This is a genomic window from Streptomyces sp. NPDC050433, from assembly GCF_044458565.1.
In the GTDB taxonomy this organism is placed as follows: Bacteria; Actinomycetota; Actinomycetes; order Streptomycetales; family Streptomycetaceae; genus Streptomyces.
This window is the reverse complement of record NZ_JBITIB010000024.1, coordinates 62,452-117,938: the sequence shown is the minus strand read 5'-3', so window position 1 is coordinate 117,938 and position 55,487 is coordinate 62,452. Positions and strand designations below refer to the sequence as shown.

At 68.5% G+C, this 55,487-nt stretch carries 52 protein-coding genes, 4 pseudogenes and 1 riboswitch (2 of these 57 only partly in view); of the genes and pseudogenes, 11 read left to right on the top strand and 45 right to left on the bottom strand.

All coding sequences use genetic code 11. The features are described from left to right. The 3 genes in view from ACIBLA_RS27080 to ACIBLA_RS27070 are tightly spaced (at most 5 nt apart) and all read right to left on the bottom strand, a layout consistent with a single transcriptional unit that may run on beyond the window. A protein-coding gene (locus ACIBLA_RS27080) for an ABC transporter permease (RefSeq protein ID WP_399200132.1) crosses the window boundary here: on the bottom strand, positions 1–856 show its 5' portion. 92 nt of this gene lie to the left of the window's left edge; 856 of the gene's 948 nt are visible here — the first part of the coding sequence; the start codon lies at positions 854–856; its stop codon lies beyond the left edge, outside the window. A gap of 5 nt (positions 857–861) precedes the next feature. Further along, positions 862–2,538: an ABC transporter substrate-binding protein gene (locus ACIBLA_RS27075; RefSeq protein ID WP_399200131.1), complete on the bottom strand. Its 1,677-nt coding sequence runs from the start codon at positions 2,536–2,538 to the stop codon at positions 862–864. Beyond that, positions 2,535–3,785, bottom strand: a complete 1,251-nt coding sequence (locus ACIBLA_RS27070; protein WP_399200130.1) for a C45 family autoproteolytic acyltransferase/hydolase — start codon at positions 3,783–3,785, stop codon at positions 2,535–2,537. The genes ACIBLA_RS27075 and ACIBLA_RS27070 overlap by 4 nt, the downstream gene beginning before the upstream one ends. Before the next feature lie 119 nt (positions 3,786–3,904). Between ACIBLA_RS27070 and ACIBLA_RS27065 the strand changes: the two genes are divergently transcribed. After that, a complete protein-coding gene (locus tag ACIBLA_RS27065) occupies positions 3,905–4,819 on the top strand; it encodes a MurR/RpiR family transcriptional regulator (RefSeq protein ID WP_399200129.1) in 915 nt (304 codons plus the stop codon). Positions 4,820–4,834: 15 nt separating this feature from the next. On the opposite strand, the gene ACIBLA_RS27060 is transcribed toward ACIBLA_RS27065, so the two are convergent. The 7 genes and pseudogenes from ACIBLA_RS27060 to ACIBLA_RS27030 all read right to left on the bottom strand — a co-directional run bounded on the left by ACIBLA_RS27060 (position 4,835) and on the right by ACIBLA_RS27030 (position 10,706). Further along, positions 4,835–6,760 (bottom strand): AMP-dependent synthetase/ligase, encoded by a 1,926-nt coding sequence (locus ACIBLA_RS27060; protein ID WP_399200128.1) that lies wholly within the window; start codon positions 6,758–6,760, stop codon positions 4,835–4,837. Positions 6,761–6,856: 96 nt separating this feature from the next. Further along, complete coding sequence (locus tag ACIBLA_RS27055; RefSeq protein WP_363245903.1) at positions 6,857–7,495, bottom strand: TetR/AcrR family transcriptional regulator; 639 nt, start codon at positions 7,493–7,495, stop codon at positions 6,857–6,859. 306 nt (positions 7,496–7,801) lie between these two features. Next, the gene (locus ACIBLA_RS27050; protein WP_399200127.1) at positions 7,802–8,941 is read right to left on the bottom strand and encodes a beta family protein; all 1,140 of its coding nucleotides are present in this window, start codon (positions 8,939–8,941) and stop codon (positions 7,802–7,804) included. Positions 8,942–9,045: 104 nt separating this feature from the next. Further along, positions 9,046–9,904: pseudogene (locus ACIBLA_RS27045) on the bottom strand (IS5 family transposase). A 92-nt stretch (positions 9,905–9,996) separates the two neighbouring features. Further along, positions 9,997–10,260 (bottom strand): hypothetical protein, encoded by a 264-nt coding sequence (locus tag ACIBLA_RS27040; protein WP_363243463.1) that lies wholly within the window; start codon positions 10,258–10,260, stop codon positions 9,997–9,999. A gap of 33 nt (positions 10,261–10,293) precedes the next feature. Next, positions 10,294–10,449, bottom strand: a complete 156-nt coding sequence (locus ACIBLA_RS27035; RefSeq protein WP_363243461.1) for a hypothetical protein — start codon at positions 10,447–10,449, stop codon at positions 10,294–10,296. 44 nt (positions 10,450–10,493) lie between these two features. Next, positions 10,494–10,706, bottom strand: a complete 213-nt coding sequence (locus ACIBLA_RS27030) for a hypothetical protein (protein ID WP_363243460.1) — start codon at positions 10,704–10,706, stop codon at positions 10,494–10,496. Positions 10,707–11,133: 427 nt separating this feature from the next. Between ACIBLA_RS27030 and ACIBLA_RS27025 the strand changes: the two genes are divergently transcribed. Then, positions 11,134–11,796, top strand: coding sequence for a histidine phosphatase family protein (locus ACIBLA_RS27025; protein ID WP_363243459.1), 663 nt, complete (start codon positions 11,134–11,136; stop codon positions 11,794–11,796). A 489-nt stretch (positions 11,797–12,285) separates the two neighbouring features. Here the strand turns inward: ACIBLA_RS27025 and ACIBLA_RS27020 are convergent, their stop codons facing one another. Beyond that, positions 12,286–12,687 carry a hypothetical protein gene (locus tag ACIBLA_RS27020; RefSeq protein WP_363243458.1) on the bottom strand — a complete coding sequence of 134 codons (402 nt, stop codon included), beginning with the start codon at positions 12,685–12,687 and terminating at the stop codon, positions 12,286–12,288. Between the two features lie 498 nt (positions 12,688–13,185). Between ACIBLA_RS27020 and ACIBLA_RS27015 the strand changes: the two genes are divergently transcribed. Next, positions 13,186–14,559, top strand: coding sequence for a sporulation protein (locus ACIBLA_RS27015; protein WP_399200126.1), 1,374 nt, complete (start codon positions 13,186–13,188; stop codon positions 14,557–14,559). Positions 14,560–14,565: 6 nt separating this feature from the next. On the opposite strand, the gene ACIBLA_RS27010 is transcribed toward ACIBLA_RS27015, so the two are convergent. The 7 genes from ACIBLA_RS27010 to ACIBLA_RS26980 form a co-directional block, all read right to left on the bottom strand. Beyond that, entirely contained in the window at positions 14,566–15,486 is a 921-nt protein-coding gene (locus ACIBLA_RS27010) for an aminoglycoside phosphotransferase family protein (RefSeq protein WP_363243456.1), read from the bottom strand. Between the two features lie 237 nt (positions 15,487–15,723). Further along, the gene (locus ACIBLA_RS27005; protein ID WP_399200125.1) at positions 15,724–17,091 is read right to left on the bottom strand and encodes a dicarboxylate/amino acid:cation symporter; all 1,368 of its coding nucleotides are present in this window, start codon (positions 17,089–17,091) and stop codon (positions 15,724–15,726) included. A gap of 404 nt (positions 17,092–17,495) precedes the next feature. Continuing rightward, entirely contained in the window at positions 17,496–17,825 is a 330-nt protein-coding gene (locus tag ACIBLA_RS27000) for a DUF4229 domain-containing protein (protein ID WP_363243454.1), read from the bottom strand. 76 nt (positions 17,826–17,901) lie between these two features. Further along, positions 17,902–18,432, bottom strand: a complete 531-nt coding sequence (locus ACIBLA_RS26995; RefSeq protein WP_399200124.1) for a GNAT family N-acetyltransferase — start codon at positions 18,430–18,432, stop codon at positions 17,902–17,904. A 103-nt stretch (positions 18,433–18,535) separates the two neighbouring features. After that, positions 18,536–19,699 (bottom strand): aminofutalosine synthase MqnE, encoded by a 1,164-nt coding sequence (gene mqnE, locus ACIBLA_RS26990; protein ID WP_363243474.1) that lies wholly within the window; start codon positions 19,697–19,699, stop codon positions 18,536–18,538. 85 nt (positions 19,700–19,784) lie between these two features. Then, complete coding sequence (locus tag ACIBLA_RS26985) at positions 19,785–20,240, bottom strand: Lrp/AsnC family transcriptional regulator (RefSeq protein ID WP_023539462.1); 456 nt, start codon at positions 20,238–20,240, stop codon at positions 19,785–19,787. An 89-nt stretch (positions 20,241–20,329) separates the two neighbouring features. Continuing rightward, on the bottom strand, positions 20,330–21,082 hold the full coding sequence (locus ACIBLA_RS26980) for a UbiX family flavin prenyltransferase (protein WP_399200123.1): 753 nt from the start codon (positions 21,080–21,082) through the stop codon (positions 20,330–20,332). A gap of 93 nt (positions 21,083–21,175) precedes the next feature. On the opposite strand from ACIBLA_RS26980, the gene ACIBLA_RS26975 reads away from it, so the two are divergent. Beyond that, entirely contained in the window at positions 21,176–21,784 is a 609-nt protein-coding gene (locus tag ACIBLA_RS26975) for a rhomboid family intramembrane serine protease (RefSeq protein ID WP_363243451.1), read from the top strand. Positions 21,785–21,812: 28 nt separating this feature from the next. Here ACIBLA_RS26975 and mqnP read toward each other — a convergent pair whose 3' ends face one another. Then, the gene (mqnP, locus tag ACIBLA_RS26970; protein WP_363243450.1) at positions 21,813–22,769 is read right to left on the bottom strand and encodes a menaquinone biosynthesis prenyltransferase MqnP; all 957 of its coding nucleotides are present in this window, start codon (positions 22,767–22,769) and stop codon (positions 21,813–21,815) included. After that, a complete protein-coding gene (locus tag ACIBLA_RS26965; RefSeq protein ID WP_399200122.1) occupies positions 22,766–24,223 on the bottom strand; it encodes a menaquinone biosynthesis decarboxylase in 1,458 nt (485 codons plus the stop codon). Before ACIBLA_RS26965 ends, mqnP begins: the two co-directional genes overlap by 4 nt. An 87-nt stretch (positions 24,224–24,310) precedes the next feature. On the opposite strand from ACIBLA_RS26965, the gene ACIBLA_RS26960 reads away from it, so the two are divergent. Continuing rightward, the gene (locus tag ACIBLA_RS26960; protein ID WP_399200121.1) at positions 24,311–24,763 is read left to right on the top strand and encodes a PLD nuclease N-terminal domain-containing protein; all 453 of its coding nucleotides are present in this window, start codon (positions 24,311–24,313) and stop codon (positions 24,761–24,763) included. 79 nt (positions 24,764–24,842) lie between these two features. On the opposite strand, the gene ccsB is transcribed toward ACIBLA_RS26960, so the two are convergent. The 7 genes from ccsB to hemL all read right to left on the bottom strand — a co-directional run bounded on the left by ccsB (position 24,843) and on the right by hemL (position 32,705). Next, positions 24,843–25,940, bottom strand: coding sequence for a c-type cytochrome biogenesis protein CcsB (gene ccsB, locus ACIBLA_RS26955; RefSeq protein WP_399200120.1), 1,098 nt, complete (start codon positions 25,938–25,940; stop codon positions 24,843–24,845). After that, entirely contained in the window at positions 25,937–27,730 is a 1,794-nt protein-coding gene (locus ACIBLA_RS26950) for a cytochrome c biogenesis protein ResB (RefSeq protein WP_399200119.1), read from the bottom strand. Before ACIBLA_RS26950 ends, ccsB begins: the two co-directional genes overlap by 4 nt. A gap of 4 nt (positions 27,731–27,734) precedes the next feature. Beyond that, a complete protein-coding gene (locus tag ACIBLA_RS26945; protein WP_363243444.1) occupies positions 27,735–28,472 on the bottom strand; it encodes a cytochrome c biogenesis CcdA family protein in 738 nt (245 codons plus the stop codon). A gap of 31 nt (positions 28,473–28,503) precedes the next feature. Further along, positions 28,504–29,127 carry a TlpA family protein disulfide reductase gene (locus ACIBLA_RS26940; protein ID WP_399200118.1) on the bottom strand — a complete coding sequence of 208 codons (624 nt, stop codon included), beginning with the start codon at positions 29,125–29,127 and terminating at the stop codon, positions 28,504–28,506. Between the two features lie 163 nt (positions 29,128–29,290). Beyond that, positions 29,291–30,550, bottom strand: coding sequence for a hypothetical protein (locus ACIBLA_RS26935; protein WP_399200117.1), 1,260 nt, complete (start codon positions 30,548–30,550; stop codon positions 29,291–29,293). A gap of 158 nt (positions 30,551–30,708) precedes the next feature. After that, positions 30,709–31,386: a histidine phosphatase family protein gene (locus tag ACIBLA_RS26930; protein WP_363243441.1), complete on the bottom strand. Its 678-nt coding sequence runs from the start codon at positions 31,384–31,386 to the stop codon at positions 30,709–30,711. Continuing rightward, on the bottom strand, positions 31,383–32,705 hold the full coding sequence (gene hemL / locus ACIBLA_RS26925) for a glutamate-1-semialdehyde 2,1-aminomutase (RefSeq protein ID WP_399200116.1): 1,323 nt from the start codon (positions 32,703–32,705) through the stop codon (positions 31,383–31,385). The genes ACIBLA_RS26930 and hemL overlap by 4 nt, the downstream gene beginning before the upstream one ends. Before the next feature lie 272 nt (positions 32,706–32,977). Between hemL and ACIBLA_RS26920 the strand changes: the two genes are divergently transcribed. Further along, the gene (locus tag ACIBLA_RS26920) at positions 32,978–33,568 is read left to right on the top strand and encodes a hypothetical protein (protein ID WP_399200147.1); all 591 of its coding nucleotides are present in this window, start codon (positions 32,978–32,980) and stop codon (positions 33,566–33,568) included. A gap of 258 nt (positions 33,569–33,826) precedes the next feature. Here ACIBLA_RS26920 and ACIBLA_RS26915 read toward each other — a convergent pair whose 3' ends face one another. From ACIBLA_RS26915 to ACIBLA_RS26900, 4 genes are all read right to left on the bottom strand, one after another. Then, positions 33,827–34,366, bottom strand: a complete 540-nt coding sequence (locus tag ACIBLA_RS26915; protein ID WP_363243438.1) for a hypothetical protein — start codon at positions 34,364–34,366, stop codon at positions 33,827–33,829. A gap of 88 nt (positions 34,367–34,454) precedes the next feature. Beyond that, positions 34,455–36,443 carry a hypothetical protein gene (locus ACIBLA_RS26910; RefSeq protein WP_363243436.1) on the bottom strand — a complete coding sequence of 663 codons (1,989 nt, stop codon included), beginning with the start codon at positions 36,441–36,443 and terminating at the stop codon, positions 34,455–34,457. Then, complete coding sequence (locus tag ACIBLA_RS26905) at positions 36,440–37,621, bottom strand: 5'-methylthioadenosine/S-adenosylhomocysteine nucleosidase (RefSeq protein WP_363243435.1); 1,182 nt, start codon at positions 37,619–37,621, stop codon at positions 36,440–36,442. Before ACIBLA_RS26905 ends, ACIBLA_RS26910 begins: the two co-directional genes overlap by 4 nt. After that, the gene (locus tag ACIBLA_RS26900; protein WP_399200115.1) at positions 37,622–38,353 is read right to left on the bottom strand and encodes an NrtR DNA-binding winged helix domain-containing protein; all 732 of its coding nucleotides are present in this window, start codon (positions 38,351–38,353) and stop codon (positions 37,622–37,624) included. A gap of 700 nt (positions 38,354–39,053) precedes the next feature. Between ACIBLA_RS26900 and ACIBLA_RS26895 the strand changes: the two genes are divergently transcribed. Further along, entirely contained in the window at positions 39,054–39,947 is an 894-nt protein-coding gene (locus ACIBLA_RS26895) for a phosphorothioated DNA-binding restriction endonuclease (protein WP_399200114.1), read from the top strand. Between the two features lie 28 nt (positions 39,948–39,975). Here the strand turns inward: ACIBLA_RS26895 and ACIBLA_RS26890 are convergent, their stop codons facing one another. The 5 genes and pseudogenes from ACIBLA_RS26890 to ACIBLA_RS26870 form a co-directional block, all read right to left on the bottom strand. Continuing rightward, complete coding sequence (locus ACIBLA_RS26890; RefSeq protein ID WP_399200146.1) at positions 39,976–40,266, bottom strand: ATP-binding cassette domain-containing protein; 291 nt, start codon at positions 40,264–40,266, stop codon at positions 39,976–39,978. 269 nt (positions 40,267–40,535) lie between these two features. Beyond that, positions 40,536–40,604, bottom strand: a pseudogene (locus tag ACIBLA_RS26885) (hypothetical protein); the annotation flags it as partial. Positions 40,605–41,019: 415 nt separating this feature from the next. Beyond that, a pseudogene (locus ACIBLA_RS26880) lies at positions 41,020–41,508 on the bottom strand (ABC transporter permease); the annotation flags it as partial. 204 nt (positions 41,509–41,712) lie between these two features. After that, positions 41,713–42,027 (bottom strand): hypothetical protein, encoded by a 315-nt coding sequence (locus ACIBLA_RS26875; protein ID WP_399200113.1) that lies wholly within the window; start codon positions 42,025–42,027, stop codon positions 41,713–41,715. A 137-nt stretch (positions 42,028–42,164) separates the two neighbouring features. Then, positions 42,165–42,908: an aminoglycoside phosphotransferase family protein gene (locus ACIBLA_RS26870; protein WP_399200112.1), complete on the bottom strand. Its 744-nt coding sequence runs from the start codon at positions 42,906–42,908 to the stop codon at positions 42,165–42,167. Positions 42,909–43,113: 205 nt separating this feature from the next. On the opposite strand from ACIBLA_RS26870, the pseudogene ACIBLA_RS26865 reads away from it, so the two are divergent. After that, positions 43,114–43,372: pseudogene (locus ACIBLA_RS26865) on the top strand (response regulator); the annotation flags it as partial. A 90-nt stretch (positions 43,373–43,462) separates the two neighbouring features. On the opposite strand, the gene ACIBLA_RS26860 reads toward ACIBLA_RS26865, so the two are convergent. After that, the gene (locus ACIBLA_RS26860) at positions 43,463–45,403 is read right to left on the bottom strand and encodes a CocE/NonD family hydrolase (protein WP_399200111.1); all 1,941 of its coding nucleotides are present in this window, start codon (positions 45,401–45,403) and stop codon (positions 43,463–43,465) included. Between the two features lie 237 nt (positions 45,404–45,640). On the opposite strand from ACIBLA_RS26860, the gene ACIBLA_RS26855 reads away from it, so the two are divergent. Both ACIBLA_RS26855 and ACIBLA_RS26850 read left to right on the top strand, forming a co-directional pair. Beyond that, complete coding sequence (locus tag ACIBLA_RS26855; RefSeq protein ID WP_363243428.1) at positions 45,641–47,215, top strand: AbgT family transporter; 1,575 nt, start codon at positions 45,641–45,643, stop codon at positions 47,213–47,215. 21 nt (positions 47,216–47,236) lie between these two features. After that, positions 47,237–48,334: a DUF5937 family protein gene (locus ACIBLA_RS26850; RefSeq protein ID WP_363243427.1), complete on the top strand. Its 1,098-nt coding sequence runs from the start codon at positions 47,237–47,239 to the stop codon at positions 48,332–48,334. 171 nt (positions 48,335–48,505) lie between these two features. On the opposite strand, the gene ACIBLA_RS26845 is transcribed toward ACIBLA_RS26850, so the two are convergent. The 7 genes from ACIBLA_RS26845 to ACIBLA_RS26815 all read right to left on the bottom strand — a co-directional run bounded on the left by ACIBLA_RS26845 (position 48,506) and on the right by ACIBLA_RS26815 (position 54,440). Beyond that, entirely contained in the window at positions 48,506–49,171 is a 666-nt protein-coding gene (locus tag ACIBLA_RS26845) for a potassium-transporting ATPase subunit C (RefSeq protein WP_363243426.1), read from the bottom strand. Positions 49,172–49,176: 5 nt separating this feature from the next. Further along, positions 49,177–51,402 (bottom strand): potassium-transporting ATPase subunit KdpB, encoded by a 2,226-nt coding sequence (kdpB, locus tag ACIBLA_RS26840; RefSeq protein WP_399200110.1) that lies wholly within the window; start codon positions 51,400–51,402, stop codon positions 49,177–49,179. Continuing rightward, positions 51,399–53,063, bottom strand: a complete 1,665-nt coding sequence (gene kdpA / locus ACIBLA_RS26835) for a potassium-transporting ATPase subunit KdpA (RefSeq protein WP_363243424.1) — start codon at positions 53,061–53,063, stop codon at positions 51,399–51,401. The genes kdpB and kdpA overlap by 4 nt, the downstream gene beginning before the upstream one ends. Before the next feature lie 6 nt (positions 53,064–53,069). Continuing rightward, positions 53,070–53,159: a K(+)-transporting ATPase subunit F gene (kdpF, locus tag ACIBLA_RS26830; RefSeq protein ID WP_363243423.1), complete on the bottom strand. Its 90-nt coding sequence runs from the start codon at positions 53,157–53,159 to the stop codon at positions 53,070–53,072. Then, complete coding sequence (locus ACIBLA_RS26825; protein ID WP_399200109.1) at positions 53,156–53,329, bottom strand: hypothetical protein; 174 nt, start codon at positions 53,327–53,329, stop codon at positions 53,156–53,158. The genes kdpF and ACIBLA_RS26825 overlap by 4 nt, the downstream gene beginning before the upstream one ends. A 111-nt stretch (positions 53,330–53,440) precedes the next feature. Further along, positions 53,441–54,238, bottom strand: a complete 798-nt coding sequence (locus tag ACIBLA_RS26820; RefSeq protein ID WP_399200108.1) for a CbtA family protein — start codon at positions 54,236–54,238, stop codon at positions 53,441–53,443. 7 nt (positions 54,239–54,245) lie between these two features. Then, complete coding sequence (locus ACIBLA_RS26815) at positions 54,246–54,440, bottom strand: CbtB-domain containing protein (RefSeq protein WP_363243471.1); 195 nt, start codon at positions 54,438–54,440, stop codon at positions 54,246–54,248. 110 nt (positions 54,441–54,550) lie between these two features. Then, a riboswitch (cobalamin riboswitch) is annotated at positions 54,551–54,643 on the bottom strand. 114 nt (positions 54,644–54,757) lie between these two features. On the opposite strand from ACIBLA_RS26815, the gene ACIBLA_RS26810 reads away from it, so the two are divergent. Next, a complete protein-coding gene (locus ACIBLA_RS26810) occupies positions 54,758–55,351 on the top strand; it encodes a histidine phosphatase family protein (protein WP_399200107.1) in 594 nt (197 codons plus the stop codon). 17 nt (positions 55,352–55,368) lie between these two features. Here the strand turns inward: ACIBLA_RS26810 and ACIBLA_RS26805 are convergent, their stop codons facing one another. Beyond that, positions 55,369–55,487, bottom strand: partial view of a hemolysin family protein gene (locus ACIBLA_RS26805; protein WP_363243418.1) — the final stretch only. It continues 901 nt past the right edge of the window; the window shows 119 of its 1,020 coding nt (coding positions 902–1,020); its start codon lies beyond the right edge, outside the window; it ends in the stop codon at positions 55,369–55,371.

Sequence of the window (55,487 nt, the reverse complement as noted above, 5' to 3'; positions counted from 1 at the left end):
GCAGGACCGCCTGGGCGACCGGGAAGTCGTGGGTGTTGATGGCGCCGACGAGCAGCGAGCCGATGCCGCTGATGCCGAAGGCCGTCTCCACCACGACGGTGCCGGCGAGCATGCCCGCCATGACGAGCCCGCACATGGTGACGATGGGGCCGAGCGCGTTGCGCAGCACATGTCTGCGCACGATGTCGCGTTCGGGCAGGCCCGAGGCGCGCGCCACCTCCACGTGGTCGGCGGCGCCCGCGTCGACCATCGCCTGCCGGGTGACCCGGCTGATCAGCGCGAGGGCGCCGAGTGCCAGGGAGACGGCGGGCAGGGTCAGATGGTGCAGTCTGCCGGAGAGGCCCTCGCCGCCGCCGGTGACGGGGAACCAGCCGAGCTGGACGCCGAACAGCGCGACGAGCGCGATGGCGGAGACGAAGGACGGGACGGACGCGGCCAGCGTCGTACCGCCGACGACCGTCGAGTCGACCCATGTGCCGCGCCGGACGGCGGCGAGCACACCGGCGCCGACGCCGATGACGACGAACAGGACGGTCGCGTACGCCACCAGCCAGAGCGTGGTGGGGAGCCGGGCGGCCAGCAGGTCGGACACCTGGTCGCTGTACTTGAAGGAGCGGCCGAGGTCGAGATGGACGCCGTCCCAGAGCCAGCGGCCGTACTGCACGGCGAGCGGTTCGTCCAAGTTGTACTGCCGGCGGACCAGTTCGAGCTTCTCCGGGGTCAGCTTGTCCCGGCCGCCGGCCAGGAAGACGGCCGGGTCGCCGGGTGCCGCGTACACGGCCGCGAAGATCACGAACGAGGCGGCGAAGAGAGTGGCGAGGAGGCCCGCGAGGCGCCTGGAAATCCGGGCGAGCATGGCGGTCAGCCCTTCCCGATGCCGGTGCCGGAGGCGCTGTCGGCGCTCTTGGTGCCCAGCTGGGCGGCCCACGGGTAGTACAGGTACGCCATGGAGGCGGGCGGCCCGGTCAGCTTGTCGTTCAGCACCAGCACGGACGGCACCTGGGCGACCGAGATCCAGACGGCCGCGTCGGTGAACGCGCGCTGGACGTCGACCACGAGCTTCGCGCGCTCGGCGTCGTCGAGGGTGCCGAGGGCCTTCTTGACCTGGGCGTCGTACGCGGCGTCCTTGAAGCCGACCCAGTTGTTGGAGGAGTCGGAGAGCCCGTTGTCGTAGAAGCCGATCGGGTCGGACTTGGAGATGTACCAGTCACCGACGAGCAGGTCGATCTCGGAGCGGACCTGCGGGTCGCTGTAGAACTGCTCGAACTGCGCCGTGGGCACGGTCTTGATCTGCCCCTTGAGCCCGATCCGCTGGAGCGCGGAGCGGGTCGCGTTGGCGACGACCGTCCGTCCCTGGCTGGCGTCGGTGCCGATGACGATCGGCTCGGCCTTGTTCACGCCCGACTCCTCGACCAGCTTCTTCGCGCGGGTCAGATCGTCGGCGGACGGGCTGTCGGGAGCGTTCGTGATCTCCTTCTGCGCGGCTTCGAAGGCGGGCTTCTCGTACCCCCAGGCCCCGGCGCCGACGGGTGTCGCCCACGGCTCGACGAGGCCGCCGTAACCGGACTTGGCGATGCCGTCGCGGTCGAGGGCGAGCGACAGCGCCTGGCGGACGGCCTCGTTCTTCAGTCCGCCGCGCTCGGTCGGGATGAGGACGAGGGAGGCGGTGGAGGGGCCGTAGTGCTGGTCGATGCCCTTCCTGCCGCGCAGGGCGGATGCTGTGTTGGGCGATTCGGTGTACGCGCCGTCGGCGGCGCCGGTCGTCACGGCGTTGACGAGGGCGCTGTCCGAGGCCCAGCGGAAGACGACCTTCTCGGTGAGCGCCTTCTCGCCCCAGTACTCGTCGTAGCTGTGGATGATGATCGAGTCGCCGGAGCTCCAGCTCGCGAGTTCGTACGGCCCCGAGCAGGCGTCCGGCTGGCCGGGTGTGCCGAAGTCCTCGCCGGACTTCTCCACCTGCTCCTGGTTCCAGACGAGGCCGGCGTCGCCGGCGAGCGCCTTGGTGAAGAGGGCGTCGGGCTGCTTGAAGGTGACGGTGATCTCGCGGTCGCCGGTCTTCTTCATGGCCGCGACGTTGGTGAACTCGTCGCTCTGCTCCATGTCCGGGTCGGCGTGCCGCTTCAGGCTGTAGAGGACGTCGTCGGCGGTCATGTCCGTGCCGTCGTGGAAGGTGACGCCGTCGCGGACGGTGAGGACGAGCGTGCGGTCGTCGGGGGTCGCGGCCTTCTCGGCGAGCAGCGGCTTGACCGACATGTCCGGCTGGAGCTGGTAGAGCCGTTCGCAGACGTTGGTGAGGACGACGCGGCCCGCGCTGGTGCCCTGGGTGTCGAGGTCGAGGGAGTCGGGCTCGTCCTCCAGGAGCCAATTGGCCTGCGTGAGGCCGCCCTTCGCGGCGGGCGTGGTCGCCGACAGCTTGAGGGAGGCGGCGTCGGCGGTCTTGCCGTCGGTGCCGCTCTGGTCGGCGCCGCTACAGCCGGCGGCGGTCAGCAGGACCGCGACGGCCAGGGCGGCCGTGGCGGTGGTGCGGGTGCTTCTCATCGCTGGGCTCCTGTGGTGGACATCGCGGAGTGCGGGGCGTGGGCTTCGGTGCTCTCGTGAGCGGGGTCGTACGCGGGGTCGTACGGGCGGTCTCCATAGGGACCGTCGTACAGGTTCCAGGGCAGGTGCTGGTAGTCCCGGTCGCAGGGCGTACCAGCCGTGGCGTGGTAATCGCCGCTGGTCAGGTCCACACAGGAGGAGACGAGGGTGGTCCAGTGCCGGAGCGGCGGCTGCCTCGGGTCGGGGTGTGTGCAGAGCGATTCGGGCAGTCCGAGGTGGTCGGACATCGCCTGTTTGATCAGCTCGCGGGACTCGTCGGGCCCGGTGGAGCCGCGCAGTCGGCGCAGCCCTTCCTCGGCGCGCGGGACGCGGACGAGGGAGTCGGACGACATGGGGCGGTAGCCCGCGGCGAGTGCGGCGGGGACGCCCGCCTGGTAGTGGTTGCCGTGCACGAGCAGGCCGTCGGTGGGGTAGAGCCAGCCGTGCCCGGCGGGTGTGGTCTCCAGGTCGATGGCGAAGCCCTCGCGGCAGGTGAGCAGCGCGTTGCTGGCGATGTGGGCGCGGGTGCGGCAGAGCACGTCGAGAGCGTCGGTGATGGTGGGCTGGTCGAGCACGGCGCGGCGTACGACGGTCTGGAGCAGGCCCACCGTGTCGTCGAACCGGCCGCCGAGGCCGTTGGCGTTGAGCGCGATCCCGGCCGAGTTGGCGCCCTGGCGGCCGACCTGTCCGGCCTCCACCTGCATGATCAGGGTGGGTTTGGGCGGCTGGACGATCCGCAGCATGACGACGGTGTCGCCGACGCCCGCGCGCCAGTCCCAGTTCTGGCCCGCGTAGACGTGCCCGTCGCCGCTGGCGGCGCCGTACGCGGCGAAGGACGTGCAGCCGTCGGCGGGGTCCTCCTCGTCGGTCAGGGGGGCGCCGTTCTCGCTCATCGAGGCGAAGGACCTGTCGTAGATGACCTCGCCTCGGGCGTTGAGCGCGAGGACGTCGAGCAGGCTCACGCCCGCGCCGTCGGCGATGCCGCGCATCTCCTCCACGAGGTCGGGGGCGTAGGCCTCGACGGGGTCGAGCCAGCGCTCGGCACGTGCGGTGACGCGGTCCCAGGTGAGTCCGGCGGACTGGCCGAAGGCCTCCGTGTAGTAGCCGAGCGCGGCGTGCAGTTGGGGACGTACGGCCTCGCCGTACTGCCGGCCGCGCTCGCGCGGTGAGCCGGAGATCTCGATGACCGGAAGGGAGCGGGGTGCCATTGTTCTCCTCGCGACGGAACGCGAACCCGAAGTCCTGTAATGTCGATTTCAGGGATCGTTCCTCTTGGAATGCGTTGCCCAGGAGAGTAATGGCGGAAACAGGGAAGTCAATGGGTGTAATGGAAATTCCAGAGTCCGGACAGCCGGCCGGCCCTGAGTCCGGCGCGGGCGTGACCCGGCTGCGGGCCGTGGTGCGCGACCAGTGGGAGGAGCTGTCGGCGTCCGAGCGGGCCGTCGCGCAGTACCTGGCCAGCGCCCCGGTCGAGCAGCTGCTCTTCGCCGGGGCCCAGGAGCTGGGCGCGGCGAGCGGCACGAGCAACGCGACCGTCGTCCGGGCCCTCCAGCGCCTCGGGTACGCGGGGCTGCCCGCCCTCAAGCGCGAGCTGGCCGCCGACTTCACGGCGGCGGTCGCCCCCGAGGTGCGGCTCAAGCAGCGCATCGACCGTGTCGGCCGGGACCTGGACGCCATCTGGCGCGATGTCTTCGACGAGGCGCGGGAGCGCGTCGACCACGGCAGCCGCCTCACCGAACCGGACGCGCTGCGGCGCGCGGTGGCCGCGCTCGCCCCGGCGCGCGAGGTGTTCTGCTACGGCGTCGCGGCCTCCGAACTGGCGGCCAGGCATCTGGCGCTGGCGATGGGCCGGATCGGCCGCCGGGCCCGCTTCGTCGGCGAGACGGGCTTCGCGCTGGCCGACGCGCTGCTGGCGGTGGGGCAGGGGGACGCGATCGTGATCTTCCAGCCGGGGCGCGAACTCATAGAACTGACCGTGCTGGTGGAGCGGGCCAGGGCGGTCGGCGGCAAAGTCGTGCTGGTGACCGACGAGTTGGGCGAGACCTTCGCGAGCCGGGTGGAAGCGGTCCTCACCGCGCCGCACACACCGACCGGGATCACGGCGGAATCCCTGACGGGGCTGGTGGTGGCGGATGTCCTGCTGCTGGCGCTCACCACGCTGGACGAGACGCGCGCGGTCGAGTCGTCCCATCAACTGACGGCGCTGCGGGAGCAGTTGATGGCGCCCCGCCGGAGGGTGTGACCGCCGGGCGGACCGCTACCCGTACAACTCCTCGATCTCCGCCGCGAATTCCTCGACGACCGCCGCCCGCCGCACCTTGAGCGACGGCGTCAACTGCCCGCCCTCCTCCGTGAACGAGACGGGCAGCACCCGGAAGCGGCGGATCGACTCGGCCCTGGACACCAGCCGGTTGGCCTCGTCGACCGCCCGTCGCAGCCCGGCGAGCAGATCCTCGTCCGTGACCAGCTCCTCCCGTGTCAGATGCTCTTTCCGCTTCATCTGGCACCAGTGCGCGAGCCCGTCCGCCTCCAGGGTGATCAGGGCCGTGACGTACGGACGGTTGTCACCGAGCACCAGGCACTGGGCGATCAGCGGGTGGGCGCGCAGCCAGTCCTCCAGCGGGGCCGGGGCGACGTTCTTGCCGGCCGAGGTGATGATGATGTCCTTCTTGCGGCCGGTGATGGTGAGATAGCCGTCGTCGTCCAGCGCGCCCAGGTCGCCGGTCGCGAACCAGCCGTCGTTGAGGACCGGTACGGGCTCGGCACGCTCCCTGTCCCAGTAGCCGGCGAAGATCTGGCCGCCGCGCAGCAGCACCTCACCGTCGTCGGCGATCCGTACGGACGTGCCCGGCAGCGGCCAGCCGACCGTGCCCAGCCGGGGTTTGAGCGGCGGCGTCACGGTGGCGGCGGCGGTGGTCTCCGTCAGGCCGTACCCCTCGAAGATCGTGATTCCCGCGCCCGCGTAGAAGGCGGCCAGGGAACGCCCCAGCGGGGAGCCGCCGCAGATGGCCTGCACCACCTTGCCGCCGAGCGCGGCCCGTATCCGCCGGTAGACCAGCGGGTCGTAGAGCGCGCGGGCGGCTCGCAGGGGCAGCGCGGGGCCGGAGCCCGTACCGGCCGCGGCGGCCTCGACGGCCCGCCCGTACCGCCGCGCGATCGTCGCGGCGCGGTCGAAGGACGCGGCCCGGCCCATCTTCTCGGCGGTGGCGCGGCCGGTGTTGAAGACCTTCTCCAGGACGTACGGGATGGCCAGCAGGAAGGTCGGCCGGAAGCCCGCGAGATCGGCGATGAGGTCGGCCGTGCGCAGCGACGGCGCGTGCCCCAGCCGCACCCGCGCGCGCAGACAGCCCACCGCGACCATGCGCCCGAAGATGTGGGACAGCGGCAGGAAGAGCAGCGTGGAGGCGGGCTCCTTGCTCACCGACTTGAAGACGGGGTGCAGCAGTTCGATGCAGTTGTCCACCTCCGCGAAGAAGTTGGCGTGCGTGAGGACGCAGCCCTTGGGGCTTCCCGTGGTGCCGGAGGTGTAGACGAGCGTCGCGAGGGACGCGGGCGAGAGCGCGGCGCGGCGCGCGTCGAGTTCCGCGTCGGACACGTCGGCACCGGCCGCGCGCAGTGTGTCGACGGCGCCCGTGTCGAAGGTCCAGAGATGGGCGAGGTCCGGCAGGCGTGTGCGCTCACGGCTGATCAGCAGGGCCTGTGCCCCGTTCTCGACGACGCAGGCGACGGCGCCGGAGTCCTGGAGGATCCAGCGGGTCTGGAAGGCGGAGGAGGTGGGGTAGACGGGGACGGTGACCAGGCCGGCGGCCCAGGCCGCGAAGTCGAGAAGCGTCCACTCGTAGGTCGTACGGGCCATGATCGCGAGCCGGTCGCCGGGCCGCAGCCCTTCGGCGATCAGCCCCTTGGCGACGGCGCGGACATCGTCGGCGAAGGCGGCGGCGGTGACGTCCCGCCAGTGGCCGTCGGCGTGTTTACGGCTGAGGACGGCTTCGTCCGGGGCGTCCTGCGCGTTGTCGAAGGGGATGTCGGCGAGGGAGCCGTCGGGGACGGGCGGCACGAGGAGCGGTACGGAGACCTGGCGTACGACTCCGTCCACCCAGAGCTTCTCGGGCTCGACGTACGACAGCGCGGGCGACAACGCGGGCGGGGACGCCTGGGCGTCGGCGGGCACGTCTGCGGACACGCGCTGTTCCCTCATCTCTGCGCGGAGCGTGGGGCTCCGATCCGGCGAGTAAATCGGGAGCCGGTCGTGAAATCAAGACAGCCGTTCTCGCATCGCTCAGTCGCCCGCCGACCAGGCCGACCAGCGCTCGCCGTCCAGCAGCCTTCCCAGCCCCGTCCAGGCGAAGTTCATCAGCGTCGACGCCGCCTCCTTGGCCGAGACGTCCGGCGTCTCGTTCGCCCACCCGGCCAGCGCCTCGGCGGCGCCGACGAGTGCCTGCGCGATCCCGGCGACGTCCCGCTCACCCAGGTCCGCCAGATCGGGCGACGCGGGCTGCGCGCGGGCCGCGTCCCGGAAGAGGACCGTCACGAAGGAGACCAACTCCTCCCGCATCCTTCTCACTTCGGCGGCGAACGGCTCCCCGTGCGTACGGGCCTGCCGGTGCAGCACCGACCAGGCGTCCGGGTTCTCCGCGGTGTGCGTGAAGAACGCGGTGAGCCCGGCCCACAGTCGCTCGTCCGGCGCGAGCCCCGGCTCCACGACGCTCGCGCGTACGGCCATGAGGAGCGCGTCGGCCTCGCGCCGGATGCACGCGGTGAACAGCTCCTCCTTGGAGTTCAGATACAGATACACCAACGGCTTGGAGACTCCGGCCAGTTCGGCGATCTCGTCCATCGACGCCGCGCGGTAGCCGCGCTGTCCGAAGGTCGCCACGGCGGCGTCCATCATCTGCCGCTCACGCACCTCGCGCGGCATCCGCTTGCTCCTGCCCGCCCCTGCGGAACCCACCTGGCCGCCCTCCCACCCCACACGCGCCGAACCGCTGCAAGCCTACGGCCGGCGCCACGACGCGGCGGCGCCCCCGGCCGAGCTTCGTCGTTCCGCAGGACTGTCCAACTCGCGGTCAGCACCGCCAGCTTGGAAGAGGCTCAGTGGCGGAGGCGCGTGGACGTCTGCGGACCATTAGCGCATGTGAGAGCTACACCAGCCCAAGTCAGCGCCCCTACTCAAGTTGCTTCGGGACGAAGAGATCACGAACCTGAGGTCGCGGCTATCCAGGAGCTAGCGTGCCCCGGTCGCAAGCTCGGCAGTCACCATCGCCAGGTGGTGGGACGTCGCCCATGCTCGCCACTGCGTCCCGCCGCCTGCTTTCAGTCGCTGCCGGTTGGCGCACTCGTGTAGCCGAGCGTCCCCCCAGGATGTTCGCGGGCCAGTGGGGGGCCAGTGGGGCGAGGAGACGAGGTCCCGGCTCAGGGTGAAGAAGTCGTCGTTTCCCGGGCGTACACGCGGATAGACGTAAACCTGCCAGTTGTCTGGTGTCGTGTAGCGCATGTTCGGGTCCGGTGTCCCGCGGCTCTGAGTTGGCATGCGGGGATGTGTGACGCCGAAATCTCCGAAGTCTGGCGTCTGGCCATGCCGGTGGTAGGCAACCCGTTTCCAGAGCTCTAGATCCCGCCTGGCCACAGGCGTTGCCCGGCCGCGGGGGAAGCCGGTCAGGTTGGCAGGGAAGGCGCCGGCAGCTACACACTCGTGGCGCCATTTCCACTGCGACAGGAGATCGAGAAGCTTCAGGACGCGCTCTGCCAAGCCGCCCATTGCGGATCCAGGTTGGACGGGCCCTGCGTCGATGAGGAGGTCAACCTCTTCCGGGGCGAGGCGGAGTGTCTGGAGCGTTGCTCGGATCTGTTCTTCGTTCGGTGTAGCTTCACTTGGTCCTGTTGCCACTCGCAGGCAGGCACCGCGCTGATGAGACCTGCTGGCGTCCGCTGCTTCGTGCAGGACATCGTCCGTGTCGCTGGTGCGGACTACCGGGCACATGTCAACACCTCTGAGGCCTAGCGATTCACTCAGTCGCACGATGGGCCCTCCGCTGGCGCCTTCGAGGACCCTGATCGCAGGTAGGGCACCGCAGTCGACGGTCAACAACTCACCGGTTGGGATCGCATCCATCGCACGGTCGCTAAAGGTCTCAAGCTGATCCCTGACCAGCTCGGGATCAGGTACCAGCTCAAGGACCGGGCGTATGCGGGAGCGGACCTCTGGTGTTGCGTGCTCAAGTGCCTGAAGCTCGCCTGCCTTGGCTTTGAGTATCGGGACGTAAGCCACCGGCCACCCCCTAATGCCCTGTGCCGCGGCGAACCGACTTGCCTGATTCCTCTCCGACAGGATGACGAGTCGCCATGAACGCAGGTAGAGCGCCAAATGAGCCAACAGTCCCATCCAGAATCGGTCGCACGTTGACGTAGCCACACGGGCCAGCATGGCGATCTCGCGGGCGTCTCGGGAGCTAGGCCGTTTCGTTTGGATCATCGGGCTGACCACAGGAAGATGCCTGCGATGTGGAGTCCGGCCAGGTAGATCGTGGCTGTCTTCTCGTAGCGGGTGGCGATGCCGCGCCATTGCTTCAAGCGGTTAATGCATCGCTCTCGGTGTTGCGTTGTTTGTATGCCTCGCGGTCGAAGGCTGGGGGTCTGCCACCTTGACTGCCGCGCCGCGGCCGGTGGCCCCGCTGGTCTGCCGGGACGGGGATCACTGCTCGAATACCGCGCTTGCGTAAGTGCCCGCGAATGGCCCGTGAGGAGTACGCCTTGTCAGCCAGAACCGTGTCCGGTCTGGTCCGGGGCCGCCCGCGTGGGCGAGGGACGCGAAGTTGGGCCATCACGTCCGGAAAAGCGGGCGCATCGCCGGCCTGTCCGGCGGTGAGAACGAAGGCCAAGGGCCGGCAGTGGGCGTCGGACGCAAGATGGATCTTTGTGGTCAGTCCTCCGCGGGACCGGCCGATGGCACGGTCGTGCGGCTCGCTGGCCGGGGCCCCTTTTGGCGGGCCCCAGCAGCGTGCTGGTGAGCGCGCACGATCGTCGAGTCCACCGAGACGGCCCAGTTCAGGTCCTCGTCGGCATCGGCCTGGGCCATGAGCGCGGTGAACACCCGCTCCCAGGTGCCGTCCACGGCCCACATCCTCAGCCGGTTGTAGACGCCCCGCCAGTTGCCGTACCGCTCTGGCAGGTGCACCCACTGCGAGCCGGTCTGGAACTTGAACGCGATCACGTCGATCACCTGTCGATGGTCACGCCACCGTCCACCCCGCTTTCCCGACCGGTCCGGAAGTAACGGCTCGATCCGCGCCCACTGCGAGTCAGTCAACGACACACCCAGACCAACGATCAGATGATCCGAACGAAACGGACGAGCCCGAAAACGCCAGCGGGGCTCCCCGCCCACAAGAACGGGAAGCCCCACCTGCCCGCCTGCGCCGGTCAACCGGCCATGGCCGCCACGACCAGCGCAACAGCCGCACCGCACAGCAGCACCACAAGCGGCCATGCCAGCCGGCCGCGCCCGGTACGCCTGCGCCACAGCACCAGCCACAGCGCACACGCCGCCACGAACACGACCGCCACACCGCTCATCTCGCCCTCCCGCCACGCCACCCGCACGGCGCCAGGGTCAGCACCCCATACAAGGAACGCAACAAGGACGCCCACGGTCAGCGCACACACCGCTTCCAGCAGCCTGCTCATACGGGGCCCTTCTTCTCCGGAGTGTCCGTCAGGTCACTGCGCGGGCGGAACGGACGACTTGACCTCGACGGTCTCCGTCTTGCGGCCTTCTGCGTCCGTGCTGACGGACCGCTTCTCCCTGGCCCGGGGACCAGCCACGGGCGCCTGGGGCGCACCGGACTGCGCGATCTTGACGCGCGTCTTGACCATGAGGGTAACGATCAGATGATCCGAACGAAACAGCCTAGCTCCAGTCACAACACGCCCGAGCCATCCGTTGAGGCGCTGGCGCGGAGGTGGGCGCCCGTCGTGTCAATGGCTGCCGCTGTCAGGGCGTTGCTGAGTTCTGTCGGGGCTTGGCTGCGTCTCGCCAGCCAACCGCCACGTAGTTCCTCGCCGGGGACCCACAGCACCGTTTCTGGGTCCAGGTCGTGCCCGTCGAATCCGTCGTCCCTGTTGTTGTTCATCTCCACAAGCCCCTTTCCCGCAGGCTGGCTGACGATTGACCGTGTCCGGCCCTGATGGCGCTCTTTGAAAGCGGCCACCCCCTGCTCGGAGGGAGCCCAGACCTGCTCAGTGGATCTCCCCACCCACAGAGCCCCTGACCTGCGGACGGGCGCGACAAAGGCCGAAGGCCAGCGCGTGGCGCCGCCGTAGGGGCCCTTGACCGGCCGGCACGGCCCGCACCGGCTTTGCATCTCAGCGCGGGAGCCACCGCGAACACCACGTCGATGTGGCCAGAGGGCCGACGTCTAACCCGTTCAACCGGGAAGTCCTCCGTGCAGGCCGCCGATGGCAGCATGAGGGTGACCGGTGCCGGTCCCCTCGCGCTGGGGACAAAGGCTCTGGTGGCAGAGTGGAGCGACTTGTTCCGCCCTGTGGAGGTAATCCCGCATGCGTCTGCTCCTCATACGCCATGGCCAGACTCCGTCGAACCTCAAGCACCTGTTGGACACCGAGGCACCGGGGCCCGCGCTGACCCCGCTGGGGCAGGAGCAGGCCGCCGCGCTGCCGCAGGCTCTGGAGGCGGAGCAGATCGATGCCCTGTACGTCTCCACGTTGGTGCGCACCCAGCTGACCGCAGCGCCATTGGCCGGCGCGACGGGGCTGGAGGTTCAGGTCCGGGACGGGATCCGGGAGCTGGCTGCCGGAGACCTGGAGATGCGTGGCGATGACGATGCTGTCGCCGCCTACCTCTCCACCGCCTTCGCCTGGGCCGAAGGGGACACCGGCCGCAGGATGCCCGGCGGCGAGAACGGCGTGGAGGCCCTGGGCCGCTTCGACGCGGTCGTCGCCGAGGCAGCGGGAACAGGGGCGCAGACGGTGGCCATGGTCAGTCACGGCGCGATGATCCGGGCGTGGGTGGCAGCCCGAGCGGCCAACGTCGATGCGGCGTACGCGTCCAGCCACCCGCTGGGCAACACCGGCGTCGTTGCCCTCTCCGGCTCGCCCGGCCAGGGCTGGCAGGCCTTCCTGTGGGAGGAACACCCGCTCGGCCCGGAAAGAAGCTTCCCCGAAGATAGCGGCCCGGCCGGCGCGGCCGACCCTGCTCGCTGACGGGTTGCCCTCTCTTCTGTTCAACTCTGGCTGCCGTACCGCCCTGTCGAGACGTGGCGGTCTGCAAGTCAAAAGCCCCCGGCCGTCGAGAGAAGACAAGCAGGGCCGCTGACGAACATACGAGCGACATCAACAGTCACCGACATTGATCATGCCTTGCGGCGCTGAGTGACTCCCGAAACCACGTCCAAACGGCGTCCACGGACGGTGACACAGCCACCCGCACACTCCACGAGCGGGCGGCCCGGCAGACAACCTGCGAGGCGCTCGCTGGAACTCCCCACTCGCTTGAACGACGGAGCAAGTGAGGCGACGAGCGGCCCTGGCCGATTTCAGAGATCCCCATCAGGCCCTGCGGCAAGAAGACATGACCACGAACCCCGGTGCCATTGGCACCGGGGTTCGTGATCGTTAGAGAGCGGTCCCCAACCGAACCATCCCCGTTGCTTCCAGGCGCGGGGGTGGTCCGGTGTTGTGCGAGCGGTGGGCCTACGGGTCGGGGACCGGATGAGATCTGGGCCGATCTGCCGTTTCGGTGGTCCGTGTGGGGCTGGGTTCGTCCCGGTGATCCCTCGTCACGGGCGCGACGTCTTCTGGTTCGTCTTCCTCGTTCGGTGACGGGAGTCGAGATCCTCTGCTCTCCGCCACGCGTAGCGCGTCGCGCAGGGCCTCGCTCAGTCGCGTGCTGAGGAAGCACAACTCTCGGGTGCTGACCTTGTCGTCCCGAAGCATCGCCGCCGCATGGTCCAGCAAGGTGACACCAGTCTGGAGCTGGACCTCTTCCATCTCGTTGGCCAGCGTGGACAGATAGCTCTGGCCGTCGTCCGTGACCAGGTAGGAGCGTTGGCCGTCCTCGCCCGGCCACGGGAGCAGTCGTGCCTGTGTACTCACATTGACACCGCCAACCCGTGGACGGCGCACCGAAGTCCCGCTTGGCAGCGGCATTCGTGTCGTTCGAGCCGGCGCTCATGAGCCAGGACGTACGGCCGGACCAGTCGGACATCCTCGCCGCGCATCATGGGCCAGACGTACGGGTCACGCACGCGAGGCAATGCCATCGTCGGCGCATCCACTGCACGGTGGTGGCCTCGCCGGGGGCGTAACAGGCTGATCAGCCGCCCGAAAATCCTGCCGATATGGTTCCGCATGTCGACCTGCTTTCACCAGGTGGGCCATGCCCCGGGGTGCCGTCACGCATCGCCGGGGTGTCTTGTCTCGACAGTCAGTCAACGACCGTCTTTGGCCAGGCGGCAGTGTTCACAAAGGGGTTCGTGTGCACACCGGGGGTTCGGAAGGCTCCGCCCAAGGGGTTCACGACGAACCCCGTCTCGGCGAATGCTGCTGTGACAGGATGAACACCTAACGTGATATCGGGGGTGACAGCAGAGCGTGAGCAAAGACCCGAACCATCTGTTGGCCGCTGTCATGGCAGAAGCCGGAGCTTCAAACAAAGGGCTGGCCAAGAGAGTTCGCGAAATGGCCCAGCGGCACGGCGACCACTTGGGTACGACGCACGTTGCCGTTCAACGGTGGTTGGACGGTGGCGGTATTCAGCATCAGACCGCCGGGTACGTGGCCGAAGCGCTGAGCGACAAGCTCCGACGGAAGATCACGCCGAAGGATCTGGGCTTCCCCGGTGCAGTGCCGGCGCGGGTGCCCGTGGGCGCCACCCGCTACGCCGGGTCCCTGGCCGAGACGCTGAGTACCTTGGAAACCCTCACGCATCAGCGCCCGGAGGACGGGCAGGGTGAGGAAGCCCCGTTGCCCGACAGTGATGTGCAATCGGCTGCTCTGGCGTGGCTCGTCTCGCGCCCGGACGGCTTGCCCACAGATGCGCCTACCACGCGCCGAGTCGGTATGCGTGACGTCGCCGCGATCCGCACCGCCGCCGGATTCTTCATGCAGCTTGATTTCCAGTTCGGCGGTGGCCACGCACACAAGGCATTCCGCCACTACTTCCGCGAAGACGTACTGCCCTTGCTCAGCGCCAGCTACAGCGCCAAGGTCGGGGAAGCTCTCTTCCAGGCCGCATCAGAGATGTCCCAGCTCCTCGCGTGGAGCGCGTACGACAGCGGCAACCACGCTTTGTCAGACCGCTACATGATGTCGACGCTCCGTCTGACGCAGGTCATCGGCGGCCGTGTGATGGGCGCTCGCATCCTCTCGAACATGAGCCACCAGGCCAACTACCTTGGCCAGGCACCACGCGCCGTCATGCTCGCCCGCGCCTCTGTGGAAGGCGGACGATCCACCGCGACACCACGTGCCATGGCCTTGTTCTCCGCGCATGAAGCTCGCGCGCTCTCCACCTCAGGAGATCACAAAGGCGCCGGGCGTGCGATGAACGAGGCGGAGCGGTTCTTCGAGCGCGCCGACAGTGCCGAAGACCCTGAGTGGCTGTCGTACATGGACGAGGCCGAGCTGATCGGCGAGTTCTGCCACTGCTTCCGGGATCTCGGACAGGGGCTTGATGCTGTCCGGTTCGCAGAGCGCGCCGTTGAACTGACCGACCCCAAGTACGCACGGACACTGGGCTTCTGCCGCATGGTTCTCGCTCAGAGCCAGCTACTCAAAGGCGACCTTGAGGCAGCGGTGACGACCGCCGGCCTTGCCGTCGAAGCAGGCGACGCCCTTCAGTCCGCGCGCTTTCAGCGCTACGTCAGTGACTTCCAGCGTGAGGTGTCGGTCCACGCGCACAACCCTGCGGTCCAGCAGTTCAACGGGGACATGCAAGCCGCGATGCAATCCCTCAACGAGGAGTAAGCAGGATCAGCCCGGATTCCAGTCGCGCGGCGCGTCCACGTCGCGGAGCGAGGCGATACGACGCATGTACTCCGCTGCCGTCTCATCGCTCTCCGAAACGTTCTGCATCAGCCACGTCGTCATGTTGAACTCCTGCAACGACCGCAGGGTGGGAAACCCCACCCACGAGCGGAGATCCCGACCGTACGCACCGACGAACGCCCCATACTCCTGCGGCGTCTGCCAACCCAAGCTGTGATGCTCCGTGGCCGTGACCATCAGATCCCACTCAGGGTGGTCGTAACTGAACCTCTCCAGGTCGATCAGGACCACCCGGTCATTGCGGTCCACCATGAGGTTCTGTACGTGAGCGTCCCCATGCACGGGCCCCTTCCGCGACTCGAAGCTCAAATCCCCAACCTGGCCCCGGAGTTCACGCGCGCGCTTACGCAGGAACGCGCGATCGTCCTCCGGTATCTCCGTCGCCGCCTTGATGCGCAGGTCCGTCCGGTCCAGCACCGGGTACGGAGGCAGACTCAGGGAAGCGGGCAGGCTCAGTGAGTGGAGGTCGCGGAGGATCGCTCCCAGCTCTCCGTACGTAGGCTTCCGGTTGCTCTCCTCGATCAGGTGCCAGAAGGTCACCGGGTGACCGTCGATGATCAAGGGTTGCTCCAGATCATCCAGAACCCGTGTCGCCGGGAAGCCCTCACGGGCCAGCCAGCGGGACACGGCGACCTCGCCCCGGGCGGATTCCAGATACTCGGTCGACCGAGCGATCCGGACCACCACCGGATGCGCCTCCAGGCGGAACAGAGCGTTCTCACCGAGGCGGATCAGACCGGCCCCACCACCATCGAGCCCCGCTTGCCGGCATGCCGCAGCCACCACCCTCGTAGCGACCGCCGACGTGAAGGCTTCTCCCACGCTCCGCTCAGCACCAGACGGCATGCCCCTACCAACTCCCTCAGATACCGCCGACCGGCCAGGCGGGCCACCGTGCACAGTGTTCGCCAACATCCATAATCGTGGAACAGTCCTGCAGGCCACCTCCTGTCAGTCGCCAACGAACGAGATAACGAACTGCGCGCCCGCTTCCCCCGCGACGCGTCCACACGCGACAGGACAAACGAAGCCGCCCGCACCCCCGACAGAGCGGGGACGCGGGCGGCGTCTAAGCGTTGTTGCTTACACAGCGGCTTGGACAGCAACCTTCTTCTTCGGCTCGCGGGGCTCGGACTCCTCGTCAATCGGCGAAGCGTGCACCGAGTTGTACTTGTCTCGGTCCAGGATGTTCTCCCGAGCAGCCACAATCAACGGTGCTACAACTTGTCCCGCGACGTTCGTCGCCGTACGCATCATGTCCAGGATCGGGTCGATCGCGAGCAGCAGGCCCACGCCCTCCAGCGGCAGGCCCAGCGTGGAGAGGGTCAGGGTCAGCATGACCGTCGCGCCGGTGAGGCCGGCCGTGGCGGCCGAGCCGACCACCGAGACGAAGACGATCAGCAGGTAGTCCTGGATGCCGAGTTGGACGTTGAAGATCTCCGCGATGAAGATCGCCGCCAGCGACGGGTAGATCGCGGCGCAGCCGTCCATCTTGGTGGTGGCGCCGAACGGGACGGCGAAGCTGGTGTACTCCTTCGGCACGCCCAGCCGCTCGGTCACCCGCTGGGTGACGGGCATCGTGCCGACCGAGGAGCGGGAGACGAAGGCCAGCTGGATCGCGGGCCAGGCGCCCTTGAAGAACTGGATCGGGCTGACCTTGGCGACGGTCGCCAGCAGCAGCGGGTAGACGCCGAACAGGACGATGGCGCAGCCGATGTACACGTCGGCGGTGAAGGTCGCGTAGTCGCCGATCAGGTCCCAGCCGTAGTCGGCGATGGCGTATCCGATGAGGCCGACGGTGCCGATCGGGGCGAGGCGGATGACCCACCACAGGGCCTTCTGGAGCAGTTCGAGCACCGACTCGCTGAGCGCGAGGATCGGCGCGGCGCGGTCGCCGAGCTTGAGTGCCGCGATACCGGCGACGGCGGCCATGAAGACGATCTGCAGGACGTTCAGCTCGGTGAACGGGGTGATCACATCGGTGGGCACGATGCCGGTCAGGAAGTCGATCCAGGAGCCGGCGCCCTCGGGCTTCGCGCCGTCCTTGGGGGTGAGGCCGGTGCCGGAGCCCGGATTGGTGACGAGGCCGATCACGATGCCGATGACGACGGCGATCAGCGATGTGATCAGGAACCAGAGCAGGGTGCGCGAGGCGAGCCTGGCGGCGTTGTTGACCTTACGGAGATTGGTGATCGACACCAGGATGGCGAAGAAGACCAGCGGGGCGACGGCCAGCTTCAGCAGCTGGACGAAGATGCTGCCTATTTTGTCCAGCGTGGTGTAGAGCCAGCTGATGTCCTGGCTGCGGGCGAGCCAGCCGAGCAGGACGCCGAGGACGAGACCGGCGACGATCTGGGCCCAGAACGGGACCTTGGGGAGGGAGAGACCTGGGCCTGAACGGGCCGGCTGGTCGGCCTTGCCGGTGGTGGCGGGCTCGGGATTCGCGGACACGGACACACTCCAGTTGGGCATACGGGGATACGGGGACGAGGGGGTGGAACTGGGGGGTGCGGCGCCCGTGCGTCAGCGGTGGCGCCGCCGCATGGGGCGGGCTTGGATCAGAGGGAGCCCGTACAGACCGCGGACATGCAGCGGCAGAGGTCGACATGCAGGCGCGCCACGAGCGGGAGGCTCGCGGCGTGATGGCGCACTGCTGTCTTCATGCTCGATACATTAACACCGAGGCTTTGGGGAACTCAAAGGTCTGCTTTGAGGTATCGATACGCCAACTGCCCCTGGAAACACCGGTGCCCCAGCGCGTCGGCGGCTGGGGCACTCGGGAACGGCGTACGGGTGTGACGAAACTTACGCGGCGCTTATGCAGCGCCCATGCGGGGCTTGTGCGGGGCGTTGCCCTACGAGGTGGCGCCCTGCTGGGTCGTGCCCGACGGCGTCGTGCCGCCGTCCTCCTGTGCGCGGTTCGCCTCAAGCCTGGCCTTCGCGGAGTCGACCTTGCCGACGATCTGCGCCGACATCTCGTCGCGCTGCCTGCGCAGCAGGACGAAGCTGAGCGGCGCGGAGACGACGAGCGCGAGCAGCAGCACCCACACGAAGTTCGAGTCGCCGAGCCCCTTGGGCAGCGCGCCGAACTGGACCAGGGTGGCGACGACGACGAAGCAGCCGACGAAGATGCCCAGGCGCATCGCGGTGTAGCGGATCGTGGCGCTCGTTCTGGCGGCGGTCACGGCGGCCCTCTCTCCTCATGGCGACGTACCCGTCCAGTGAAGCACGCCGCCCCGCGCCCCATATAGGCGGGTTGGCTCAGTGCAGCGGCAGCAGCATCATGATGTCGTCGCGGTCGTCGCCGGGTGCCACCCGGATCGCGTCCGGGACCCGGCCCACCTCCTTGTAGCCGCACGACTCGTAGAAGCGGTCCACGCCGGTGCCGCCCCGGCAGGTGAGCCGTATCGCCTCGATGCCGTCGATACCGCGGGCGGCGTCGGCCGCCGCGTACATCAGGTCGCGGCCGTACCCCTTGCCCTGGTGCCGCGGGTGGACCATCACGGTGTAGAGCCAGAGCCAGTGGCGCATCAGGGCGTGGGTGTTGAACGTGAGGAACGCGGTGGCGGCCACGGCGCCCGCACCGTCATTGTCACGCCCGACAAGCAGCCGGGTCCGTCCCTCGGCCATCGACACGAAGTGCTTGACCAGCTCGGCCCGTACGTCGTCAGGATTCACCGGCGGTACGAAGCCGACGGCGCCGCCCGCGTCGGTGACGTCCGTCCAGAGGGCGAGGATGCCGTCGCGCAGCGCCGGGCCGACGGGCGGATCCAGAGTGAATGTAAGCGGCATCCATCTAGGTTAGCCATTACTCACCGGAGCACTCAAGCGCGTTCCATAACGCGAGAAGCCCCAGCTCAGCGAGCTGGGGCCGGTCAACGCGAGCGCCGGGAGATCAGAGCCGCATCGGCTGCGGCGTCTCGCGCCGGTCCGCGTCGGGGCCCGGATACTCCCGGATGATCTCGTAGCGCGTGTTCCGCTCGACGGGCCGGAAGCCGGCGTCGCGGATCAGGTCGAGCAGATCCTCACGGCCGAGCTTGTTCGGCGTGCCGTAGTTGTCCGCGTCGTGCGTGATCTTGTACTCGACGACCGAGCCGTCCATGTCGTCCGCGCCGTGCTGGAGGGCGAGTTGGGCGGTCTGCACGCCGTGCATCACCCAGAAGACCTTCACGTGCGGGACGTTGTCGAACAGCAGCCGGGAAACCGCGAAGGTCTTCAGGGCCTCGGCGCCGGTGGCCATCGTCGTACGCGCCTGGAGGCGGTTACGGACCTTGCCGTCCTGCATGTCGACGAAGTCGTGCTGGTAGCGCAGCGGGATGAAGACCTGGAACCCGCCGGTCTCGTCCTGGAGTTCACGCAGCCGCAGCACATGGTCGACCCGGTGCCTGGGCTCCTCGATATGGCCGTACAGCATCGTGCACGGGGTCTTGAGACCCTTCTCGTGCGCGAGCCGGTGGATGCGCGACCAGTCCTCCCAGTGCGTGCGGTGGTCCACGATGTGCTGCCGGACCTCCCAGTCGAAGATCTCGGCGCCACCGCCCGTCAGCGATTCGAGACCCGCGTCGATCAGCTCGTCCAGGATCTCGCCGGCACTCAGCCCGGAGATCGTCTCGAAGTGGTGGATCTCGGTGGCCGTGAACGCCTTGAGCGAGACCTCCGGCAGCGCCTCCTTGAGCGCCTTGAGCGAGCGCGGGTAGTAGCGCCAAGGGAGCGTCGGGTGGAGCCCGTTGACGATGTGCAGCTCGGTCAGGTTCTCGCCGCGCATCTCCGTCGCGAGGCGGACCGCCTCCTCGATGCGCATCGTGTACGCGTCCTTCTCGCCCGGCTTGCGCTGGAACGAGCAGTAGGCGCACGACGCCGTGCAGACGTTCGTCATGTTGAGGTGGCGGTTGACGTTGAAGTGGACGACGTCACCGTTCTTGCGCGTCCGCACCTCGTGCGCGAGACCGCCCAGCCAGGCCAGGTCGTCCGACTCGTAGAGGGCGATGCCGTCCTCACGCGTCAGCCGCTCGCCGGCCCTGACCTTCTCCTCCAGCTCGCGCTTGAGCCCCACATCCATGACAGATGCAGTCATGCGGCGCCTCCCACTGTGTGTGCCATGTGTCCGCCGAACGCCCGGTTGTCAGGCTCCACCAACCGTACGCCTAGGTTTCGTCGGGAAGTTCGCCGACCCGGTTCTCCCACTTCGTGGAGAGCACGATGGTCGTACGGGTCCGCGACACGCCCTTCGTACTGCCGAGGCGACGGATCGTCTTCTCCAGACCGTCGACATCACCGGCGCGGACCTTGAGCATGTACGAGTCGTCGCCCGCGATGAACCAGCAGTCCTCGATCTCGCTCAGACCGCGCAGCCGGTGCGCGACGTCCTCGTGGTCGGCGGCGTCCGAGAGCGAGATGCCGATCAGCGCGGTGACACCGAGGCCGAGCGACGCCGAGTCGACGGTGGCGCGGTAGCCGATGATGACGCCCGCCGCCTCCAGCCGGTTGATGCGGTCGGTGACGCTGGGCCCGGAGAGCCCGACGAGCCGGCCCAGCTCGGCGTACGACGCTCTGCCGTTCTCCCTGAGGGCCTGGATGAGCTGCCTATCCACGGCGTCCATATGCCTGAAGCCTTCCATTGTTCAGCAATCTCGCAAGTTGTTGTGTGCAATCTAAGGCAGTGTGGCGATGAGCCGGGGCCGCGCGCGGGTCAGCGCGCTCCGGAGGCCGGATCCGGCCCCGGTTCGGGATCGGGCCCCGTACGGGAGCCGCCCAGCTCCCCCTCCCAGCGGCGGTACAGCCGGTGCGGCACCCCCGCCGCGTCCAGCACCCGCCCTGCGACGAAGTCCACCAGATCCTGGATGTGCGTCGCCCCCGTGTAGAAGCCCGGAGACGCGGGCAGCACGACGGCCCCCGCCTCGTCCAGGGTCACCAGATGTTTGAGGGTCTGCCCGCCCAACGGCGTCTCCCGGACGGCGACCACCAGTGTGCGGCGCTCCTTGAGCGTGACGCTCGCCACGCGTTGCAGCAGGTCCTTCGAGAGCCCGAGCGCGACACCCGCCACGCTCGCCGTGGAGGCGGGGACGATCAGCATCCCCGCGACCGGGTACGACCCCGAGGACGGCCCGGCCGCCAGGTCACCTGGGGCCCAGTGCCGTACGTCCGACAGGTCGGGCGCGAAGGTGTCCGGCTTGCCGTCGGCGCCCCTGGCCAGCCACGCGCTCAGATCGTCCCGCCAGTGCGCGTCCCGGAAGGAGATCCCCGTCTCGTCGAGCAGCGTGAGGCGGGACGCGCGGCTGACGATCAGGTCGACGCTCTCGCCGGCGTCGAGCAGCCCGCGCAGTACGGCCGCCGCGTACGGGGTCCCCGACGCGCCGGAGACTCCGACGACCCACGGCCGCCGGGGCCCGGCCGTGGGCCGCTCGGCATGCCGCTGGTCCTCGTGGTCCGATCCGGGTTTCACGCGTCCGACCCTATCCGGCGCCCGGAAGCAGGAACCGGGGACGGTACCTCGTGCGTTCCTGGGGTGGGAGCGCGACGACCCCTGGGGGGCGACATGCCGGATTCATCCATCGACAGGACCGCGGTGCGCCGTATCAAAGCGGCGGCCGGTTTGATGCTGGGCTGGGTGGCGCTGCTCTGGGTGCTGGAGGCGGTCGACACCTCGACCGGTGCGCTGGGCACGTACGGACTGAGCCCGCGTGATCTGGGCGAGCTGCGCGATGTCATCCCGATGGCCTTCCTGCACCACGGCTTCGACCATCTGGCGTCGAACGCCGTGCCGTTGCTGGTGCTCGGCTTCCTCGCCGCGCTCAGCGGCATAGGCCAGTTCCTGCGCGTGGTCCTGACGATCATGGTGGTCGGCGGCCTGGGCGTATGGCTCACGGCCGCGGACAACTCGGTGACGGCCGGGGCGTCCGGCGTGGTCTTCGGGCTGCTCGGCTATCTGCTGGTCCGCGGCTTCGCCAATCGCAGCGCCGTGGACATCGTGGTGGGCGTGCTGGTCCTGGTGATGTACGGCTCCGCGCTGTGGGGCGTCCTGCCGACGAATCCGTCGGTGAGCTGGCAGGGCCATCTCTTCGGGCTGATAGGCGGCGTGATGGCGGCGTTCATGTTCCGCCGCCAGAGGGGCCCCAACCGTCCGGCGGGCGCGCTCATATCCTGACCCGCGCCCGCACACCCCGGTCGCCGCCTCAGACGCTCAGGCCGCGTACGAGCAGGTCGAGCAGCGCACAGACGAAGAGCGCCATGCCGATGAAGCCGTTCACGGTGAAGAAGGCCCGGTTGAGACGGGAAAGATCGTTCGGCTTCACGACCTGGTGCTCGTAGAGGAACGCGGCGGCGACGATCAGCAGACCGACCCAGAAGAACAGACCCGCGTCGGTGGCCACCGCGTACCAGACCAGCAGGGCCGTGGTCACGACGTGCGCGACGCGCGCGCCGTACAGCGCGGCCGGGATGCCGAAGCGCGCCGGGACGGACTTCACGCCGTGCGCGCGGTCCGCCTCGACGTCCTGGCTGCCGAAGATCAGGTCGAAGCCGCCGATCCAGATGCCCACGGCAAGACCCAGGATGACCGCGTCCCACGACCACTCACCGGTGACGGCGATCCAGGCGCCGACCGGGCCCATGGCCTGGGCGAGGCCGAGGATGGCGTGCGGGAAGTTCGTGAAGCGCTTCCCGTACGGATAGACGACCATCGGGACCACGGCGACGGGAGCCAGCACCAGACAGAGCGGATTGAGCAGGGCGGCGGCGCCCAGGAACACCGCGAGGGCGACGAGCGCTCCCGTCCACGCGGAGCGCACCGAGACCTCGCCGGTCACCAACTCACGGTTCGCGGTACGGGGGTTACGGGCGTCGATCTCGCGGTCGATGATCCGGTTGCAGGCCATCGCGAAGGTCCGCAGGCCCACCATGGCGACCGTGACGAGCAGCAGCCTGCCCCAGTGGATGTTCTTGTCGAGCTGGAACATGGCCGTCAGCGCGGCGATGTAGGCGAACGGCAGCGCGAAGACCGAGTGCTCGATCATCACGAGCCGCAGGAACGCCCGCGTCCTGCTGCCGGACGGCGCGGACCCCGGCCCGGACGGCCGCCCCGGTCGTCCCTGCCCGACGAGACCGTCGGCTCCCTCGGCGGCACTGCTCACAGGCCGTACTCCCTCCAGCGCTTCGTCACCCGGTCTGCGGTCTCCGGGTCGGACTCGACCATCTCCGGCCAGCCGCCGTCCCGCGTGTACCCCTCCTCGGGGAGTTTGCGCGTCGCGTCGATACCGGCCTTGCCACCCCAGAACTGCTGGTACGAGGAGTGGTCGAGGTGGTCGACCGGTCCCTCCACGACCGTCAGGTCCCGCGCGTAGTCGGTGTTGCCGAGCGCCCGCCAGGACACCTCGTGCAGATTGTGGACGTCGCAGTCGGCGTCCACGACCACGATCAGCTTGGTGAGCGACATCATGTGCGCGCCCCAGATGGCGTGCATCACCTTCTGCGCGTGCTTCGGGTACTTCTTGTCGATCGAGACGATCGCGCAGTTGTGGAAGCCGCCCGACTCCGGCAGGTGGTAGTCCACGATGTCGGGCACGATGATCTTGAGCAGCGGCAGGAAGAACCGTTCCGTCGCTCGCCCCAGCGGCCCGTCCTCCGTCGGCGGCCGGCCGACCACGATCGACTGGAGCAGCGGACGCTTGCGCATCGTCACGCAGTCGATGGTGAGCGCGGGGAACGGCTCCTGCGGCGTGTAGAAGCCGGTGTGGTCGCCGAACGGCCCCTCCGGCAGCGTCTCGCCCGGCTCCAGCCAGCCCTCGATGACGACCTCGGCGTTGGCCGGCACCTGGAGCGGCACCGTACGGCAGTCGACCATCTCGATCCGCTTGCCCTGCACGAAGCCGGCGAAAAGATACTCGTCGATGTCGCCGGGCAGGGGGGCGGTGGAGGCGTACGTCACGGCGGGCGGACAGCCGAACGCGATGGCGACGGGCAGCCGTTCACCGCGCTTGGCGGCGACCTGGTAGTGGTTGCGGCTGTCCTTGTGGATCTGCCAGTGCATGCCGATGGTGCGCTTGTCGTGGCGCTGGAGCCGGTACAGCCCGAGGTTCCGGATGCCGGTCTCGGGGTGTTTGGTGTGTGTCAGACCGAGGTTGAAGAACGAGCCGCCGTCCTCGGGCCAGGTGAACAGCGCGGGCAGCCGGTCCAGATCCACGTCGTCACCGGTCAGAACGGTTTCCTGCACGGGCGCGCTGCCGGGCTTCACCTTCTTCGGCGGCACGTGCGTCATGGTGCCGAGCTTGCCGAAGGCCTCGCGTACTCCCACGAAACCCTGCGGCAGTTCGGGCTTCAGCAGCCCGCCGATCTTGTCGCTGATGTCGGTGTACGAGGTGAGGCCGAGCGCCTTGAGGAGCCGGCGGTCCGTCCCGTACACGTTCATGGCCAGGGGCATGTCGGACCCCTTGACGTTCTCGAAGAGCAGCGCGGGCCCGCCGGCCTTGTTCACGCGGTCGACGATCTCACCGACTTCCAGATACGGATCGACCTCCGCCTTCACGCGCTTGAGGTCACCGTCGCGTTCCAGCGCCCGGAGCAGAGAGCGAAGATCGTCGTAAGCCATGCGGTCCAGTATCTGCTACTCGCTACCCTGGACCTGTAACCGGGGCCACCGCCCCGTAATCGATCTCCACGCACAGGGGGACCGCCCATGCTTCGGGTGCTGATGATTCTGGTGCCGCTGGCTCTCAGCATCTATGCCTTCATCGACTGCATCACCACCGACGAGAAGGACATCCGCCATATCCCCAAGCCCATCTGGGCCATTCTGGTGCTGCTCTTCCCGCTGGTCGGCTCGATCGCCTGGCTGATGGTGGGCAGGAAGCCCACGGCACGCTCCGGCTCGGCGGGCCGCCGGGGTGGCTGGGTCGCGCCGGACGACAACCCCGACTTCCTCAAGTCCCTTGAGAAGGACGGCAAGGACGGCAGGACGGACGGGAAGACGGACGGCGGAAAGGCCGACGCGGACGAGGCGAAGCCGGCCGCGGACGCTGACGCGCTGGCCGAACTGGAGCGGCGCGAGGCCGATCTGCGGCGCCGTGAGGCCGAGATCGAGCGCCGCGAGAAGGGCGGCAGCGCCGACGACGTCCCGCCGACGCCCTGACTCCCGCTCCCGCGCACGACGAACAGCGGCGCGCCCCCGGTCATGACGACCAGGGGCGCGCCGCTCTCGTTCCCGTGCGTTACACGCCCGCGTACGAGTGCTTTCCGGTGACGAAGATGTTGACGCCGTAGTAGTTGAACAGCCAGCAGCCGAAGGCGACCAGCGCCAGCGTCGCCGCCTTACGGCCCTTCCAGCCCGCCGTTGCCCGCGCGTGCAGATAACAGGCGTAGGCGACCCAGGTGATGAAGGACCAGACCTCCTTGGGGTCCCAGCCCCAGTAGCGGCCCCAGGCGTCGCCGGCCCAGATCGCGCCCGCGATGATCGTGAAGGTCCAGAGGGGGAAGACGGCGGCGTTCACGCGGTACGAGAACTTGTCGAGCGTCGCGGCGGCGGGCAGCCGCTCCATGACGGAGGACCACGCGCGGCCGACGGTGACGCCGCGGGCGATCTTGGACTCGTACACGTCCCGCAGGAGGTAGAAGAGCGTGCCGACGGCGCCGAGGTAGAAGACCGCCCCGCAGAAGATCGCAGTGGAGACGTGGATCCAGAGCCAGTACGAGTGCAGGGCGGGCACCAGCTGGTCGCTGTCGGTGTACAGCACGGTCGTCGCGATGCCCAGGTTGAGCAGGACCGTGGTGACCAGGGGCAGTCCGATCCAGCGGACGTTCTTCTTCGCGAGGAGGAAGCCGAGATACGTGCCGACCGCCACCGTGGAGAAGGTGGTGGAGAACTCGTACATGTTGCCCCACGGCGCGCGCTGCACCGCCATCGCGCGGGTGATGACACCGACCGCCTCAAGGAGGAAGCCGAGCGCGGTCATGGCGACGGCGATACGTCCGTAGAGGTCGCCCTTGAACGTGCCGCCCGCCGCGCCGGGGCCGTCGGGCACGTCGCGCCGCCCGGCCGCCGAGCGCGTGATGACCTTGGGCCGGTCCAGAACGGCGGTGCCGCCGCCCTTCTCCTGCTCCGCCGTGCGCACCTCGACCGTGGCCGTGGCGGTGGCCTTCGCACCGGCGCCGGTCAGCGCGGCGGCGGTGCGGCCGACCTTGCTGCGGCTGCCCAGGACCCACTCGGCGATATGGGCGAGGAAGGCCAGGGTGTAGACGGCCATGGACGAATAGACCAGCACATTGGCGGTGTTCGCCAAGTTCTCGTTGGTGGTGGCGGCGAGGATCACTTCTCAGCCCCTTCGACAGGCTCTCCGGTCGTGTCTGAATCTTCGGTGTCTACGGGCGCGGTTGGCTCCGCCTGCTCGGCGGTCGGCGCGGTAGGCGCGGTCGGCGCGGTCGGCGCGGTCGGCGCCTCGGCGTTGAGCGTCAGTGCCAGGTCGCCCAGCTCGTTGGGGAGCTTCGCCGACTCGCTGCGGCCGAGGCCGGCCATCTCCACGACGGTGACGCCGTCGGCGCCGCGTACCGCGCGGACCCAGATCCGCCGCCGCTGGATGAAGAGCGAGCCGGTGAGCCCGAGGACGGCCCCGATCGCCCCGGCGAGGGCGAGTCCGTTGCCGGGCTGCTGCGAGACCTGGAAGGTCGCCCACTCCTTGATGTCCTTCTCGAAGGTCACCGAGCCCGCGCCGCCGGGCAGCTTCATCGTCTCGCCGGGCAGCAGCCGCTGCGCGAGCTTGTTGCCGTCGGCGTCCTTGAACTGCTTCATCTTGCTCGTGTCGAGCTGGTACACGTTCTGCGGCAGACCCGAGTCGACGCCGAGGCTGCCCTTGTAGCCGGTGAGCGCCAGCACGGGAAAGTCCAGTTCGGGGAACTGGGAGAACATGTTGCCGTTGCCCTTGCCCGCGAACGTCGGCACGAAGAAGGCGTTGAAGCCGAGTTGCTGCTTCTTGCCGTCCTTGTCCCGGTAGCCGTCCATCACCTTGATCGCGCCGGTCGACGTGATGTTGTTGTCGATCGGCAGCAGCGGGGTCGCCCCGTTGAAGACCACCTTGCCCTTGCCGTCGCGGACGGTGAGGACCGGCGCGTACCCGTGGCCGATCAGATAGATCTTCGAACCGTTGACCTCCAGCGGTTCGTTGACCTCGATGACCGCCTTGCGCTCCTTGCCGCCCGCGTCCGCCGTGTACGAGACATGGGCCTCGAACTCGCGGGCCGTGCCGACCTGTGGTCCGTTGCGCTCGAAGGTCCCGATGAACTTGTCGAGGCTGAAGCTGAACGGCTCCAGGTCGTCGGTGTCGTACATCGAGCCCGACTTGAAGTCGTCGTACTGGGTAAGGGTGTTGGAGAAGCCGTCGCCCTCCATGATCAGCTTTCCGCCCTCGGACTTGAACAGCTGTCCGGTCGCGAAGGCCACCAGCATCACGATCAGCGAGATATGGAAGATCAGATTGCCGGCCTCGCGCGCGTAGCCCTTCTCGGCGGCGACCGCGTCCCCGACGGTGTGCGCACGGAAGCGCCGCCGCTTGAGCATGGCGAGCGCGGCCTCGCGGGCCTCCTCCGGCTCGGCCGTCGTACGCCAGGTCGTGTACGCGGGAAGCCTGTTGAGCCGCTTGGGGGCGCCCGGCGGACGGCCGCGCAGCTGCCCGACGAACTGCCAGGTGCGCGGGACGATGCAGCCGATGAGCGAGATGAACAGCAGCAGATAGATCGCCGAGAACCACACCGAGCTGTAGACGTCGAACAGCTGGAGCTTGTCGTAGATCGGCGTGACCGTCTCGTGCTTCTCCTGGAACGTCTGGACCTTGAGTTCGTCGACGCTGTTCTGCGGGATGAGCGAGCCGGGAATGGCGGCGAGCGACAGCATGAAGAGCAGGATCAGCGCGACGCGCATCGAGGTGAGCTGGCGCCAGAACCAGCGGAGCCAGCCGAGCGGACCGAGGCTGGGTCCGCCGATGACGGACTCCTCGCGGGGGGCGGTGGAGAGCTGCGATCCGGCGTCGCCGAGTTCGCGGGCCTCACGGGCCTCGGGCGTGCTCGCGGCGTCCGTGTCGGCGGCTGTCGTCGTCTCTGTCTTGCTCATGGAACTAGATCCCCACCGTGAAGCCGTTGGTCCACGTCTGCATGTCTTGCATCATGCTGTCCCACACGCCGGTCACCAGCAGCAGCCCGGTCGCGATCATCATCACGCCACCGGTCCGCATCACCCACACGTAGTGGCGCTTGACCCAGCCGAACAGCCCCAGCGCCTTGCGGAACGCCACGGCGGCGAGCACGAAGGGCACCCCGAGGCCGACGCAGTACGCGACGGTCAGTATGGCGCCCCGCCCCGCGGTCGCCTGGTCGAGGGCCAGGACGTTCACGGACGTGAGCGTCGGGCCGATGCACGGCGTCCAGCCGACCCCGAACAGCGCGCCCAGCAGCGGAGCACCGGCCAGACCCGACACCGGCCGCTTGTGGATGCGGAATTCGCGCTGCGTGAGCCAGGGCAGCAGCCCCATGAAGAACACGCCCATCGCGATCATCAGCACACCGAGGACCCGGGAGATGATCGTCCGGTGGTCCTGGAGGGTGTTGCCGAAGTAGCCGAAGAGCGCGCCGCCGGAGACGAACACCGCGGTGAAGCCGGCGATGAACAGCATCGCGCCGGCGACCATCCGCCCGCGCCGTGCCTCACCCAGGTCGGTGCCGCTGATGCCGGTGACGTACGAGAGATAGCCGGGTACGAGGGGCAGCACGCACGGCGAGAAGAACGAGACCAGACCACCGAGCAGCGCGATCGGCAGCGCGAGCAGCAACGCCCCGCTGAAGACCGTCTCATTCATGCCGGGAACCGCGGCGAGAACCTCCACGGGATCACTTCTCCGCGATCAACGGGTCGACCATCTCGCGCAGCTTCTTGTCGTCGAGCGCGGTCAGGGCGCGGGCCGCGATCTTCCCGTCCCGGTCCAGGACGATCGTGGAGGGGATGGCCTGCGGGTTGAGGCTGCCCTTGGGGAAGCCGTTGACCAGCAGCTTGCCCGCCGGGTCGTAGAGACTCGGATACGTGACGCCGTAGTCCTTCTCGAAGGCGATGGCCGGGCCCTTGTTGGTGTCGCGGGTGTTGATCCCGACGAAGGCGACGCCCTGTGCCTCGGTGTCCTTGGCGACCTTCACGAGGTGCGACGCCTCGGCGCGGCACGGCGCGCACCACGAGCCCCAGACGTTCAGCACGACGATCTTGCCCTTGAGGTCGGCGACGTCGAGCTGCTTGCCGTCGAGCGTTTCACCGGCGATCTTGTTGACCGCCTTGCGCTCGCCCTTGGCGACGGTCTGCACCCCGCCGGTGTTCGTCACGAAGTTGGTGTCACCGCCGCCACCGGATGTGGCGCCGTCGCCACACGCCGCGAGGGTGAGCATGGCCGCCGACGCGACAACGGCCGGAAGTACGGCGCGTGGGCGTCGGTTCGAGCGGCTTCGGTGGGCTCGGCCAAAGTTCATGTGAAAAGTTTCGCATGGGCCATTGGGGGATCTTGTTCGCCCCCCTCGCTCCCGGAGAACGCCCTGTCGGAGGCCGGCGGGCGGCCGGTCGGCAGCCGGTGGGCGGCCTGGTCAGGGCCGCCGGCCCAGGCGCCATCGGGCTGCGACCGGGCTGCGATCGGGCTTACGCGGCCTTGAAGAAGGTGTTCCATCCGCCGGCCGGGGCCTGGCCGACCTCCAGCGTACGGAGCTTGGCGAGCACCGCCGGGTCCTGGACGTCGAGCCAGTCGGTGAACTGCCGGAAGGAGACGAGCCGTACGTCTTTCTTCTCCGCCATCCCCTTCAGCGATTCTTCGACCGCATCCATATATATGCCGCCGTTCCACTCCTCGAAATGATTCCCTATGAAGAACGGGGCGCGATTCGACTCGTACGCCCGACGGAATCCCGAGAGATACGCCTCGGTGGCCTGTTCGCGCCAGCCCGGATAATTCGAGGGGACGCCCTTCGTTGAATTCTTCGACTGATTGGCGAGCATGTTGTAGTCCATCGACAGCACCTCGAAGGAATGCCCGGGGAACGGCACGGCCTGCAACGGCAGATCCCATACGTCCTGCCGCTTGTCCGGCCACATCTGCCGGCCGCCGGGCGAGCTGGCGTCGTAGCGCCAGCCCATCTTGGCTGCCATGGGCAGCAGATTGTCCTGGCCGAGCAGACACGGCGCACGGCCGCCGACCAGTTCCTTGCGGTAGTCGAACGGCAGCGGATCGAGTTCCTTCCAGCCGCTGTTCGTCTTCCATTCGGTGACGAAGCCGATGGCCTGATCGGTCTCGTCGCGCCACTGCTTCGGCGACCAGTTGCCGACCGAGCCGGAGCCGGCGCAGAAGTGCCCGTTGAAGTGAGTGCCTATCTCGTGCCCGTCGAGCCAGGCCTGGCGTATGTACTTCAGCGTGTCCTTGATGTGCGCGTCGGTGAGATAGCCGATGTCGGAGGCACCGACGGCGTTGCCCGGCGGGCGGTAGAGCGTCTTCTTCGACTCCGGCAGCAGATAGATGCCGGAGAGGAAGAACGTCATCGCCGCGCCGTGGTCCTTGGCGAGGTCGAGGAAGCGCGGGAAAAGGCCGTTGCCCACTTCGCCCGCGCCGTCCCAGGAGAAGATCACGAACTGCGGCGGGGTCTCGCCCGGTTCGAGCGGTACGGGCTTGGGCGGCTGGTGCGGCTGCTTTCCGGTGTCGGCGGTCGAACCGTCACCGATCAGCCGCACATTCTTCTCACTGGGCTTGCCGCTCGGCTTGCCGCCGCCCTCGCCCCCGGCCCCCGCCCCGCCGGTGTCCCCGCCGGTATTGCCGGACGCACCCGAGTCGGTACCGCAGCCGGCGATTCCGATTGCGGCAGCCGCCCCAATTCCGGCTCCGAGCAGGCTCCTTCGGCTCATGTCGCGCATATCGTCCCCATCCGCGCTCGCCCATGTAACACCCGCTGGTCATGCGGGCGACAACACGTTAGATGACACAGGGAACTCACAGGTTCCAGGAATGGGTAAAGCATCGGCCTGTAACAGCGGATGTGACATCTCCCGCCGAACAGTGGGCGATTGGCCGACTACGCTCCGAAGGCTTTCGACGCGCCCTTCACCGGTTTGGCACCGGCGAGAAGATGCGCGGGTACGAGATCACGCGCCGGTTCCGAATAGGCGACGGAGGCCAGCTTCTCCCCCTCGTAGGTGAAGGTCGTCAGGGACGCGAGGGTGCACTGCCGGCGGCGCGGGTCGTGCCAGAGCCTGCGGCGCTCGAAGCTGCTGCGTACGATCCAGATCGGCAGCTGGTGGCTGACGCACACGGCCTCGTGCCCGAGGGCCGCGTCGCGCGCGTCGGCCAGGGCGGCCTTCATGCGGGCGACCTGGTCGACGTACGCCTCGCCCCAGGAGGGCCGGAACGGGTTGGTGAGATGGCGCCAGTTGGCGGGCGAGCGCAGCGCGCCGTCGCCGACGCCGAAGGTCTTGCCCTCGAAGACGTTCGCGGCCTCGATGAGACGGTCGTCGGTGTGCAGGGTCAGGCCGTGGGACTTGGCGACGGGCGCCGCGGTCTCCTGGGCGCGCTCCAGCGGGGAGGCGACGATGTAGGTGATGTCGCGGCCCGCGAGGTGCTCGGCGACGCGATCGGCCATCTTCCGGCCGAGTTCGGAGAGGTGGTAGCCGTCGCGGCGGCCGTAGAGGACGCCGTCCGGGTTGTGGACCTCGCCGTGCCGTACGACATGGACGACGGTGATCTCGGCGCTCATGCGTCCACTCCTGTCTCTGTCGCTTCCGCCGCCGCGCGGGCGGCGGCGGGCAGGGCGGCGGCGACGCGCTCGACCGCGCGGTCGTCGTGGGCGGTGGAGACGAACCAGGACTCGAAGGCGGACGGCGGCAGATAGACGCCGTCGGCGAGCATCGAGTGGAAGAAGCCGGTGAAGCGGAACGCCTCCTGCCGCTTGGCGTCCTCGTAGTCACGGACCTCGTCGGCGGTGAAGAAGACAGAGAACATGTTGCCCGCCGTCTGCACCTGGTGCGCGACACCCTCCTTACTGAGGGCGTCGCGCACCAGCCCGCGGATCTCGGCCGAGACGGCGTCGACCTTCGCGTACGCCGCGTCGTCCAGAAGCCGCAGCTGCGCGAGCCCGGCGGCGGTGGCGACCGGGTTCCCGGAGAGGGTGCCCGCCTGGTAGACGGGCCCGGCGGGCGCGAGGTGCGCCATGACGTCGGCGCGACCGCCGAAGGCCGCGGCGGGGAATCCGCCGCCCATCACCTTGCCGAAGGTCATCAGGTCGGGCGCGACGCCGTCGATGCCGTACCAGCCGGCCTTCGACGTGCGGAATCCGGTCATCACCTCGTCGGAGATGTACAGCGCGCCGTTCGCGGCGCACAGCTCCTTGAGCCCGGCGTTGAACCCGTCCCGCGGCGGCACAACGCCCATGTTTCCGGGCGAGGCCTCGGTGATCACACAGGCGATCTCGCCGGGGTGCGCGGCGAAGGCGTCCCGTACGGCCTGAAGGTCGTTGTACGGCAGTACGACGGTGTCCCCGGCCTGCGCGCCGGTCACACCAGGGGTGTCGGGCAGCCCGAACGTCGCGACACCGGAGCCGGCGGCGGCGAGCAGCGCGTCCACGTGCCCGTGGTAGCAGCCCGCGAACTTCACGATCTTCGCGCGCCCGGTGAACCCGCGGGCCAGCCGGATCGCCGACATGGTGGCCTCGGTGCCGGACGACACGAGCCGCACCTGCTCGACGGGCCCGACCCGCGCCACGATCTCCTCGGCGAGCGCGACCTCGCCCTCACCGGGCGTACCGAAGGACGTCCCCCTCGCGACGGCGGCCTGGACGGCCTCGATGACCTCGGGCCGCGAGTGCCCGAGGATCATCGGCCCCCAGGAACACACGAGGTCGACATAGTCCCGCCCGTCGGCGTCGGTGAGGTACGGACCATCACCGGACACCATGAACCGGGGCGTACCGCCCACGGCCCGGAAGGCACGGACAGGAGAATTCACGCCGCCGGGCGTCACGAGCGACGCCCGGTCGAAAAGCGCCTGCGAAACGGGGGCTTCGTATGAATACGACACGTTGGTCCTGATCTGCGATTCGGGGTCGGATGGCCGGGGACGAAGGATCTCGGCCACCGATGAGCGGGGCGCGCGGTCTCCTCGTATTACATAAGGGCGTCAACGCCCCCGCGTCTGCGAAACTGGTGCGACATAGGGGAAGCTCACGCAATCCATGGTGTCAGAGGCTTCGACGTATCTGCGGACAGGTGTTTCACCGGTCGTTCGTGGGGGAGGTCACTGTCACGATGATCGGGTTGCGCGGCCGGGGCTGCGAGTGGTCGGGTGGAGATATGCATCGCGGTGGCGGACTGGGCGAGGGGACCGATGACCTCGGGCCCGACCCTGCCCGGCGGGGGAAACACCGGCGCCGCGAGCGAGAGGCCCGCGCGCAGTCTTCCCCCAGCGGTAACGACAACCGGCCTCCGGGAGGCGGGAGCGGCCGGGTGGGCGTGACGTACAAATACTTCGGCGCCCCCGACGGCGCGACGGCGGCCCGCGTCCCCATCTCGATGCGCCCGGAGGAACTGGGCGGCGACGAACTGGGCATGGGCGGCATGTTCACCAAGATCAAGCCCGAGACGATAGCCGCGATGGTCCTCACGGGCATCCAGGGCATGCCGCTGAACAAGGTCCCCCCACTCGAACTGGTCGTGCTGCACCCGGACTACGCGGTGGTCAAACTCCCGATGACGGTGGTGGACCCGCTACGCGGCATCGGCGAGGAATCGGTGGGAGCGGCGGCCTTCATCTGGTCGACGGTCCCGGACCGGGGCGGCCCGCGGGACGCGTTCAACGTCTACCAACTGCTGCACGAGTGGCAGGACTTCTCGCATCGGCTGCACGAGGCGGGGCATCAGCCGTACTGCTTGGTGTGGCCGTAGGGCTGAGATTGCGGGTGGTTGGGGCGGGGCTTTCGGGCCTTGCCCCTTGTCATGTGCAGAAACGTGCCGTCAGGCAGCTCTTCACACACAACGACGGCATCGTGGTGCATGAAGGCAGAGCCACTTGGTAGCTCGGAGGTCCGAACCAAACCGGGCGGGACGGACGCGGAGTGGGACAGCTCGAAGCGATAGTTTGCGTTACTAGGCCGTGCCGGTCGGGACGGCGAGTTGAACGTGCAGCGGGGCGGCAGAGCAGGACTACCGCTCCGCATAGCGCAGGAACTGCCAGCCCAGTACGCCCAGGGCAAGTGTCTGTGCGAGGGAGAAGATCACGAGTAACGGCTGGACGGCAGGAGAGCACCAGAATGCGGTCACACAGATCATCGGCAAAGCCAAGTACGTGAACAGATCCACTGCGGTCTGTAGTCGCTTGCGCGTGGTACGGCTCGCATCGCCGCGGTGGTAGATCTCCCACCCGAACACTGCGCCGTGGGCGCCGCTGAGCTCGGCCAGTCGCGGTCCCAGCCGGTCGCGGATGTAGCAGCCGACCGCCGAGATCTTCTCGTCGTTGACCAGGTAGGTCCAGCCCAGGACCAGGCAGATCACCGGGACGGCAAGCAGCAGTTGAGCCTGCCCGCTCTGGACGGTGATCGCCAGGACCGCGGTGGACGCGGCAAGCGTGAAGTAGAGCAGGTTGTCACGGAAACCTATCCGGGTTTTCTGCTCCTCCTTGATGCGGTCGTACTCGGCCAGCAGCAGTGTGCTCTCGGTGACGTCTTCTGTCGTGGCCACGGCCATTCCTAAGCTCGGGTCCCGGCTGGGCCGATGTGTGGACGGGCAGGGCTCCGGCGCTCCGGCCCCTGCCCGCCCTGAAGGCCCGTAGGACTCAGTCGGCAGCGCAAAAGGGCGGCAGGTTGTTGGGGTTGTTTCGTTCGATCCAACCCTTTCCGTCCGCCGCGATTCCCTCCAGGAGGCGGAAGGTGTGGATGAAACCAGCCGCACTGAGGTTGATTTCGGCTATTTCCTGGGCGTTTTCATCGGGCGCCAGTTGGTGGGTGTCTGCGTCTTTGACGCGAATCTTCCTGGCCGGCCCGTTGGTGAGGACGAGCTCCAGGTCGTAGCCGACCCTGGTGTGTTCCGTGACCTGTACGGAGGACAACGCGTCGAACCGGTAGTTGCTTCGCTGCTCGTTCCCACGTTTTGCGTCGGTGAAATCGAAATCCGTGCTGATTTCGCGAACGCCGTCCTGGGTGATCAGGAAAAGACGGAAGCTGTAGCGCGAGTATCGCCAAGGGCCGCCCTTCACCCGCCCTCGTTTGTAGGGGCGTGCGGGTGTCATCAGGATGGTGTGGGTGATCAGGTCGCGCCAGGTGAGCTGGTAGTGGCGGAGCGCTTCGTCGACGAACAGCGTCTTGTCGCAGGTGAGCCAGGTCTCCATTTCCAGCTCACTGGGTCGCGTGGCGTCCAGGAACGACTTCCAGTTCTGGTACGCGACTTGCCGTGCGGTCAGCTGCTCTTGGTATTCCCGGGTTTCCTCAGCCAGTCGGTGCTCTTCACCCTGGACCTCCAGCCACGAGGACACAGCCCTGCGTCCGGACCAGACCGCGCCGATCACGGCCAGGATGGCCAGCAGAATCTGCAACGCGCCAGCAGCTGACGCCACGGTTCCGAACGCGACCAGCGCCATGATGCCGAGAGCCATGAGGGCGAGCACACACAGCGCCTTCGCCGCCGCCGGCGACTGGTTCCGGTGGCGTTGATCGAACAGGTTGCCTTTGCTGTAGCAGTCTCGGGCATTCTCAGCCAGAAAGCGGATCAGCCAGTTGACCCGATCCACGCTGACTCTGCTCTCGCGGTAGAGAAGCGCGATCTCGGTGGCGAGGCTGTCGCGGATGTGGGTGGTGAGACTGAACCATTCATTCGCGGTGAGTCCGTGGGGGACGCGGTTGCTGAAGTAGTGCTTGAACGACTGACGAACGTCGTTGGTGAACCCGTCCCCAGCAGAGGCGGGATTTCCCGTGTGCGGGTTGCGGGACTCACGGTTCTTGGCCTTCAGCTGAAGTTCCTGGTCGGACCACTGGCGGCCGAAGCGAACCGCGGTCACGCCCGCACCGAGCGCCACCAGTAATTCGATGACAGCCGAAGCCGGATCCGCGAACAGCGCCAGTATGCAGAGGAGTGCGGTGGCAACGACGAACACACCGGCCAGGAAGGGGAACGCTGCCTGAGCGCCGGCAGCGGTGCTCGCACGGGGCTGCTGGGCCCGCGGCCCGATGGGGTCGGGTTCGAAATAGGCCCAGACCCGTTGGACCCGGTCGCTGTCGAAGCGAGCTGTCTCGGCCCGCGTGCGGTGCTCGGCCCACAGGCTGTCCTTCAGCCCCCCGGTGAGCACGAGGTCGAGGTGGTGGAGGATCTGGTCACGCCGCTGGGCTGACAGGGATCGCAACCGCTCCAGTACGCGCCCTGTTTCGCCGTCTGCGGTGCCGAGCATCGCCAGCAGTTCGAAAGCGACGCGCAGAGCGTCCTTCCACTCTCCCTCGGCGTAGTTCCCCACGAGCCCGGAGGCATGGTGCAGCCGCTGGAGTTCTTCGGTGTTGAGGTCGTGGTAGGCGCGCGCACTGAGCATGGCGAGCACCCAGTGGAAACGGACCTCCGCGTTGTCGTGTCCGCGGGCGATCGCTTCACTGATCATGTCGCGAGCACGGCTGGGGACGCCATCCTCCAGGAACCGCACACCGACCTTGTACTTTTCCTGAGGTGATGCGTCCTGATAGTTGTTGATGGAAAGGTGGGCTTCGCGTACGACCGAAGCCTGGATTCCGACGACGGATCCGTCTGCAGCCACATTGTGCGCGAAATTGCTGCCGTCGTTCATGACAGGTCACCCGCCGCAACAACCAGTGGTGCCAGCCTGACCACCAGCTCGGGTAACTCCGCGATCAGACCCCGTAATCTCTTGAGTGCCAGGGTCGCCCTCTTGGCCGATTCCGCAGTCTTCTCCCTCGCCGCCCGGCGGGCAAAGCCCAGCTCGGCCAGTGCCTCTCGGTAGGTGTCCTCATCGAGGGCACCCTCGACGTGGTGACGCTTCAAGTGCTCGCGGAAACCGTCCAGTTCCGCGACCAGGTCCGCCGGACTGGTCGCTTTGGGCTCCGCGTTGAAGGAGACGCTGCTCTTCTCGACCGAGCCGGCCATGATGCCAACGGTGCTGTGATGGGCGGTGTTGCTGACGTCCCCTTTGAATCTGTCGGTCGTAGGAGTCCCGTCTGCCGCAGGAGCCCTTTCTGCCTGGGACATTGCAATCTGCTCCTGTTCTCCCACCAGTTCCACAGCCAGCCGGGTGGCGAATGCCGCCGCGTTCGCCGCGGCCCTTGGTTGCCAGGTACGGTCCTTCGCGCTGCCCTTCGTACCGTCCGCTCGGTCGCTGATTCCGCGGATGATGGCCACCGGTGCCCCGTTGAGATGACCGGCCTGGGCCACACCGGCGGCCTCCATCTCGATCGCGAGCGCGTCGTTGTAGTGCTGTCGGATCCACCGCGCCTCGGCCGAGATCGTCGAGTTCTGTACGACCTCGCCGGCGGCGATCGCGCCGAAGCGCACTTGGGGCGCCCGGCCATGACCGGGCGTGTCGTCGGCCCAGTCGTTCACACGAGCCAGATGCGAGCCGAGCTGGCTGATACCGTGCGGCGTCTCCCACACCCGGGGACGCGCCTTGAGTCCGTCGTCCTCGCTGGTCCCACCGTGGTAGGCGTACACGTGTGTCGCCATCACCACGTCGCCCAGCCTGGCCGTGTCCCACAGGGCACCGGCGACGCCGACGAACAACACGGCCACCGGCGAGAACTCCTGTATCGCGCGTTCGGCGATCACCGCGGCAGAATGATTCCCCTTGTTCGTCAGGCCGAGCGCTACACGACATAAAGTGCCCTGCACGGTTCCCACCTCGAACCGCGTCCCACGCTCATGACGGTGCACCTTTCGACCGGTCAGTTTCCGGCGCACGGCCTCGTACTCAAGATTGAGGGCGGTGAGAATCACCACCAGGTCTTTCGACATCTATTCCCCTTCCTTTTCCGTGGTGGACGGCACAGTTCGGATCAGTGGCGGGTACAACACTGTCTTCGGCCCGGCCCGGTACAGCCGCGCAGGCCGACCTCCCGTGCTCCTGCGTCCCGAGCCGGCGGGGATGATGAATCCCTTTACCGCCTGGACTTTCCGGTAGAAATTACGGGTGTCGAGTTCGGTTCCCCAAACCGCCTCGTACACCTTCTGCAACTCGACTATGGTGAAGAGCTCTCCGCAGAATGCCGTGGCCAGCGCCGTGAATTCGAGCTTGGTACGCGCGCGTTCGATACCGTCCGTCACGATCCGGCGGTGATCGAAGGCCAGCTCCACCTCACCGGACAGGACGGTTTCCGCAGGAACCCACGAAACATCCTTGGCGTCCGTTCCGGCGACCGGTTCGGGAAGTCCCGGCGCGATCGCCAAGTGGGCCACGGAGACGACTCGCCCCCGTGGATCACGGCCTGCGGCCCCGTAGATGGCCAACTGTTCAAGATGCACCCACCCGGCGCCCAGAGCCGTTTCCTCGCTCAACTCACGGTGGGCGGCATCCACGATCTCCTCACCGGCGTGATTGAGGAATCCGCCGGGCAGAGCCGGCATGCCCTGAAAAGGATCTTCGCCCCGCTCCACGAGCAGGACACATAGCCGCCCTTCACGCAGCGTCAGGATCACGAGATCGACCGTCAGCAGCACGGACGGGGGTGACCACACGTCAACTTGCATGCAACTTATGGTACTTCGGTTACTGTCAATTTGACAAGAAGGGTGACACGGAGTCCGCTGGCGCTGTATGGCGGCGCGCTCCGAGCGGTCAACTCGTCGTCCGCTCCGCAGCCAGGCGCGGGCCGATCGTGGCCTGCGGGTTCGGTGTTGCCTCGAAGTGGCTCGGGAACGGGTACTTGCGTTCCAGGAAGGTGTGGAGCGCCGCCTGGGCCGCGGTCGGGCAGACAGGGGTGTGTCCACGTCGGCGAGGCAGAAGAAGTCGATGTCCTCGCCCACCGCCAGGCTGGACAGACGACGGTGCATGTCCGGGGTGCCCAGTTGGACGTAGCGGAAGTGGTAGTCCGCGGGGACGGCTCAGGCGGTCGCGATGGCCCAGCGGTGGTGGAGTGTGGAGGCCGGGGCTATGTCGGCGGTCGCTCGGAAGCGGGAGTGAGTCGTCTTCGCCAGTTCTTCGATGCCGAGGGCCCCAGCGCCCCAGGGCACATCCAGGGCACATGAGCCCGAGAAATGGCGTTGACCCATGAGAACTACGGAGAAGAGTTTTCCCAGGTCAACGCACATTTCCCTGCGAAACCCCAGGTCAGCGCCCTCCCGTCACCAATCGCTGCACGAGTGGCAGGACTTCAGCCATCGGTTGCACGAGGCGGGGCATCAGCCGTACTGCCTGGTGTGGCCGTGAGCGTCACTACGATCAACCACCATGGACTGGCTTGAGCGCACCGCGAAGCTGAGGCAGTGGACCAGGGTCGGGACCCGTGCTCCGCACAAGCCGCTGCTGTTCCTGTACGCCCTGGGCCGGTATCAGGACGACGCGGACAGCGGCCGGCGTTACAGCGCGGTGGAGCAGGATCTGCAGCGGCTTCTGGGCGAGTACGGGCCGCCGAACAAGACAACGCCCGCCTACCCCTTCCACCACCTGGTCAGTGACGGTGTATGGGAAGTGCGCACCGACCTCGGGGCCGGCAGTCCCGGAAGCGGGGTGCGGGATCTTCGGGAGACGGGTGCCACCGGGCGGCTCGCGCGGGAGTTGAGAGTCGCGTTGCAGCGCGAGCCGCAACTGCTCGGCAGGATCGCGCGATTGCTGCTCGACCTGCACTTCCCGCCTTCGCTTCACGGCGAGTTGTGCGAGGCCGTCGGCCTGGAACTGGAGCCGGTAGCGACTGAGCGGCTGGTGACGGCGGGCAGGCGACGGGACCGGCGGATGCGGGAGTTGGTGCTGACCGCCTACGAGTACCGGTGCGCCTTCTGCGGGTACGACGGCCGGATCGGCACGGTGCCGGTAGGTCTGGAGGCCGCCCATGTGCGGTGGTGGGCATTTGGCGGCCCCGACGACATCGAGAACGGGCTGTGTCTGTGCTCGCTGCACCACAAGCTCTTCGACAAGGGTGTCTTCGGTGTGGGAGACGATCACCGCATCCTCGTCTCACAGCGCTTCGTCGGCCACAGCCCTGCCGCTCGCGAGCACGTCATAGCCCTCGCGGGCCGCCCGCTCGTCGGCCCGCAGCCCGGCACCCGCCCGATATCCGCCGCTCACCGCGACTGGCACGCACGCCAGGTCTTCCACGGCGAGCCGCGCCCGGTCGCCGCTGTCTGACCGACGCGGCCTCGCGCTCGATACCGGCTCAGGGCTTTCGCGTGGTGGTTGCCATGGTGGTGACCCTGCCCCTGCGGAGGGTCAGGGTGCGGTCCGAGCCAGCGGCGAGGGTCTGGCTGTGGGTCACCACGATGACGCACTTGTTCTGTTCGTGGGCCAGTCGGCGGAAGATGTCGATGATGCCGTCGGCCGTGTCCTCGTCGAGGTTTCCCGTCGGCTCGTCGGCGAAGAGGATGTCGACGTCGCAGGCGAGTGCGCGGGTGATGGCCACGCGTTGCTGCTGGCCGCCTGAGAGTTTGAGTACGTTGCGGTGTGCCATGTCCGTGTCGAGGCCGACCTGGGCCAGAAGGTCCAGGGCGCGGGTCTTGCGGCGGCCGGTGGGGGGTGCCGGTGATTTCCATGGCGGTGGTGACGTTGCGCAGGGCCGACATGTACGTGAGCAGGTTGTACTGCTGGAAGACGGTGGCCGCGTGCCTGTTGCGGTAGTGGCCCAGGCCGAGTCGGGTGAGGTCCTGGCCGCCGAAGCGGATCGTTCCCCTGGGTAGGGCTGTCCAGGCCGCTCGCCAGGCTGAGGAGGGTGGTCTTGCCGCTGCCCGAGGGGCCCAGGACCGTGCAGAAGGTGCCCCGTTCGAAGGACAGGTCGATCTGGCGGAGCACGGTCGTTCGGTGGCGCTGGCCCTGGTAGGTGTGGCTGATCGAGGACAGTTGGAGTACGGGGGTCTCGCTCACGGCGCTTACTTGCCCTTCGTGAGGATGGTGCGCGGGTTGAGGCGCAGGGCGGACCCGGCGGGGATCGCCGTGGCCAGCAGGCCGATGCCCAGCCCGATGCCGGCGACGGTCGCGAGGTCCGCCGGGTCAAGCCGTACGGTGATCTTGTCGATCGGGTCGGCGCCCTCGACCGGCTCGTCGTTCGGGTCGATGCCCTCCTGAAGTCCCGTGGAGCCGGGGTCGGTGGCTGCCAGGCGTTGATCTTCCGCTGGGCGGCGGCCTCATCGCGGAGCAGTGTGTCGCCCGCCAGATGGGTCAGGCTCTGGGCGAAGAGCGAACTCAGGCCGATGGCGAGGGCGGCGACCGCGACGGTCTCAACGGCCTGCTGGGCGACGAGTTTCCACTTCTTCTCGCCCGGCGCCGGCAGCATCCCCAGCTCGTCGCGCCGCTCCTTGATCGTCGGCAGCACGATCAGACCGAGGATCACCGTGCCGAACAGCGCGATCAGCCAGAGCAGGGAGCCCGCGGACGCGCCGACCCGCCGTAGCGGCAGGACCTGGTCACGGAACGCCTTGTCGTTGACGTCGAACCGGAAGCCGTCGCCGCCGAGCACCCGGGCAGCCTCGGCGTGCAGATGTTCCGCCTGCTCCGGGGAGCCGATCTTGAAGGCGGCGTCACTCGGCTTCGTACCGGAACCCAGCGCGGACACGGCCGCGACAGGCGCGTACACCTGGTTGGCGACCAGTTCGCTGGGGGCCACCCACTGGGGCGGGTCCGAGCGTAGGTCCTCGTAGACGCCGACGATCTCGAACGTCTCCGTGCGCCTGCCGTCGGACGAGCGGAGTCCGACCATGTCGCCGGTCTTCAACTCGTTCTTGTCCGCCAGGCGTTGCTCATGGAGTGCGACCCTGCGCCCGGTGTCCTCCTCGGTGAGCGCGCGGCCCGCGACGATCGGCTACGGCCGGCGGCGAAGTCGAGCAGGATCCCCGACTCACGGATGCCGTTCACCATCAGCCCGTCCCGGCCCGGCTCGTCCTTCGCGTCGCCGTCCTTCGTGTCACCCGGCTTCGGCACCTCGGAGGTGAGCGGCGTGAGGCCCGACGGCTTGACCGCCCCGCGCAGCAGCGGGTTGTACCGCTCCACCGGCGGGGCGGAGCCCAGCGTCGGCCGTGGCCAGGGTCAGCCCCTCACCGCGCACGGTGACATCGACCCCGATACGGCGCTGCGCCTCGGCCTCCTGGCGGCTCGTCGCACCCTGGAGCAGGAATCCGCCGAGCAGCAGCGTGCAGATCACCAGGAAGATCCCCAGCAGGAGGGCGGTCTTGGCTCTTCTGGCCACCAGGCTGAGGGCCGCGCGCTTGACGAAGTTCATGGCGAGACGAACAGCGAGGCGGGCCGCGCAACGGGATAAGCCCCGTTACCGCGGCACAAGGACACCGCGTGACAGGGCGTGAGCCCTGACGACTCCTGACAACATGAGGCTTCTGGATCTCCGGGAATGACGGGGTGTCACATCCGGGATCTCAGCACGTCGACCTCACAGCCCGGCGCGAACGGGTCGAAGCCGTGCTCGGCCAGCCAGCGAACGATCAGCAGGCTTCGTAGCGACCACCACGCGCGGATCACGTCGAGGTCGACGTCGGTGCCATAGCCGGCGACGACGTCGCCGAGGTGCTCCTCGTGTCCGAGCGTCAGGGTGGCGAGGTCGAACAGGACATCACCCGGGCCCGCCTCGGACCAGTCGATGATGCCGGTGATCTCGTCACCGTCGACGAACACGTGAGTGATCTGCAGGTCGCCATGCGTGAACATCGGAGTCCACGGCCGGAGCGCGGCCTCGGCGACCTGGCGGTTGCGGGTGACCAGGTCGGCGGGCAGGACGCCGTTCGTCACGAGCAACTCGCACTCGCCGTCGAGATCCGCCGCCAACTCGTCGGGGCCCCTTCCCCGGCTGGGCCAGGGCGGCAACGGCGCGTCGTGCAACTTCCGGATGACGGCACCCGCCGCGGCCCACGCAGCCGGGGACGCGGTCGACGGCTCGCCGAGGCGGCCGAGTGCCGTCCCCGGGACCGCGGCGATCGCGAGCACGTGCGGCTTGCGCCACAGGACCTCCGGGGTCGGGACCGGCGCCAGGGCCATCGCCTCGACCTCGACGTCGATGTGCGCCTGATCGGCGTCCACCTTCAGGAACACATCGCCGACGCTCAGGGTCGCTCGCTCGGAATGGGCGACGACAACTTTGACCTCATCCATGGGCGACCAGTATCCCGGGGATGGCCGTTGGCGTCGCCGGGTTTATCGCGTGCAATCGCGCGCCTGACCGCGTCCTGCTACCCGGCGACCTCGTGCCCGGCACCGACCCGCTGACCAGGTCAAGCCCACCACTTTCGGCAGGAGTCCCTATGCGCTGGGACGATGTTCATGCCGCTGCGAACCGGCCTGTGCTTTGCTGCGGTTCATGAGAGTTCTGGTTGCCGAGGAACCATCGCGTACTGGCACGGACCGTCGCGACCGGCCTGCGCAGGCAGTCGATGGCGGTCGACCTCGCCGCGTCCGGCGACGAGGCGGATCGGATGTGTCTGCTCACGGACTACGACGTCCTCATCCTCGACCGCGATCTGCCGGTGATGAGCGGGGACGAGGTGTGCCGCCGGCTCCGTGAGCTGGCGGACCCGCCGCGCATCCTGATGCTGACGGCGGCCGGCGGGACCGAGGACATCATCGAATATCCGAAGGAAGGAGTCCTCCGATACCTCAAGGGCTCCGCCGCTCTGGCAGAGCACGGCTGGTAACACCCCGCGGTCCCGCTACGCGACGGCACCCGCTCCCCCTTCCACCCACACGCGCAGGTGGGAGGGGTGTTCGGCATCCATGTGCACCGTGTTCGCGGAGATGGCGGTGCGCCGGGCGGTTGCCTCCGGGTCGGCCGTGTTGGTGTTGGTGTCGAAGCGGGGGAAGTTGCTGGAGGAGATGTCGAGGCGGATGCGGTGGCCGGCGGCGAAGCGGTTGGCCGTGTCGGGGGCCGTGACCTCGATCTCGTACACCTCGCCCGGCGTGAGCAACTCCGGTTTCTCGTAGGAGCGGTGGAACCGGCAGCGGACGATGCCGTCGGTGAGGTTCATCGCGAAGCCGTGCGGATAGTCGGCGTTGGGCGGGTGGACATCGATCAGTTTGATGGTGAAGTCGGTGTCCGGGGCCGTGGTGGAGATGTGAAGCCGTGCCGACACCGGGCCGGCCAGGACCACATCTCGCTGAAGTGGCGGTGTGGTCAGGCTGATCACGTCGGGGCGTGAGTCCAGCGGCAGGTACGGCTCACGTGCCCCGTACACCCGGGCGTCCGGGGCGTTCTGGTCGAAGGCCCCGCCCGTCATCACCGGTTCGCCCGAGGTGACTTGGCCTCCCATGGTGGGGACCGGGCGGCGTGGGTCGAAGTCGTAGGTCACCGACGCGGCGGCCGTTGTCGGCTGGGCGAGGGTGAGTGTGCCGTCAGCGGTGAGGTACAGGGCGACGGGGGCCGTCGACGCCGGGGGCCACCGGGTGTCGGTGCGCCATGCGCCGCCGTGCCGCATCCGGCCCGCCGCGTCGCGCCGGCCGTCGCCGCCGCCCATCAGGAAGTACTGGACGGCGGGGAGTTCTCCGGCGTCCGGATTTCCCTCGTCCGTCCGGCCCAGTGCCCGGTCGAACCAGCGGCGGCGGAATTCCAGGTACGACGGGGCCAGGTTGCCGTCCAGGGTCGCCCGCGGGCCGAAGTCCACGTCTCCGGCGTACGTCTCGCAGCGGTGCCCGTGCGTCCACGGGCCCATCACCAGGTAGGAGGGCGCCGACTTCAGCTCCCGCAGGGTGGTGAAGTTCTCGATGGTGGAGCGGACGTAGGGGTCGTACCAGCTGCCCATGTGCAGGCTCGGCGCGTCCGGGAAACGCTCGTAGAAGCCTCGCCCGTAGATCGCCGGGTTGCGGTAGTAGTCCCCGAAGGTGTCCTGCCGCCACTGCTCCAGCAGGAAGTCCTCGTACGCCGGCAGGTGCCGAAGCGGTGTGCGGCCCGGTCGCCACGGCATCGCACCGAACCAGCCCGGCACGTCGACCCGCCGCAGCTCCTCGGCCAGCACCGGATCCGCCGCCGCCTCCGGGCTCATCGCCGCATGCCGCAGTGCCCAGGTCACCTGCTTCAGCTCGAAGGCGCCGCCCATCCGCATCCCCGCGTCGTACGCGGAGGAGAAGCCGCCCGAGTCCTGGAACATGGCGGCGAGCCCGGTCGCCCCCTCGGCGGCTGCGGCGGCCTGGACATGGGCGGAGTAGGACACCCCGGTCATCACGACCCTGCCGTCACACCATGGCTGGTCCCTGAGCCAGGCGATCGTGTCCGCCCCGTCGGGGCCCTCGCCCAGGTACTTCACGAACGTTCCCTCGGAGTCGCCGCGCCCCCGGCAGTCCTGCCGTACGACGTGGTACCGGGCCTCGGTGAAGTACCGGGCGATGTCCTCCGGCCGCGGGACAGGCTCATCGCTGCGGTCCTGGTCCGAACCGCGCCGCGTACGCCGGCCGTACGGGGTGCGCTCAAGCAGCACGGGAAGCGGGGGAAGGTCGGGAAGCGGGGGAAGCTCGGTCGCCCCCGGATCGGGTGAGGCGGAGTACAGGTCGGCGGCGAGACGGATGCCGTCCCGCATGGGGACGCGCAGGGTGCGGCGCCACAGGGCACCGCCCTGGAGGGGTTCGGGTCGGCCTGTATGGGCGGTGTCGTCGCAGGTCACGCCTGTGACGCTAGGCAGTGACACAGATCATGGCGATCACTTGACGTCATCAGGTCAACTGTTCCGCCGGACGGTGACGGGACCGGAAACGGGACCTACTGTGCAGCGCAACCCGGGGGATGCCCGGCGGACCCTCGCGACGGCGCGACGGATCGCGCGTGGCTCCGGGTCTCGTTTCACCCTGCTCGCGGCGCGGCCGCGCCATGCCCTCGTTCACCGTTCCCTCAGGAGCCCGCCATGAGCACACCCGACAGCCGCACCCAGGAGGTGCGGGCCACCGAACCCGGCGACGGAGGCCGTGGCTCCCGGCTCCTCGACCTGGTCGAGCGCGCGGGAAACGCGCTGCCGCATCCGTTCTGGCTGTTCTGGATCCTGTGCGGGGTGGTCGCCTGCGTCAGCTGGGCGCTGAACGCCTCCGGCGTGCGGGTCGAGGACCCCTCCTCGGGTGACCTGGTCGGCGTCCGCAGCGCCCTGTCCGCGGATGCCGTACGGGACTTGATCAGCGGGGCCGAGGAGTCCTTCGTCACCTTCGGACCGCTCGGAACGGTGCTGATGGTGATGCTCGGCGTGGCGGTCGCCGAGCGGTCGGGCCTCTTCGAAGCGCTCGCGCGCCGCATGCTGTCGGGACTGTCCCCTCGCACGGTCGTCCTCGGCGTGGCCCTGGGCGGTGTGCTGGGGAAGTTCCTGTCCGACTCCGCGTACGTGGTCCTCATCCCACTCGGGGCGGTGGCCTTCCGCGCGGTGGGGCGCTCCCCCATGCTCGGCATGATCGTCGCGTTCGTCTCCATCAACGCCGCGGGCGACGCCAACCCGCTGATCGCCCCCGGTGACGCGCTGTTCGCCTCCGTGGCCACCGAGGCCGCGCAACTCGTCGACAAGGACGCGGCGGTCCGCGCGACGGACAACATGTACTTCACCACCGTCTCGGCGTTCGTGCTGGCCGGCACCATCGCCCTGGTCGTGGACAAGATCCTCGCCAAGCGCGAGCACCACCTGACCCCCGACGCGGACCTGGAGGCCGCCGCAGCACAGCGGGTCGTCGCCGCGGAGGTCGACGACGCCACCGAGACGCGCGCACTGAGGCTGACCGGCCTGGCCGTGCTCGGCTACGCCGCGCTGATCGTCCTCGCGATGCTGCCCGCCTCGTCACCGCTGCGCGGCGAGGGGGGCGCGCTCGTGGAGTCCACCTTCATGGACTCCATCGCCGTCTTCCTCACCGTCTTCTTCCTGCTCATCGGTGCTGTGTACGGGCGGCTCACCGGGCGAATCAGCGGGAGCCGCGCGATACCGGAGTTCATGGCGGAGGGAGTGCGCTCCATCGCACCGCTGCTGGTGCTCTTCTTCGCCGTGTCCCAGTTCCTCGCCATGTTCAAGTGGACCAACATCGCCACGGTCGTGGCGGTCGAAGGCGCGGACTTCCTCAAGCAGTTGGGCGCGCCCACTCTGGTGCTGTTCTCCCTGCTGATCGTCGCGGTCGCGCTGCTGAACCTCCTCATCACCTCCGGCTCCGCCCTGTGGAGCCTGGTCGCCCCGGCACTGGTGCCCATGCTGATGCTGCTCGGCACGAACCCGGCCACCACCATGGCCCTCTACCGCATCGCCGACTCCTGTACGAACTCCATCACTCCGATGAGCACCTCGTTCATGCTCTGTGTCGGCTACCTGCAGACCCTGCGCCGCAAGGCCGGCATCGGCACCCTGGTCTCCTTCACCCTGCCCCTCGCCATGATCATGCTGGTGGTCTGGGTGCTGCTGTTCTTCGCCTGGTACCTGCTGGGCATCCCGCTCGGTCCGGGCGCGCCCGTGCGGTGAACCCCGCCGTACGCTGACAGCGTGAGTATCGTCCTCGACCTCGGTGGGCTCGGCCCCGCGAACCTCGCGGCCGGGCCCTCCGCGCTGTCGGAACTGATGGCGAGCCTTCATGTGCTCGCCGAACCCGAGCACCACCCGGAGGCCGCCGAGTGGGTGGCACGCGCCGCCGCGGCGGGGCCGGACCTGCGCGACGAGTTGTCCGTGTTCGCCCCGCTGTGGGCGCGCTTCCGCTGCCGTCTGTTCTTTCCCCGTACGGTGCCGCTGCCGGTCGCGGCGGGCCTGGACGAGGAGCTGGCGGCGATCGCGGCACTGCCGGCCGGGGACTTCCTTGAGCTGGTGGCGCCGGGGGTCCTCGGCACCAGCGCGCAGCCCGTGCCGCCGGCCCGCGAGCTGCGTGCCGGCACCGCCGCGGCGGAGGACTACGCCCGCCGCTGCCTGCGCCGCTCCTACGCCCGGGGTGAGCTGGCGCGACAGCTGGTGGCGGAACCACTGGAACTGCGGGACCGGCTGCTGGCGGTGCTGCGGGCCGCCGACACCGCGTTCTTCGCCGAGGACTGGCGCACCCTGCGACCGGCCCTGGAGGAGCACGCGCGGGAGGTACGTCGTCGGCTGGCGGTCCGGTCACCCGCGGAGGTGCTCACCGAGCTGCTGCCGACGGCGGCCCGGGTGGGGCCGGGTGAACGGGTACGGCTGGACAAGTTGCAGATCGACGAGGTGAAGGTGGCCCCGCGCCCGCTCGTCCTCGTCCCGTCGGCCCGGGTGTGGCCGCATCTGACCGTCAAGAACGAGCACCCGTCGTGCGTGGTGGTGCAGTACGCGGCGCACGGCACCGCACCGGGCGGACAGATGACCCTGCGGGATCTGCACCACCGGCTGATGGCGCTGACCTCGCCCGCCCGGATGGAGCTGTGCCGCCATCTGCTGGGCGAGCCCATCACCACCTCGGAGCTCGCCGCCCGGCTCGGTTCCAGCGAACCACAGGTCTCCCGCGCCCTGCGGACCCTGCGCGAGGCGGGCCTGGTCCGCTCCACCCGGGACGGCAAGCTGGTGCGGCACCGGCTCGCCACGGATGTCATTCAGCGACTGGGCCACGATGTCCTGGCAACGGTGGCACGGTGAACAGCGCCGGCGGCCAATTCCGCGAACGCCATGGAGCGCCCCCGGTAATTCATCGCCGACCCGGAGATCGCGACACTGATCCGCGACGAGACGGAGCGACGCCGGCCGACCGGCGGTCCGGGAATGGACGAGGTCGTACGCCACGGCCTCATACCGTCGGGAAGCAGCACGTCAATTTCCCTCAAGGGCCTTCAACGCGACGTTCAGTTCCAGCACGTTCACCCGCGGCTCCCCGATGAAGCCCAGGATGCGGCCGTCCTTGTGGTCGTTCACCAGCCTCTGGACCTGTGACACCTCCAGGCCGTTCAGCTTCGCCACGCGCCGTACCTGGATGTCCGCGTACTGCGGGGAGATCGCCGGGTCCAGGCCCGAGCCCGATGAGGTGACCGCGTCCGGTGGGACGTCCGACGGGTGGACGCGGTAGCCGTCCACCGAGTTGTCCTTGATCACGGCCGCCTTCGCGTCCTTGACCCACTGGATCAGCTCCGGGTTGTCGCCGGCCCGGTTCGTGGCGCCCGAGAGGAGCAGCTTGTACTGGGTGTTGACGCTGTTGGTGCCGAGGCCGTTGGAGGGGCGGGGCTGGAACCACTTGAGGTCCGGCGCCGGGGTCTCCTCGCCCTTCTTCAGGGGCAGGTCGTAGCGCTGGCCGATGAGTTCGGAGCCGACGACCTTGCCGTTCGAGGTGATCTCGGAGCCGTTGGCCTTGTTGTTGAAGAAGGCCTGTCCGACGCCCATGACCGCGAGCGGGTAGAGCACGCCGCAGACGAGGGTCATGACCAGGAGGGCGCGCAGCCCGGCGCCGAGGAGCCGTGCGGTGTTCTTGACGGAGGTGTTCATGGACATCAACCGATTCCGGGGATGAGGGAGATGAGAAGGTCGATGATCTTGATGCCGGCGAACGGGGCGATCAGGCCGCCCACGCCGTAGATCCCGATGTTGCGCCGCAGCATCCGGTCCGCGCTCATCGGGCGGTACCGCACACCGCGCAGCGCCAGCGGCACCAGCGCGACGATGATCAGCGCGTTGAAAATGACCGCCGAGAGGATCGCGGACTCGGGCGAGGACAGGCTCATGATGTTGAGCTTGTCCAGGCCCGGATGGACGACGGCGAACATCGCCGGGATGATCGCGAAGTACTTCGCGACGTCGTTGGCGATCGAGAACGTCGTCAACGCACCACGCGTGATGAGCAGTTGCTTGCCGATCTCGACGATCTCGATGAGCTTGGTCGGGTTGGAGTCCAGGTCCACCATGTTCCCGGCCTCCTTCGCGGCCGAGGTGCCGGTGTTCATGGCCACGCCGACGTCCGCCTGGGCGAGCGCGGGCGCGTCGTTCGTACCGTCGCCCGTCATCGCGACGAGCTTCCCGCCCGCCTGCTCGCGCCTGATGAGCGCCATCTTGTCCTCGGGCGTGGCCTCGGCGAGGAAGTCGTCGACGCCCGCCTCCTCCGCGATGGCCCGTGCCGTCAGCGGGTTGTCGCCCGTGATCATGACGGTCTTGATGCCCATACGGCGCAGCTCCTCGAACCGCTCGCGCATCCCCTCCTTGACGACGTCCTTGAGGTGGATGACGCCCAGGATGCGCGCTCCGCCCTCGTCCTCGACCGCGACGAGCAGCGGCGTACCGCCGCCCTCGGAGATGCGGTCGGTGAGGGTGTACGCGTCGGGTGCGACGTGTCCGCCCCGCTGCTCGACCCATGCGACGACCGAACTGGCCGCGCCCTTGCGGATCCTGCGTACGGCCCCGGCCTCCTGGCCCGGTTCCGGCTCCGTGAGGTCCACGCCCGACATCCGCGTCTGCGCCGTGAACGGCACCCAGTCCGCCTGGCCCAACTCCCCCTGCCTGCGCTCCCGCAGGCCGTACGTCTCCTTCGCCAGCACCACGATCGAGCGGCCCTCGGGCGTCTCGTCGGCCAGTGAGGAGAGCTGCGCGGCGTCGGCGAGGTCGACGGCGGTGACTCCCTTCACCGGGAGGAAGGACGCCGCCTGCCGGTTGCCGAGCGTGATCGTGCCGGTCTTGTCGAGCAGCAGCGTCGAGACGTCGCCCGCCGCCTCGACGGCGCGTCCCGACATCGCGAGGACGTTGCGCTGAACCAGCCGGTCCATGCCGGCGATACCGATGGCCGAGAGCAGCGCGCCGATGGTGGTGGGGATCAGACAGACGAGGAGCGCGGTCAGCACGATCATCGACTGCTGGGCGCCCGCGTAGATCGCGAACGGCTGGAGGGTGACGACGGCCAGCAGGAAGACGATGGTGAGGGACGCGAGAAGGATGTTCAGCGCGATCTCGTTGGGCGTCTTCTGCCGGGCCGCGCCTTCGACCAGCGCGATCATCCGGTCGATGAACGTCTCACCCGGCTTGGTCGTGATCTTGATGACGATACGGTCGGAGAGGACCTTCGTCCCACCGGTCACCGCGCTGCGGTCACCGCCCGACTCGCGGATGACGGGGGCCGATTCGCCGGTGATCGCCGACTCGTCGACGGAGGCGACGCCCTCCACGACATCGCCGTCACCGGGGATGATGTCGCCCGCCTCGCAGACGACCAGGTCGCCGACGCGCAGGTCGGTGCCGGGCACCCGCTCCTCCTTTCCGGGCACCCGCTCCTCCTTTGCCGGGGCACTCTTTTCTTTTACGGGCTCCGCGCCCTGCCCGGTCAGGCGTCGTGCGACCGAGTCGGTCTTCGCCTTGCGGAGCGTGTCGGCCTGCGCCTTGCCCCGGCCCTCGGCGACCGCCTCCGCCAGGTTGGCGAAGATCGTGGTCAGCCACAGCCAGGCGGCGATCGCCCAGCCGAACCACTCGCCCGGCTTCGTGATCGCCAGCACGGTGGTGAACACCGAGCCGATCTCGACCACGAACATCACGGGCGACTTGACCATCACGCGCGGATCGAGCTTGCGCAGGGCGTCGGGAAGGGACTTGAGCAGTTGCCGGGGGTCGAACAGACCGCCGCCGACGCGCCCGTCGCCGCCGGGCCGGTGCGAGGTCGGCACGTCCGAGTGCGGCGCCCGCGACGGACCGAGACCCGAGCCGGGATCGGGGTTGGGCGTTGAGGTGGCAGTGCTCATGACGCGAGTCCTTCGGCGAGCGGTCCCAGCGCGAGCGCCGGGAAGTAGGTCAGACCGGCGACGATCATGATCGTGCCGACCAGCAGCCCGCTGAACAGGGGCTTGTCGGTGCGGAGAGTGCCCGCGGTCGTCGGCACTGGTCTCTGCTCGGCGAGCGAGCCGGCCAGCGCCAGGACGAACACGATGGGCAGGAAGCGGCCGAGCAGCATGGCGATACCGATCGAGGTGTTGAACCACTGGGTGTCGGCGTTGAGCCCGGCGAACGCCGAACCGTTGTTGTTGGCGCCCGACGTATAGGCGTACAGAATCTCGGAGAATCCGTGCGCGCCGCTGTTCGTCAGGGAATTGACCGGTGTGTCCATCGCCAGCGCCACTCCGGTGAAACAGAGCACCAACGCCGGGGTGATGAGGATGTAACAGGCGGCGAATTTAACCTGCTTGGTGCCGATCTTCTTTCCGAGGTATTCGGGTGTACGGCCGACCATCAGGCCCGCGAGGAACACCGCGATGACGGCCATGATGAGGATTCCGTACAGTCCGGATCCCACACCGCCGGGTGCGATCTCGCCCAACTGCATGCCCAGCATGGCGATTCCGCCGCCGAAACCGGTGTACGAGGAGAGGAACGAATTCACCGCACCGGTGGAGGTGAGCGTCGTCGCCACCGAGAAGATGGACGAGGCGCCGATTCCGTACCGTGTCTCCTTGCCCTCCATCGCACCCCCGGCGATGTCGAACGCCGGGCCGCCGTGGTGGAATTCGGTCCACATCATCAGCGCGGTGAAGACGAGCCAGATCGTCACCATCGTGGCGAGGATCGCGTAACCCTGCTTGACGCTGCCGACCATCCGGCCGAAAGTCCGGGTCAGGGAGAGGGGAATGAGCAGGATGAGGAAGATCTCAAGGAGGTTGGAGAGCCCGTTGGGGTTCTCGAAGGGGTGGGCGGAGTTGGCGTTGAAGTAGCCGCCACCGTTGGTGCCCAGCTCCTTGATGGCCTCCTGGGAGGCCACCGCGCCGCCGTTCCACTGCTGGCTGCCGCCCAGGAACTGACCCACCGGATGAATCCCCGCGAAATTCTGGATCGCCCCGCAGGCGACCAGCAGAACCGCTCCGACCAGCGCGATCGGCAGCAGGATACGGATGGTGCCGCGCACCAGGTCGGCCCAGAAGTTGCCGAGTTCACCGGTGCGGGAGCGGGCGAAGCCCCGTACGAGTGCTATGGCGACGGCCATGCCCACGGCGGCCGACAGGAAGTTCTGCACCGCGAGGCCGCCGGTCTGTACGACATGGCCCATGGCCTGTTCGCCGTAGTACGACTGCCAGTTGGTGTTGGAGACGAACGAGGCGGCGGTGTTGAACGCCTGGTCCGGATCGATGGACGAGAAGCCGAGCGAGCCGGGCAGGCCGCCCTGGACCCGTTGCAGCAGATAGAGAAAGAGGACACTCACCAACGAGAAGCCGAGAACTCCGCGCAGATAGGCGGGCCAGCGCATCTCGATGCTGGGATTGGCGCCGACGGCGCGGTAGATCCATGTCTCCACCCGCAAATGCTTCGGGGAGGAATAGACACCGGCCATGTAGTCGCCGAGCGGTCGGTATGCCAGGGCCAGCGCCACCATGAGCGCGAGCAGCTGGAGCACACCGGCGAGGACGGGGCTCATCAGGGCTCAGAACCTCTCCGGAAACAGCAGGGCGAGGACGAGATAGCCCAGCAGGACGACGGCGACGACGAGACCTGCGATGTTCTCGGCGGTCATAGCTTCGCCACCCCCTTGGCGACGAAAGCCACCAGCGCGAACAGCGCGATCGTGGTGACGACGAAGGCCAGATCGGCCATCGTGAGCTCCTGTAATGAGGTCGGAAATTCTTGGACCTCTAGAGGAAAACCTCTTTCTTCCGGGACACGAGCGACGTTGACGGGTCCCATACGGCGCGGGGGACGCGTTTGACGGAACTCATACACGGATGGCCCATACATCACTTGTGCCCGGCAGGAATCCTGCCGGGCACAAGGTGTGTGGGGGTGGGGCCGTGAGCGTCAGCCGGCGCGTGCCACCGGCGTACTCGTCACAGGCTCCGGAGCGTCCTGGGCCCGTGCGGGACGCAGTACGCGCTCCGCGAGCGCGCCGAAGATCAGCCCGAAGGCCGTCCACAGCAGCGCCTGGACCCCCAGCGAGGCCAGCCTGAACTCCCAGAGCAGCGCGGCCGGGAAGGTCTCCTTCACCGCGTCGGTGTTGGCGGGCAGCAGCAGACAGGCCACCGCCATGACCACCACATAGCCGCCGCCGGCGGCGACGGTCGCGTTCCAGTTGCCCAGCGTCGGCGCGAGCCGCCGCCCGGCGATGACGGCTATGACCGCGACCAGCACGCTGAGCACGATCATCAGGAAGAACAGCGTCGTGCGCTTCCCGATGGTGTCGGGATTGCCCACGGCGGGTGGCGTCGCGGGGTATTTGAGGAACGGCACCAGATAGACGGTGGTGAAGGCGGCGCCCGCGACCAGCGCGGCCGTCGCCCTCGGCCGGATCCGTCCGACCCGGCCGAGACAGACGGCGAAGGCCAGCGAGGCGATGCCGCCCAGGGCCACCCCGTACACGAGCACGCCGGTGGCGAGGCCGAAGGTCGACTGGACCGGCCGCGTGACCAGTTCCTCCTCCTCTTCGGCTTGACCGTGCTCGTGCGCCGACGCGGCCTGCGACTCCTCCAGGGCGATGGAGGAGTCGATGGACGGCTCCCCCACCACGTAGGCGAGCGCGAAGGCGAGCAGTCCGGCGACGACGCCCGCGAGCATGCCGCGGACCAGAAGAGTTCTCACAGTGGATGTGGATGTCTGCATGGCGGGATCAGTGGCAGGGGAAGCCGAGCAGATGACGGCCGTCGTGCACCCACTCGTGCACCCCCGCCCCGGAGAACACCGACGTCGCGCCCTGTTCGGCGCCGACGAAGTAGAGCAGCACCAGCATCAGCGTGCCCACGAAGACCGCCCAGGGCAGAACGGCCCGCAGGGGCAAGGGAGTCAGGTGGGTCAGGGGGGTTATCGCTGATCCGGCGGGCGATGAAACGGCCGGGGGCACAATGGACTCAGCCACGGCACAACCTCCTTGGGAACTCGCGTCCCGTTCAGTGGAGCTCGCACGACGACCATCGGGTCTGACTCACCGGGCCGCCTCCGCCGCGCGTACACGGCGATGGCTGCTCGGCATACAGTGGCGCGACCGTGCCGGAATCTCACCGGACTTCCGTCTCGCCGTCGTGATATCGACGCGAACGTACCGCGATCGGACAGGTAGGCCAAGAGGGCGACTCGGCCGATGCCTCGGGTGCGTCCCGTGAACGCAGGACCCTGGAGGGCCCTATGACCACACGCGTGACGCTCATCTCACCGGCGCTGAGCACCGCGCTGCGCGAGGCGCGCTTCGACGACGGGCCGCTGGACGCGACCGGGCTGCGCCAGGCGGAGGCGGTACGGGGGGTGTTCGGCGCCGTACCGGGACAACGCGGCGCCGCCGACCCGGTGTTCGCGTCCCCCTCCGTGCGCTGCCGGCAGACCGCCGAGGCACTCGGCCTGACCGCGGAGCCCCTGCCGGAGCTGCGCATGTGCGCGATGGGCCGCTGGCGCGGGTTGCGGCTGGACGAGGTCAGCGCCGCGGAGCCGCGGGCGGTCGCCGCGTGGCTGGCCGACCCGGCGGCGGCGCCGCACGGCGGGGAGTCGCTGAACGCGCTGCACAGCCGGGTCGGCCACTGGCTGGACGGGCTTGCCTCAGACTCGGGGCGCGTCCTCGCGGTTGCCGAGCCCGACGTCGTACGCGCGCTGACGGTGCACGCGATAGGCGCGCCGACGCGGACGTTCTGGCGTATCGACGTACAGCCGCTGACGGTCACGGAGTTGAGCGGGCGGAACGGCCGCTGGAATCTGCGCAGCGGCCGTCCCCTGGGAGTCACGCCCTGAGCGTGTCGCCCGTGTCGTCACACCGCCGTGGCCGGGCCCACCAGTTCGCCGAGGACGTCCTCCATCGTGACGAAGCCCAGCACCGTGCCCGCCTCGCCCGTCACCGCCGCGAGGTGGCTGTCGGCCGCCCGCAGCG

Coding starts and splice junctions, on each gene's coding strand:
- ACIBLA_RS26995 (WP_399200124.1), bottom strand. CDS start 18,432: ATGCCGCTTACATTCACTCTGGATCCGCCCGTCGGCCCGGCGCTGCGC.
- ACIBLA_RS26820 (WP_399200108.1), bottom strand. CDS start 54,238: ATGCAGACATCCACATCCACTGTGAGAACTCTTCTGGTCCGCGGCATG.
- ACIBLA_RS27040 (WP_363243463.1), bottom strand. CDS start 10,260: ATGAGCAGGCTGCTGGAAGCGGTGTGTGCGCTGACCGTGGGCGTCCTT.
- ACIBLA_RS26910 (WP_363243436.1), bottom strand. CDS start 36,443: ATGAACGACGGCAGCAATTTCGCGCACAATGTGGCTGCAGACGGATCC.
- ACIBLA_RS26985 (WP_023539462.1), bottom strand. CDS start 20,240: ATGGACGCCGTGGATAGGCAGCTCATCCAGGCCCTCAGGGAGAACGGC.
- ACIBLA_RS26900 (WP_399200115.1), bottom strand. CDS start 38,353: ATGCAAGTTGACGTGTGGTCACCCCCGTCCGTGCTGCTGACGGTCGAT.
- ACIBLA_RS27030 (WP_363243460.1), bottom strand. CDS start 10,706: ATGAACAACAACAGGGACGACGGATTCGACGGGCACGACCTGGACCCA.
- ACIBLA_RS27075 (WP_399200131.1), bottom strand. CDS start 2,538: ATGAGAAGCACCCGCACCACCGCCACGGCCGCCCTGGCCGTCGCGGTC.
- ACIBLA_RS26930 (WP_363243441.1), bottom strand. CDS start 31,386: ATGAGCGCCGAGATCACCGTCGTCCATGTCGTACGGCACGGCGAGGTC.
- ACIBLA_RS26975 (WP_363243451.1), top strand. CDS start 21,176: ATGCCGGATTCATCCATCGACAGGACCGCGGTGCGCCGTATCAAAGCG.
- ACIBLA_RS26940 (WP_399200118.1), bottom strand. CDS start 29,127: ATGAACTTTGGCCGAGCCCACCGAAGCCGCTCGAACCGACGCCCACGC.
- kdpA (WP_363243424.1), bottom strand. CDS start 53,063: ATGAGCCCCGTCCTCGCCGGTGTGCTCCAGCTGCTCGCGCTCATGGTG.
- ACIBLA_RS26855 (WP_363243428.1), top strand. CDS start 45,641: ATGAGCACACCCGACAGCCGCACCCAGGAGGTGCGGGCCACCGAACCC.
- ACIBLA_RS26895 (WP_399200114.1), top strand. CDS start 39,054: ATGGACTGGCTTGAGCGCACCGCGAAGCTGAGGCAGTGGACCAGGGTC.
- ACIBLA_RS26915 (WP_363243438.1), bottom strand. CDS start 34,366: ATGGCCGTGGCCACGACAGAAGACGTCACCGAGAGCACACTGCTGCTG.
- ACIBLA_RS27055 (WP_363245903.1), bottom strand. CDS start 7,495: ATGCCGCGCGAGGTGCGTGAGCGGCAGATGATGGACGCCGCCGTGGCG.
- ACIBLA_RS27025 (WP_363243459.1), top strand. CDS start 11,134: ATGCGTCTGCTCCTCATACGCCATGGCCAGACTCCGTCGAACCTCAAG.
- ACIBLA_RS26875 (WP_399200113.1), bottom strand. CDS start 42,027: ATGAACTTCGTCAAGCGCGCGGCCCTCAGCCTGGTGGCCAGAAGAGCC.
- mqnE (WP_363243474.1), bottom strand. CDS start 19,699: ATGGATGTGGGGCTCAAGCGCGAGCTGGAGGAGAAGGTCAGGGCCGGC.
- ACIBLA_RS27010 (WP_363243456.1), bottom strand. CDS start 15,486: ATGCCGTCTGGTGCTGAGCGGAGCGTGGGAGAAGCCTTCACGTCGGCG.
- ACIBLA_RS26810 (WP_399200107.1), top strand. CDS start 54,758: ATGACCACACGCGTGACGCTCATCTCACCGGCGCTGAGCACCGCGCTG.
- kdpF (WP_363243423.1), bottom strand. CDS start 53,159: ATGACCGCCGAGAACATCGCAGGTCTCGTCGTCGCCGTCGTCCTGCTG.
- ACIBLA_RS27065 (WP_399200129.1), top strand. CDS start 3,905: ATGGAAATTCCAGAGTCCGGACAGCCGGCCGGCCCTGAGTCCGGCGCG.
- ACIBLA_RS26965 (WP_399200122.1), bottom strand. CDS start 24,223: ATGGCTTACGACGATCTTCGCTCTCTGCTCCGGGCGCTGGAACGCGAC.
- ACIBLA_RS26890 (WP_399200146.1), bottom strand. CDS start 40,266: ATGGCACACCGCAACGTACTCAAACTCTCAGGCGGCCAGCAGCAACGC.
- ACIBLA_RS26950 (WP_399200119.1), bottom strand. CDS start 27,730: ATGAGCAAGACAGAGACGACGACAGCCGCCGACACGGACGCCGCGAGC.
- ACIBLA_RS26920 (WP_399200147.1), top strand. CDS start 32,978: ATGCATCGCGGTGGCGGACTGGGCGAGGGGACCGATGACCTCGGGCCC.
- ACIBLA_RS26845 (WP_363243426.1), bottom strand. CDS start 49,171: ATGAACACCTCCGTCAAGAACACCGCACGGCTCCTCGGCGCCGGGCTG.
- ACIBLA_RS27070 (WP_399200130.1), bottom strand. CDS start 3,785: ATGGCACCCCGCTCCCTTCCGGTCATCGAGATCTCCGGCTCACCGCGC.
- ACIBLA_RS26905 (WP_363243435.1), bottom strand. CDS start 37,621: ATGTCGAAAGACCTGGTGGTGATTCTCACCGCCCTCAATCTTGAGTAC.
- ACIBLA_RS27035 (WP_363243461.1), bottom strand. CDS start 10,449: ATGGTCAAGACGCGCGTCAAGATCGCGCAGTCCGGTGCGCCCCAGGCG.
- ACIBLA_RS26935 (WP_399200117.1), bottom strand. CDS start 30,550: ATGCGCGACATGAGCCGAAGGAGCCTGCTCGGAGCCGGAATTGGGGCG.
- kdpB (WP_399200110.1), bottom strand. CDS start 51,402: ATGAGCACTGCCACCTCAACGCCCAACCCCGATCCCGGCTCGGGTCTC.
- ACIBLA_RS26960 (WP_399200121.1), top strand. CDS start 24,311: ATGCTTCGGGTGCTGATGATTCTGGTGCCGCTGGCTCTCAGCATCTAT.
- ACIBLA_RS26945 (WP_363243444.1), bottom strand. CDS start 28,472: ATGAATGAGACGGTCTTCAGCGGGGCGTTGCTGCTCGCGCTGCCGATC.
- ACIBLA_RS26825 (WP_399200109.1), bottom strand. CDS start 53,329: ATGGGACCCGTCAACGTCGCTCGTGTCCCGGAAGAAAGAGGTTTTCCT.
- ACIBLA_RS26870 (WP_399200112.1), bottom strand. CDS start 42,908: ATGGATGAGGTCAAAGTTGTCGTCGCCCATTCCGAGCGAGCGACCCTG.